This is a genomic window from Escherichia sp. MR, assembly GCF_005280595.1.
GTDB lineage: Bacteria > Pseudomonadota > Gammaproteobacteria > Enterobacterales > Enterobacteriaceae > Escherichia > Escherichia ruysiae.
This window is the reverse complement of record NZ_SZVK01000022.1, coordinates 1-56,664: the sequence shown is the minus strand read 5'-3', so window position 1 is coordinate 56,664 and position 56,664 is coordinate 1. Positions and strand designations below refer to the sequence as shown.

Here is a 56,664-nt window from a genome sequence, read left to right as displayed (position 1 = left end):
ATCGGTGGAGCTGCATGACAAAGTCATCGGGCATTATCTGAACATAAAACACTATCAATAAGTTGGAGTCATTACCCCAATAAAAATTAATTGTAAGTTAAGGTATAGGTGCTGTTAGTTTTCACATGACCAGAGGTCACGGTGGCATTAGCATCAGACTTCACATAAGATGCTTTTAAATGGAAGTTCGCAACATGAGTGGTGGTGTCGAATGCTTCAGTGATCTGGTTGCTCGGGTTATTCACTTCGACCAGATTCAGTGCTCCAGTATTATTTACATGGTGCAGAGCGATATCGACATTACCTGCTGGATCCTGAACTGAGCCGTCATTACTCAAAGTACCCTGGTTAGAGTTATGGTACATAGAACTGAAACTCATGACTGCGTTTTGAGCCGTTGCATTACCTGTCGCACAATCAACTTTAATATTAATATCTTCCGGGAACCCACCTGCAGCAGTTTTGCTCATTGCCGGGACATCAGCAATTTGTGCAGTCTGTAGCATAACCGTAACGTCTTTACCGCCACCATTTATTGTCGTTACACAAGTACCAGCGGTAACAAAACCACCGATATTCAACTGCCCACCGTCAACACCAGCCATTACTGAACCGGCTGAAAGGGAAGATGCTGCTAATACGATGGCAAGTAGCTTTTTGTTCATTAAAATTCTCCATAAAAAAAGAGAGACGAATCAATAACAAATATTAATTTATTGTTATTCTACGTCTTCCAAAAACGCGGCAGAGACTAGCAATATAAGGATGAAAATAAAAATTGATGGTGTGAATTATTTGGGGTGATTTATTGATTTACCTTCACTTGCATTCATCATTTGAATAGCTATTTATTTTAGAGCAAGCGGTTAGGTGAGTATAAGAGTGTTTATAAGGGTGGCTTGATTGTTAACTCATTGATTTTTTTAATTTTATTATTTTTCTTGTGATTGATTGTGGTGTGTCATTTTTATTATATATATATTTTAGTGTGTCATTTTGTATGCATTAGTTTTTCTGTATTTACATATTAGATTATCTTAATATAAAGTTTAATATTATTAATATGTACGTTAATTTTCATGTGTTTTTTTTGCCCATTTGTGCCTTTCTTGGGGGGATCTCACTTTTTTTTGATCTTAATTATCTAAAAGAAGAAAGGAATTTTAACCATAAAGATTATGACTGGCATATCAGAGGCAAGAACCAGGTTACTGATGCGTATTTCACTACGCATACTAGCTTGAATAATTAGAAAGGGGAGGGTGATTACCAGCGTGGTAAGGGACAAGAAGCATTGCTCGTTAATAAACTTTGCAATGTCTCTCCATCAGGGAAAATTAATTCCGGCGCAATCTCAAACAGCGGCCACAGCATAAATCCACGATTTTTCATATCGTAGTGCGGAACGGTCAGGCGCTCGGTGTTAATCACCTGATTGCCAAACAACATAATGTCTAAATCGAGCGTGCGCGGCCCCCAGCGTTCGGCTTTACGGACGCGACCTTGCTGCAATTCAATACGCTGTGTGTGATTGAGTAACTCTTCGGGCGCGAGTGCGGTTTCCAGCGCCACGGCGGCGTTGAGGTAATCAGGTTGATCCTGCGGCCCCAGCGGTGGGGTGCGGTAAAACGAAGAAACGGCAAGAATGCAGCTTTCAGGGATATCACCGATTGCTTTCACGGCAGCATTGACCTGCTCCAGTGGAGAGGCCAGATTGCTGCCTATGGCAATATACGCCACTGTCATGCGGTGCCCTCACGACGCGGCGCGCGTTTGCGTGGGCGACGAGTACGACGACGCGTTGACGGTTCCTCGTCCAGTTCGTTAAGCATCCCTTTTTGATCCGGCGGCGCGGAAACCTGGAACTCACCCCACCATTTCACCAGACGTTGCAGTTCAGCGTTACGCTCAACTTCAGCTCGCAAGGCCAACAGGTCGTAAGCCGCACGGAACTTAGGATGCTCCAGCAGCTTCCACGCACGTTTACCCTGACGACGAGACATACGCAACTGTAGCTGCCAGATGTCGCGCGTTAAGGTAGTAAGACGTTTCGGGATCGCCAGTGAACGGCAGGCTTCGTCCAGCACATCGTTCATCGCCAGTGCGAAAGCGTCGTGATAGGTCAGGCCACTCTCCTGAGCGATCTTCTGTGCCGTCTCCAGCAGCGGATACCAGAACATGGCGGCAAACAAGAACGCCGGGTTCACACGCATATCGTTATGGATACGCGTGTCGGTATTCTTCAGTACCTGCTCAATAATGCGCTCCATCGGACTGTCGCCATTTTCCGTGAAGTAACGGGTAATGGTCGGGAACAGCGGCTGGAACAGATGATATTCACACAGCAGTTTATAGGTTTCGTAACCGTATCCCGCTTGTAGCAGTTTAAGAGACTCTTCAAACAGGCGTGCCGGAGGAATATCGTTCAATAAGGTAGCGAGGCGGGGGATCGGTTCTGCGGTTTCTGGGCTGATGCGCATCCCCAGTTTTGCAGCAAAACGTACCGCGCGCAGCATCCGTACCGGATCTTCACGGTAGCGCGTTTCCGGATTACCAATCAGACGGATAACGCCGTCTTTCAGATCCTTCATGCCGCCAACGTAATCGCGAACAGTAAAATCCGCGACGCTGTAATACAGGCTGTTGATAGTGAAATCGCGGCGTTGGGCGTCTTCTTCGATGGAACCGAAAATGTTGTCGCGTAGCAACATGCCGTTTTGCCCGCGTTGGGAGGTTGTGCGGTCGCTGACGTTACCTTCGTGGTGTCCACGGAAGGTTGCGACTTCGATAATCTCCGGGCCAAACATCACGTGAGCAAGACGGAAACGGCGACCCACCAGGCGGCAGTTACGGAATAGTTTACGCACCTGCTCAGGCGTAGCGTTGGTGGTCACGTCAAAATCTTTCGGCTTTTTGCCAAGTAACAGGTCGCGCACGCCGCCGCCAACCAGCCAGGCTTCGTATCCCGCTTTATTGAGCCTGTACATTACCTTCAGGGCATTTTCACTGATATCTTTGCGGGAGATAGCATGTTGCTCACGCGGGATCACCGTTACCTGGGGACGGGCGGCAGCCTGTTCAGCTTCGCTTTCCTCGCGGCTTAGCACCTTGCGGCAAAAATTAGCGACTCGGGTAAAAATAGTACACCTCGGTAGTGTCAAACATCATTCAGGACAAAAAAATAGCGGCTAATCATAGCTCAGCATGACGCATTTGAGAATGTTGAATTTACAATTGCCGACTCAGGCACGGCGGTCAGCGTCCAGTTTTTGACGGCAGACTGAAGGATTTGCTCGACGCTGAAATCCTGCCAGTGTGTTTCTGTCTGCTGACCCAAAAATTGAAGCGCGGCGATTAACACCGGGCGCGGATCGCCTTTCGGTAACGCAGGCGCATGATTCTGCTTGGAAAGTTTAGCGCCTTGTGCGTTAAGTGCCAGCGGCAAATGAATGTAATCTGGCACTTGCCAGTCAAAAAGCTGGTACAGCGAGATTTGTCGCACCGTCGGTTCGATCAAATCTGCGCCACGGACAATTTCGCTCACGCCCTGGAAGTGATCGTCAACCACCACCGCCAGGTTATAGGCGAACAAACCATCACGGCGATGAATAATAAAATCTTCCCGCGCCAGTTTTTCGTCGGCGTGAATAATACCGCGCAACTGATCGGTAAACTGGATGACCGGATGCTGCTGGCGGATGCGTACTGCGGCGTTTTCTGAACCATGATGTAATTCACGGCAATGACCGTCGTAAATACCGCCAATGCTGTGAATACGCGCACGCGTACAGGTGCAGTAATAACTTAGCCCTTGCTCACGTAACCAGACGAGTGCTTCACGATAGGCGTCATGACGTTGCGATTGCCAGAGAACATCGCCGTCCCAGTGCAGACCGTAATGTTCCAGCTGGCGCAGGATAGTCTCTGCGGCACCGGGAACTTCACGAGGTGGATCGATATCTTCAATACGAACCAGCCAGCGACCTTGCCGGGCGCGTGCCTGTAGATAACTGCCAAGCGCGGCAATCAGAGAGCCAAAATGAAGCTCGCCGGAAGGAGAGGGGGCGAAGCGACCAATATAGTGAATGTCTGTCATCTCGTTGAACAAAAAATAAGGCGGGAGCATTTCCCGCCTGTGGTAAACGTGATGGAACGGCTGTAATTAGCCAGCCATCTGTTTTTCGCGAATTTCAGCCAGCGTTTTGCAGTCGATGCACAGATCGGCTGTCGGGCGCGCTTCCAGACGACGAATACCAATTTCAACACCGCAGGATTCGCAGTAGCCGAAATCTTCGTCTTCCACTTTTTTCAGCGTCTTCTCGATCTTTTTGATCAGCTTACGCTCGCGATCGCGGTTACGCAGTTCGAGGCTGAACTCTTCTTCCTGGGCTGCACGGTCTACCGGGTCCGGGAAGTTGGCTGCTTCATCCTGCATATGTGTAACGGTGCGATCGACTTCATCCCTGAGTTGATTACGCCATGCTTCCAGAATACGACGGAAGTGCGCCAGCTGGGCTTCATTCATATACTCTTCGCCCGGCTTCTCCTGATATGGTTCCACCCCAGCGATGGCGAGAATACTCAGGGACGATGTTTTACGGTTTTGCCCTTCTTGCATGTTGCTTCTCCTTAACACGCACTATCGATCCCCATGTTCGGGGGAAAAATGAGGCCGCTATAAATAGCAGATGCTTTTCCGGATAGCAATTATCTAAACGTAACACTTGACAACTGTGTGAGGAAAAGCGTATTTGCGCACGCGACCAGAATGTAAATTAACCAGTTACTTACTTTACTACAATGTAACCGGCAGTGATTTTTTAAGAGCCATGCCTTCAGCAGAAAGTTCCGCTTTATAAGCCAGAATTTCCACCCCCTTTTGTTGAGCCTCTGACAATAGTTGCGCGTATTTCTCATCGATGTGGCGCGCGGGTGAAAACCGTGTAATGGCTGAATGCAGCACGGTAAAAAAAATCACTGCACGCTGACCTTCAGCTGCTACGCTCATCAACTCCCGAAGATGTTTCTGACCTCGTTCAGTGACTGCATCGGGAAAGTATCCCTGTTCATTTTCCGCTAACGTAACCGATTTCACTTCAATATAGCAGTCAGGTCGAAACCTCGCCTGTAACATGAAGTCAATACGACTGCGCTCGGCGCCGTATTTTACTTCGCTTTTCAGCGAGCTATAGCCTGACAGTTCCGAAATATCCCCATTGAGGATAGCCTCTTTCGTCAATCTGTTTGCCCAAAGTGTATTGACGCAAATAAATGCACCGCTTTGGCTTTGGGTCAATTCCCAGGTGTGCGGATATTTCCGTTTTGTGTTGTCGGAAGTGGAATACCAGACGGTATCGCCAGGCGTTGCACAACCGGTCATCGCACCAGTATTAGGGCAGTGTAGCGTTAATTCGCGACCATCGGGTGTGATCACATCAGCTAAAAAGCGTTTATAACGCTGAACCAGCGTGGCGCGTTGTAGAGGGGGTGAAAATTTCATTGTGACAACCCTTGTTATTGCGTCAGTGTCCAGCGTTTTAGCGGCGTGTAGCGTGTGCGCCCACGGGCAAACGAGGAGGCGTAAAGAGTGAACTCCGTCACCGTATATGACCAGTTAAAACCTGGCGGCGGGATTGTCACCGCCTCGCTGGCGTCGCGCAATAAGGTGATATGCGGATGAAACGGTCGATTGCTTTGAAAACAACCACTGCGGGCGGCCTGCGAACGGAGCATATTTGCTAACTGGATTAAGCCGCGCGGTGGCTGACGCATCCCTAACCACACCACGCGCGAACGCAGCCACTGACCGGCGTCATCAAGCGTCAGAGTGAATCCCGGTTGACGAATCCGTCCGGCTAAAAGAGAAAGCGCCTTCTCTTTCTCTGCGCTCACTTCGCCTAAAAACGCCAGCGTCAGATGCAAATTTTCGGCGGCAACCGGACGCCCGGCTTCAGGCGGAAATTGTGCGGCGCGCCAGTGGATAATCTGCTCGCGAATTTCTGCGGGTAAGTTGATGGCAAAGAACAGCCGTTGCGGTTCAGACATGTGAGGTACTCGGTTATGAATTACCGCGATGCTACAATGTGGCGCGAAGAATGTTAACCCTCAGGAGCGTTTTGTGTCGTCGTTGCCCGTTGCTGCCGTCTTACCTGAATTACTTGCTGCTCTTGATACCGCACCGCAGGTGTTATTAAGCGCGCCGACCGGAGCCGGGAAATCGACCTGGTTGCCGCTGCAACTGCTGGCGCATCCAGGCATTAACGGAAAAATTATCCTGCTGGAGCCACGGCGTCTGGCGGCACGTAACGTTGCGCAACGACTGGCGGAGCTGCTTAACGAAAAGCCTGGTGACACGGTTGGCTACCGGATGCGTGCGCAAAACTGCGTGGGGCCGAATACCCGACTGGAAGTGGTTACGGAAGGCGTGCTGACGCGCATGATCCAACGCGACCCAGAGCTGAGCGGCGTCGGTATGGTGATCCTCGATGAATTTCACGAGCGTAGCTTGCAGGCGGATTTGGCGCTGGCACTATTGCTGGACGTGCAACAAGGGCTGCGCGATGACTTAAAACTGCTCATTATGTCGGCCACGCTGGATAACGATCGTTTGCAACAAATGCTGCCGCAAGCGCCGGTTATTGTTTCCGAAGGACGTTCGTATCCAGTAGAACGTCGCTATTTGCCGTTGTCCACACATCAACGCTTTGACGAGGCTGTCGCGGTTGCTACCGCCGAATTGCTGCGTCAGGAAAGCGGATCATTACTCTTATTTTTACCCGGCGTCGGAGAAATTCAGCGCGTTCAGGAACAACTGGCTTCGCGCATCGGCAGTGATGTGTTGCTCTGCCCGCTGTATGGCGCGTTGTCGCTGAACGATCAGCGAAAAGCGATCCTTCCGGCACCGCAAGGAATGCGTAAAGTGGTGCTGGCAACCAATATCGCTGAAACCAGTTTAACCATCGAAGGTATTCGCCTGGTGGTGGATTGTGCCCAGGAGCGTGTAGCGCGCTTTGATCCGCGCACGGGGCTTACGCGATTGATTACTCAACGCGTTAGTCAGGCATCAATGACGCAACGCGCCGGGCGTGCCGGGCGTCTGGAACCGGGTATCTGTCTGCATTTAATCGCCAAAGAACAAGCAGAACGCGCTGCCGCGCAAAGTGAACCGGAGATCTTACAAAGCGATCTCTCCGGTTTGCTGATGGAATTACTGCAATGGGGATGCAGCGATCCGGCGCAGATGAGTTGGCTTGATCAACCGCCAGCGGTGAATCTACAGGCCGCGAAACGGCTGTTAGGGATGCTGGGGGCACTGGACGGCGAACGGCTTAGTGCGCAAGGGCAAAAAATGGCGACACTGGGTAACGATCCACGTTTAGCGGCAATGCTGGTGAGCGCGAAGAGCGACGATGAAGCCGCAACCGCCGCAAAAATTGCTGCCATTCTCGAAGAGCCGCCACGGATGGGGAATAGCGATCTGGGTGTGGCGTTTTCGCGCAATCAACCGGCCTGGCAGCAACGCAGTCAACAGTTATTAAAACGCTTAAATGTGCGTGGCGGCGAGGCAGACAGTTCGCTTATCGCGCCGTTACTTGCTGAGGCGTTTGCCGATCGCATTGCTCGTCGTCGTGGGCAAGAAGGGCGCTATCAGCTGGCGAACGGCATGGGAGCGATGCTGGACACCGATGATGCCTTAAGCCGCCATGAATGGCTGGTCGCACCGTTATTATTGCAGGGCAGCGCCTCGCCGGATGCGCGAATTTTACTGGCGCTACCGGTCGATATCGATGAGTTAATACAGCGTTGTCCGCAGCTATTACGGCAGTCTGATACCGTTGAATGGGACGATGTGCAAGGCACACTAAAAGCCTGGCGTCGGTTGCAGATGGGTCAGCTCACAGTAAAAGTACAGCCGCTGGCGAAACCGTCGGAAGATGAATTACATCATGCAATGCTCAACGGTATTCGCGATAAAGGTCTCAGTGTACTTAACTGGACACCGGAAGCGGAACAGCTACGTTTGCGTTTGCTGTGTGCTGCGAAGTGGCTACCGGAATATGACTGGCCAGCGGTTGATGAGGCAAATTTGCTGGCGACGCTGGAAGCGTGGTTGTTGCCACATATGAGCGGTGTACATTCACTGCGTGGCCTGAAATCACTCGATATTTACCAGGCGCTGCGCGGGTTACTTGATTGGGGAATGCAGCAACGGCTGGATAGTGAACTTCCTGCGCATTACACTGTGCCGACGGGAAGCCGGATCGCCATTCGTTATCATGAAGATAACCCGCCCGCGCTGGCGGTGAGAATGCAGGAGATGTTTGGCGAGGCCACCAATCCGACGATCGCCCAGGGGCGCGTGCCGCTGGTGCTGGAGTTGCTTTCACCCGCCCAAAGGCCGCTGCAAATCACGCGTGATTTAAGCGCCTTCTGGCAGGGGGCGTATCGCGAAGTGCAAAAAGAGATGAAAGGGCGTTATCCCAAACATGTCTGGCCGGACGACCCCGCCAACACCGCGCCGACGCGCCGGACGAAAAAATATTCGTAAAACGGGTATGGGCAGTCCCCTCGCCCCTATGGGGAGAGGGATAGGGTGAGGGGTAATGTGCGCGCTGATGCCCTCACCCCGACCCTCTCCCACAGGGAGAGGGAGAAAAGCAATTTTGAGAGATATCTTCTTCTGTCTTGCAACGGAAGAACAGAAAATCGGGCTTTTGCGCCTGAATATTGCGGAGAAAAAGTATGGCCGGGAATGACCGCGAGCCAATTGGACGCAAAGGGAAACCGACGCGTCCTGTCAAACAAAAGGTAAGCCGTCGTCGTTACGAAGATGACGATGATTATGATGACTATGAGGATGAAGAACCGATGCCGCGCAAAGGTAAGGGCAAAGGGCGTAAGCCTCGTGGTAAACGCGGCTGGCTCTGGCTGCTACTGAAACTGGGCATCGTATTTGCGGTGTTAATCGCCGTTTACGGGGTTTATCTCGATCAAAAAATTCGCAGCCGTATTGATGGCAAGGTCTGGCAATTGCCAGCGGCAGTTTATGGTCGGATGGTAAACCTTGAGCCAGACATGACTATCAGCAAGAACGAGATGGTGAAACTGTTAGAGGCGACCCAATATCGTCAGGTGTCGAAGATGACCCGTCCTGGCGAATTTACCGTGCAGGCTAACAGCATTGAGATGATCCGCCGTCCGTTTGATTTCCCGGATAGTAAAGAAGGGCAGGTGCGTGCGCGCCTGACCTTTGATGGCGATCATCTGGCGACCATCGTCAATATGGAGAACAACCGTCAGTTCGGCTTCTTCCGTCTTGATCCGCGCCTGATCACCATGATCTCCTCGCCAAACGGTGAGCAGCGTCTGTTTGTGCCGCGCAGTGGATTCCCGGATCTGCTGGTGGATACCTTGCTGGCGACGGAAGACCGTCATTTCTATGAGCATGATGGGATCAGCCTCTACTCAATTGGGCGTGCGGTGCTGGCAAACCTGACCGCCGGTCGCACGGTGCAGGGGGCGAGTACGCTGACGCAACAGTTGGTGAAAAACTTGTTCCTTTCCAGTGAGCGTTCTTACTGGCGTAAAGCGAACGAAGCTTATATGGCGCTGATCATGGATGCGCGTTACAGCAAAGACCGCATTCTTGAGCTGTATATGAACGAGGTGTATCTCGGTCAGAGCGGTGACAACGAAATCCGTGGTTTCCCGCTGGCGAGCCTGTACTACTTTGGTCGTCCGGTGGAAGAGTTGAGCCTTGACCAGCAGGCGCTGTTAGTCGGTATGGTGAAAGGCGCGTCAATTTACAACCCGTGGCGTAACCCAAAACTGGCACTGGAGCGACGTAATCTGGTGCTGCGATTGCTGCAACAACAGCAGATTATTGATCAAGAACTCTACGACATGTTGAGCGCGCGTCCGCTGGGCGTTCAGCCGCGCGGTGGGGTAATCTCTCCACAGCCTGCTTTTATGCAACTGGTACGTCAGGAGCTGCAGGCGAAACTGGGCGATAAAGTGAAAGATCTCTCCGGCGTGAAGATCTTCACTACCTTTGACTCGGTGGCTCAGGACGCGGCAGAAAAAGCTGCCGTGGAAGGTATTCCGGCACTGAAGAAACAGCGTAAGTTGAGCGATCTGGAAACGGCTATTGTGGTTGTTGACCGCTTTAGCGGTGAGGTTCGTGCCATGGTCGGTGGTTCGGAACCGCAGTTTGCGGGTTATAACCGTGCGATGCAGGCGCGTCGTTCGATTGGTTCACTGGCAAAACCAGCGACTTATCTGACGGCCTTAAGCCAGCCGAAAATCTATCGTCTGAACACGTGGATTGCCGACGCCCCCATCGCGCTGCGTCAGCCGAACGGTCAGGTCTGGTCACCGCAGAACGATGATCGTCGCTATAGCGAAAGCGGCAGAGTGATGCTGGTGGATGCGTTGACCCGTTCTATGAACGTGCCAACGGTAAATCTGGGGATGGCGCTGGGGCTGCCTGCGGTTACGGACACCTGGATTAAGCTGGGCGTGCCGAAAGATCAGCTGAATCCGGTTCCGGCTATGTTACTGGGGGCGTTGAACTTAACGCCAATCGAAGTGGCGCAGGCATTCCAGACTATCGCCAGCGGAGGTAACCGCGCACCGCTTTCTGCACTGCGTTCAGTGATTGCTGAAGATGGTAAAGTGCTCTATCAGAGTTTCCCGCAGGCGGAACGCGCTGTTCCGGCGCAGGCGGCGTATCTGACATTGTGGACCATGCAGCAGGTTGTACAACGCGGTACGGGTCGTCAGCTTGGGGCGAAATATCCAAATCTGCATCTGGCAGGGAAAACAGGGACTACCAACAACAACGTTGATACCTGGTTTGCGGGCATTGACGGCAGCACGGTGACCATCACCTGGGTTGGCCGCGATAACAACCAGCCAACTAAACTGTATGGCGCCAGTGGGGCGATGTCGATTTACCAGCGTTATCTGGCGAACCAGACGCCAACGCCGCTGAATCTTGTACCGCCGGAAGATATTGTGGATATGGGCGTGGACTACGACGGTAACTTTGTTTGCAGCGGTGGTATGAGAACCTTGCCAGTATGGACCAGCGATCCTGATTCGTTGTGCCAGCAAAGCGAGATTCAACAGCAGCCGTCGGGCAATCCGTTTGATCAGTCTTCTCAGCCGCAGCAACCTGCGCAACAGGAGCAGAAAGACAGCGACGGCGTAGCAGGCTGGATCAAGGACATGTTTGGCAGTAATTAACGTTCTCAGGCAGTAATGCGTTGATACTAATGGCAGGTTCTCTGTTGATACAGGGAACCTGCTAAATTTAGTGGGATGCAAATATCAGAAGAAATTGACCTGTTTAATATTCAACGCAATGAATTTAAATATTTTTTGCGTGAAACATTCTTCCTTTGATGCCAACAGACATCCTCTCAGAATAGTCGATGAAAGCGTATCGACACAGCCTTTGCCGGACTTAATGAGAAAGCGAATCAAAAAGGTAAATAGTGAATGACTATAGCAGTGCACGCTAATGAGGTATCTCTCAACGTTGTTATTGGTATTAATGAGGGGGGCAAAAGATGATGCGCTCTGGTCAGCAAGTATCACATCCTGAGAATCACTATCAGGCATTATTGCAGGAAATTATGGCATTAAGTGGCCTGGATCCGAAAGGCGTGGCGCAGTATCTCGGCACTTCTTACATTTCAGTTGCTCGCTGGATTCGCGGGGATATTGAACCCAGTGCCGATACGATAAAAGAATTGCATGAGCTACTTGCGAAGCTCAATGCGGGTCTGGCGATCGATCTTGCGAATCTGAATACGACACGAACATTCGCCTCTCGTGGGATACGTAAAAAAACGACAGCCGACAAATATGAAGGCACGATTGTGCTGCGCGATGAGCCGGGGCTGCCTCTGCTCTCCCGACTTAAAAAAGGAGAACTTTGGGGCAATGGTGAATACCTGTTGGCTGAAATTCTTTCATCGCATTCTGAAGCTGCGCAGACCGTGAAAGAGGCTGTGGCGGAGGGCGTTTCAGCAGGAAAGAATACGTATACTTATGACGCGCATACATATCACACCAAAGTTCCGCCTCAAGGGATTGCCCAGGTGCTGCAAAAATATTTGCCCGAAGGCGGACTGGTGCTTGATCCCTTTGCGGGAAGCGGTATGACAGGGGTCGCGGCACTGACGACCGGTCATGATGTCATTCTCAATGAACTGTCACCTGCAGCCAGTTTTATCGCTAATCGATTTACATCGCAATGCGATCCCGCTGCGCTCGCGGCGGCGGTAAAAGTAGTTACTGAGAGTCTGGAGGATCTGCGTAAAACCCTTTACACAACGCAATGCCGTACCTGTGGAAAAGAGGCAGAGTTGCTCTTTACTGTCTGGTCATACAAAGTCATTTGCAGCGAGTGTAGTAAGGAGTTTGTGCTTTGGGACGAATGCCGTAGCTACGGTAACACTGTGCGCGAACATAAATTTTTGCGCGAGTTCCCGTGCCCTTATTGTCATCATCAGGTCAAAAAATCGCGCCTTGCCCGAACGACGCCAGTGCCGGTTCTCGTGGGGTATAAATGCTGCGGTAAAGCTCAGTCCGAGGTGCCGCCTGTGGAGGCCGATCTCAAGCTCATTGCCGCAATTGACGCAGGCAAATATCTTGCTGAGGGGTTCATCCCGGATTTCGATCTACCAGATGGAGTGAATCTGGCACAGCCCAAGCGTCATGGCCTGACTAACATAAAGCATTTTTATACTGCCAGAAATCTGGCGGCGATGAGCCAGTTGTGGAAAGCGATTCATCGCGTTGAAGATACCAATATTGCCGCATTTCTCGGCTTTGTTTTCACTTCGCTCTATCAGCGTGTGACCCGGCTTTCTGAGTACCGTTTTTGGGGCGGCAGCGGTAATACGGCAAATTTTAATGTCCCGTATATTTTCAATGAAGCGAATATCTTTTTGACCTTCGAACGCAAGGCCAGATCAATTATTGATCACCTTGAAACCACGGCTAAAGCCTACGTTGGTCGTTGTCAGGTTAAAACGGGTTCTGCGACCGATCTTTCGTTTCTGCCGGATAATAGTGTTGATCTGATTTTCACCGATCCGCCGTTTGGAGCCAACATTAACTATAGCGAAATGAATATGTTGTGGGAGTCCTGGTTAATGTCCTATACGGATGCCACGGATGAAGCCATAGTTAATCGCGTACAAAAAAAGGATGCCAACAGATATCAGGAATTAATGACGCAGAGTCTGGCTGAAAGTTATCGTGTGCTAAGACCAGGACACTGGATGGTGTTGGTATTTATGAACTCTTCGGAGGACATCTGGAATCGTCTGCGTAATGCAGTGCTGGATGCTGGTTTTACCATTGAAAGGATCGATATTTTCGACAAGCAGCATGGTACGTTTAAGCAATTTGTTAGCGATAACACCGCAGGTGCTGATCTCATGCTGCATTGTCGTAAAGTTGAAAATGGCAACAAGCAGGAAGTGTCAACGGCGGAGGCGAAAACCATTTCAGTTAAGGAATTCCTGAGCCAGCGAAATGGTACGATCCCCGTGCTTCCTTATCTGCACGTTAAACGTGAGGCTGATATTGATTATCGCACTCTCTACAGCGAATATCTGGCTGAAAGTCTTTTACTGCATGGGAAAATGTTGGACTTCGCGACCTTCAGGTCTCAGGCAATTGCTCTTTTGGAAGGTAATAAGGATCCGTTGTAATGGCATACTTACAAGCATTTACTGATACTGAAAAGGTATTTGCTAAACGGTGGTTGGCAACTCAGGTTGCCGCCATGATGGGCAGAAAGCTGGAGGAAGGTGACTGGAGTCGCGTTTACTGCCTGGCAAAAAATATTCCTGATGGTGGCTGGAGCAATTTACATATTGATGTCAATTATCAGGGATTGGGGCTGGAGATGAAACTCTTGCGCATAGCAGGCCTGCGTGACAGACCGATCAAGTCAGTCTGCGGCACTACGCTTATGCACCCGGCTGCAACGCGTTCGATCCGTATTGATGATACCACTCGTGATGCTAACGACGTGATGCATGACGTCTTCCAGCAATACGCAGAGCTTATAGAACGTCGAACGCAAACGGTAAGAGATGCCGCACCTCATAAGACCCCTGATATGCGTACAGGCTGGCTACTATGGGAGGATAGTCTGACGGAATTCCTCTATTTTGAAGAGCGGATGATCCCGCCAAATCCGGAGCAGTACACAGCGGTATGGAATGTTACTCCAGCTAAAGGGGCACGTAAGGCCAGCAAAAGTTTGTGGATATATGACCGGGATACAAAGCAGAAACGCTATTCCGTGACGACCAGTGCGGGTATCAAGATCCAGCCATATTTTGACGTGCCGCTGCCGTCAGACGAGAACCTTTGTTATTTTCGCGTGCAGAGTGAACCGGTGAATGAAGAGATCGTCCGCATGTGGGTTTCTGCCTCCACCGCTCAGGCACTAAAAAGCCGTCTGGGTTCGCTCGACACTGCCACCATGAATGAAGCAATTTTCCGTGCCATTGAACAGAGTGAGAACAACACTCAGGCGCCGGAAGTTGATGAAGGACTGGCGGTTTCTATAGATATCAGTAAACAAGCGCACGTTCAGCTTGCGGAAGCCTGGGAGACCGTGAGCGATGAGCATCGCGCGCAGCTTCTTCTGAAAGCGTTATCCTGACGCGGCTTGTATAGACTGGGGAATAAATCACTACGCCTTGTGGAATGAATGAACACAGGGCGTAGATAAGTCAATATCAGTAACATCCCGCCTAAACAATTAACCCTTTCTTTTCATCTGATTGTTTATTGACCCTTCAGGGGCGCGCATATTGCGTACCGCTTGCGAACCCGTCAGCCTTTCGAATATTATCTTATCTTTATAATAATTATTCTCGTTTACGTTATCATTCACTTTACATCAGAGATATACCAATGGCGCGTTACAAAACTGCTCAGCCAAAACACTCGCTGCGTAAAATCGCAGTTGTAGTAGCCACAGCGGTTAGCGGCATGTCTGTTTATGCACAGGCAGCGGTTGAACCGAAAGAAGACACTATCACCGTTACCGCTGCACCTGCGCCGCAAGAAAGCGCATGGGGGCCGGCTGCAACTATTGCGGCGCGACAGTCCGCTACCGGCACCAAAACAGATACGCCGATTCAAAAAGTGCCCCAGTCTATTTCTGTTGTGACCGCCGAAGAGATGGCGCTGCATCAGCCTAAGTCAGTAAAAGAGGCGCTCAGCTACACGCCAGGTGTCTCTGTTGGTACGCGTGGCGCATCCAACACCTATGACCACCTGATCATTCGCGGTTTTGCGGCAGAAGGCCAAAGCCAGAATAACTATCTGAATGGCCTGAAGTTGCAGGGCAACTTCTATAACGATGCGGTCATTGACCCGTATATGCTGGAACGCGCTGAAATTATGCGTGGCCCGGTTTCCGTGCTTTACGGTAAAAGCAGCCCTGGCGGCCTGTTGAACATGGTCAGCAAGCGTCCGACTACCGAACCGCTGAAAGAAGTTCAATTTAAAGCCGGTACTGACAGCCTGTTCCAGACTGGTTTTGACTTTAGCGATGCACTGGATGACGACGGCGTTTACTCTTATCGCCTGACCGGTCTTGCGCGTTCTGCCAATGCTCAGCAGAAAGGGTCAGAAGAGCAGCGTTATGCTATTGCACCGGCGTTCACCTGGCGTCCGGACGATAAAACCAATTTCACCTTCCTTTCTTACTTCCAGAACGAGCCGGAAACCGGTTATTACGGCTGGTTGCCGAAAGAGGGAACCGTTGAGCCGCTGCCGAATGGTAAGCGTCTGCCGACGGACTTTAACGAAGGGGCGAAGAACAACACCTATTCTCGTAATGAGAAGATGGTGGGCTACAGCTTCGACCACGAATTTAACGATACCTTTACCGTGCGTCAGAACCTGCGCTTTGCGGAAAACAAAACCTCGCAAAACAGCGTTTATGGTTACGGTGTCTGCTCCGATCCGGCGAATGCTTACAGCCAACAATGTGCGGCATTAGCGCCAGCGGACAAAGGCCATTATCTGGCGCGTAAATATGTCGTTGATGATGAGAAGCTGCAAAACTTCTCTGTTGATACCCAGCTGCAGAGCAAATTTGCCACTGGCGATATTGACCACACCCTGCTGACGGGTGTTGATTTCATGCGTATGCGTAACGACATCAACGCCTGGTTTGGTTACGACGACTCCGTACCGCTGCTCGATCTGTACAATCCGGTGAATACCGATTTCGATTTCAATGCGAAAGATCCGGCAAACTCCGGCCCTTACCGCATTCTGAATAAGCAGAAGCAAACGGGTATTTACGTTCAGGATCAGGCGCAGTGGGATAAAGTTCTGGTCACCCTGGGCGGTCGTTATGACTGGGCGGATCAAGAATCTCTTAACCGCGTTGCCGGGATGACCGATAAACGTGATGACAAACAGTTTACCTGGCGTGGTGGTGTTAACTACCTGTTTGATAATGGCGTAACACCTTACTTCAGTTATAGCGAATCGTTTGAACCTTCTTCCCAGGTCGGAAAGGATGGTAATATTTTCGCACCGTCTAAAGGTAAGCAGTACGAAGTCGGCGTGAAATATGTACCGGAAGATCGCCCAATTGTGGTGACGGGTGCACTGTATAATCTCACCAAAACCAATAACCTGATGGCGGACCCTGAGGGTTCCTTCTTCTCGGTTGAAGGTGGCGAGATCCGCGCACGTGGCGTAGAAATCGAAGCAAAAGCGGCGTTGTCGGCGAGTGTTAACGTAGTCGGTTCTTATACCTACACCGATGCGGAATACACCACCGATACTACCTATAAAGGCAATACGCCTGCGCAGGTGCCAAAACACATGGCTTCTCTGTGGGCTGACTACACCTTCTTTGACGGCCCACTTTCAGGTCTGACACTGGGCACCGGTGGTCGTTATACAGGCTCCAGCTATGGTGATCCGGCTAACTCCTTTAAAGTGGGAAGTTATACGGTCGTGGATGCGTTAGTGCGTTATGATCTGGCGCGAGTCGGTATGGTTGGCTCCAACGTGGCGCTGCATGTTAACAACCTGTTCGATCGTGAATACGTCGCCAGCTGCTTTAACACTTATGGCTGCTTCTGGGGCGCAGAACGTCAGGTCGTTGCAACCGCAACCTTCCGTTTCTAATTTCTCTTTTGGGGCACGGATTTCCGTGCCCGTTTCACAAGTTGGCTGTTATGCAGGAATACACGAATCATTCCGATACCACTTTTGCACTGCGTAATATCTCCTTTCGTGTGCCTGGGCGCACGCTTTTGCATCCGCTGTCGTTAACCTTTCCTGCCGGGAAAGTGACCGGTCTGATTGGTCACAACGGTTCTGGTAAATCCACTCTGCTCAAAATGCTTGGCCGTCATCAGCCACCGTCGGAAGGGGAGATTCTTCTTGATGCCCAGCCGCTGGAAAGCTGGAGCAGCAAAGCGTTCGCCCGCAAAGTGGCTTATTTGCCGCAGCAGCTTCCTCCGGCAGAAGGGATGACGGTGCGTGAACTGGTGGCGATTGGTCGTTACCCGTGGCATGGCGCGCTGGGGCGCTTTGGCGCGGCAGATCGCGAAAAGGTCGAGGAAGCTATCTCGCTGGTTGGCTTAAAACCGCTGGCGCAGCGGCTGGTCGATAGTCTCTCTGGCGGCGAGCGTCAGCGGGCGTGGATCGCCATGCTGGTGGCGCAGGATAGCCGTTGTCTGTTGCTGGACGAACCGACCTCGGCGCTGGATATCGCCCACCAGGTTGATGTGCTGGCGCTGGTGCATCGTTTAAGTCAGGAGCGTGGCCTGACGGTCATTGCCGTGCTGCACGATATCAATATGGCTGCGCGTTACTGTGATTATCTGGTCGCCCTGCGCGGCGGTGAAATGATTGCTCAGGGAACGCCTGCGGAAATTATGCGCGGCGAAACCCTCGAAATGATTTATGGCATCCCGATGGGTATTTTGCCGCATCCGGCGGGTGCTGCACCTGTGAGTTTTGTTTATTGATGAGCGGCTTATCTCTTATTTCGCGCCGCCGACTGTTAACGGCGATGGCGCTTTCTCCGTTGTTATGGCAGATGAATACCGCCCACGCGGCGGCTATTGATCCCAATCGTATTGTGGCGCTGGAGTGGTTGCCGGTGGAATTACTGCTGGCGCTCGGCATCGTGCCTTACGGCGTGGCGGATACCATCAACTATCGACTGTGGGTCAGCGAACCGCCATTGCCGGAGTCGGTGATTGATGTTGGTTTGCGTACAGAACCTAACCTCGAACTGCTGACCGAAATGAAACCATCGTTTATGGTCTGGTCGGCGGGATATGGTCCTTCACCAGAAATGTTGGCTCGTATTGCGCCGGGACGCGGATTTAACTTCAGCGACGGCAAACAGCCATTGGCGATGGCGCGTAAATCGCTGACGGAAATGGCAGATTTACTTAACCTGCAAAGTGCAGCGGAAACGCATTTAGTGCAATATGAAGACTTTATCCGCAGCATGAAACCCCGCTTTGTGAAGCGAGGAGCGCGTCCGTTACTGCTGACGACGCTTATCGATTCGCGCCATATGTTGGTCTTCGGTCCAAACAGCTTATTCCAGGAAATTCTTGATGAGTACGGCATCTCAAATGCCTGGCAAGGGGAAACCAACTTTTGGGGCAGTACCGCCGTCAGTATCGATCGTCTGGCAGCCTATAAAGACGTTGATGTGCTCTGTTTTGATCACGACAACAGCAAAGACATGGACGCGTTAATGGCGACGCCGCTGTGGCAGGCAATGCCGTTTGTCCGTGCCGGACGCTTTCAGCGTGTACCCGCCGTCTGGTTCTATGGTGCGACGCTCTCGGCAATGCATTTTGTGCGTATTCTGGATAACGCCATCGGAGGTCAAGCGTGAGTAAACGAATTGCGCTTTTCCCGGCGTTATTACTGGCGCTGCTGGTGATTGCCGCTGCGGCGTTGACTTGGATGAACTTCTCGCAGGCGCTGCCGCGTAGTCAGTGGGCGCAGGCTGCCTGGTCGCCGGATATCGATGTCATTGAACAGATGATTTTTCACTACAGCTTGCTGCCGCGTCTGGCTATTTCGCTGTTGGTTGGCGCAGGTCTGGGGCTGGTGGGCGTGCTGTTTCAGCAAGTGTTGCGTAACCCGCTGGCAGAACCGACTACGCTGGGCGTCGCAACGGGCGCGCAACTGGGAATTACCGTCACCACGCTCTGGGCGATCCCCGGCGCGATGGCGAGCCAGTTTGCCGCGTTGGCAGGGGCTTGTGTCGTTGGCTTAATTGTCTTTGGCGTCGCGTGGGGCAAGCGCCTTTCGCCGGTAACGCTGATCCTCGCGGGTCTGGTGGTGAGCCTTTATTGCGGGGCAATCAATCAGTTACTGGTTATCTTCCATCACGACCAGCTACAAAGCATGTTCCTGTGGAGTACAGGAACGCTGACGCAAACCGACTGGAGCGGCGTTGAGCGTTTATGGCCGCAGCTGCTGGGCGGCGTGATGCTGACGTTGCTGCTACTTCGTCCATTAACCCTGATGGGGCTTGATGATGGCGTGGCGCGCAATCTGGGCCTGGCCTTGTCGCTGGCGCGTCTGGCGGCGCTGTCGCTGGCGATTGTCATCAGTGCTCTGCTGGTGAATGCGGTAGGGATTATCGGCTTTATCGGGTTGTTCGCACCACTGCTGGCGAAAATGCTGGGGGCGCGGCGTTTGCTGCCACGGTTGATGCTGGCGTCGCTGATTGGTGCGCTGATCCTCTGGCTTTCCGATCAAATCATCCTCTGGCTGACTCGCGTGTGGATGGAGGTTTCCACCGGTTCGGTCACTGCGCTCATCGGTGCGCCGCTGCTGTTGTGGCTGCTGCCGCGTTTACGCAGCATTAGCGCGCCAGATATGAAGGTGAACGATCGTGTCGCGACTGAACGCCAACATGTGCTGGCGTTTGCCCTCGCTGGCGGCGTGCTGCTGTTGATTGCTGTGGTTGTGGCGTTGTCGTTTGGTCGTGATGCGCACGGCTGGACGTGGGCGAGCGGGGCGCTGCTTGATGATTTAATGCCCTGGCGCTGGCCACGAATTATGGCAGCACTGTTTGCGGGCGTCATGCTGGCGGTGGCGGGCTGCATTATTCAGCGGTTGACCGGAAACCCGATGGCAAGCCCGGAAGTGCTGGGGATTAGCTCCGGTGCGGCGTTTGGCGTAGTGTTGATGCTGTTTCTGGTGCCGGGCAACGCCTTTGGCTGGCTGTTGCCTGCGGGAAGTCTTGGCGCGGCGGTGACCTTGTTAATCATTATGATCGCCGCCGGTCGAGGTGGATTTTCCCCACACCGGATGCTGCTTGCGGGGATGGCGTTAAGCACCGCGTTCACCATGCTTTTGATGATGTTGCAGGCGAGTGGTGACCCGCGAATGGCGCAAGTGCTGACCTGGATTTCCGGTTCGACCTACAACGCGACCGATGCACAGGTCTGGCGCACAGGAATTGTGATGGTGATTTTGCTGGCGATTACCCCGCTGTGCCGCCGCTGGCTGACCATTTTGCCGCTGGGTGGCGATACCGCACGAGCTGTGGGAATGGCGCTGACGCCGACGCGAATTGCGTTGCTGCTGTTAGCGGCTTGCCTGACAGCGACCGCGACGATGACTATTGGGCCGTTGAGTTTTGTTGGTTTGATGGCACCGCATATCGCGCGGATGATGGGCTTTCGACGGACGATGCCGCACATTGTGATTTCGGCGCTGGTGGGAGGTTTATTGCTGGTATTCGCTGACTGGTGTGGGCGGATGGTGCTGTTTCCGTTCCAGATCCCAGCGGGATTGTTGTCGACGTTTATCGGCGCGCCGTACTTTATCTATTTGTTGAGAAAGCAGAGCCGTTAATTGAATGCCTCGCCCGGTGGGCGAGGCAAAATCATCACAACTTCGCAAACACCCGACGCGCAGCATCGATGGTGTTATTGATATCTTCCATGCTGTGCGCCACAGACATAAAACCCGCTTCAAACGCTGACGGTGCCAGATATACACCTTCATCCAGCATCATATGGAAGAAACGCTTAAAGCGTTCCACGTCACAGGCCATCACGTCCTGGTAGCACGTCACGGACTCGGCGTCGGTAAAGAAAATACCGAACATGCCGCCAACATGGTTAACGACCAGCGGAATTCCCGCTTCTTCTGCCGCTTCCAGCAGACCTTCCGCCAGACGCGTGGTTAACTCATTCAGCGTTTCGTGAATGCCCGGCTGCGCGACTTCATTCAGACAGGCGAAACCTGCTGCCATCGCAATTGGGTTACCGGAAAGCGTACCAGCCTGATAGACCGGGCCGGTCGGAGCCAGTGCATCCATTACATCACGACGACCGCCGAATGCGCCTACTGGCATCCCACCGCCGATGATTTTGCCCAGGCAGGTGAGATCCGGCACCACGCCGTAATAATCCTGTGCGCCTGCCAGCGCCACGCGGAAACCGGTCATAACTTCATCGATGATCAGCAACGCGCCAAACTCGTCACACAGCGCGCGCAGACCCGGCAGGAACTCTGGCAGCGGAGGAACACAGTTCATGTTGCCTGCCACTGGCTCGACGATAATGCAGGCAATCTCTTGCGGATACTGTTCAAACGCGGCGCGTACAGACGCCAGATCGTTATAGGTACAGGTTAAGGTATGTTTGGCGAAATCTGCCGGAACGCCCGGAGAGTTTGGCTGACCTAACGTGAGCGCGCCAGAACCGGCTTTCACCAGCAGGCAGTCAGCGTGGCCGTGGTAACAACCTTCGAATTTAATGATTTTGTCGCGACCGGTAAAACCACGCGCCAGGCGGATGGCGCTCATCGTTGCTTCGGTGCCAGAGTTCACCATGCGCACCATATCCATCGTCGGCACGAGTTCGGTCACCAGCTCCGCCATTTTTACTTCCATTTCGGTCGGCGCACCAAAGCTCAGACCACGTTCAGCGGCTTCAATCACTGCATTGCGGATCGCCGGATGATTATGACCCAGCACCATCGGCCCCCAGGAACCGACATAATCGATATAGGCTTTGCCATCAACGTCGTACAGATAAGCGCCGTCCGCTTTTTCGATAAACAGTGGAGTACCGCCCACGCCGGTAAAGGCGCGAACAGGAGAGTTCACACCGCCAGGGATCAGCTCGCGCGCTGCGCTGTATAGGTTTTCAGACTTACTCATGGAGGGTTCCTGATTCGTAGAAAAAGTGAATGGCTGCTATTCTATGTTATTCATAACAAGTTAAATACTCGTCAAACATCAGGTTGCTTATACTGCTGCAACCTGGATTTCTAAGAGTATAAAAGTTTTGGGTATTTGAAACATTACGCTTTGCAAAGGATTTTCATGGAACGAGCGAGTAAAATGCCGTCATCTTATTTGTATGACCAATATGTGATCATTGGATGAAAACTGAAACTCCTTCTTATGAAATACCGCAGGCCGCGCGTCTGCGACGCAGACAACTGATTCGCCAACTTCTTGAGCGCGACAAAACCCCGTTAGCCATTTTGTTTATGGCGGCGGTCGTCGGCACCCTTGTCGGGCTGGCTGCAGTTGCTTTTGACAAAGGCGTCGCCTGGTTGCAAAACCAACGTATGGGGGCGCTGGTACATACTGCTGATAATTACCCACTTCTGTTAACCGTCGCTTTTCTTTGTTCGGCGGTGCTGGCAATGTTCGGCTACTTTCTGGTGCGTAAATACGCGCCAGAAGCAGGTGGTTCAGGGATTCCGGAAATTGAAGGGGCGCTGGAAGATCAACGTCCCGTTCGCTGGTGGCGTGTTTTGCCGGTGAAATTCTTTGGCGGGTTGGGGACACTCGGTGGTGGTATGGTTTTGGGGCGTGAAGGACCAACCGTGCAGATCGGCGGTAACATTGGCCGTATGGTGCTTGATATTTTCCGCATGAAAGGTGATGAAGCTCGCCACACGTTGCTGGCAACCGGTGCAGCGGCGGGGCTGGCGGCGGCCTTTAACGCGCCGCTCGCGGGTATTCTATTTATTATCGAAGAGATGCGTCCGCAGTTTCGCTATACGTTAATTTCGATTAAAGCGGTATTTATTGGCGTCATTATGTCGACCATTATGTATCGGATTTTTAATCATGAAGTTGCGCTGATTGACGTCGGTAAACTTTCTGACGCGCCGCTCAATACCCTGTGGCTTTATCTGATCCTCGGCATTATTTTTGGTATCTTCGGCCCTGTTTTTAATAAATGGGTTCTGGGGATGCAGGATTTGCTGCACCGTGTGCACGGCGGCAATATCACTAAATGGGTGTTGATGGGCGGTGCGATTGGCGGTCTGTGCGGGTTGTTGGGTTTCGTTGCACCAGAAACTTCGGGCGGCGGTTTTAACCTGATTCCTATCGCTACGGCGGGGAATTTCAGCATGGGAATGCTGATATTTATTTTTGTCGCGCGAGTGATCACTACGCTGCTCTGCTTCTCTTCTGGCGCGCCGGGCGGTATTTTCGCTCCGATGCTGGCGCTCGGTACGGTTTTGGGAACGGCATTTGGCATGGCTGCCACGGAGATATTTCCGCAATACCACCTTGAAGCAGGGACATTTGCTATAGCTGGAATGGGGGCGTTACTGGCGGCCTCTGTTCGTGCGCCGTTGACCGGGATCATCCTGGTGCTTGAGATGACAGATAACTATCAGCTCATTTTGCCAATGATTATTACCGGTCTTGGCGCAACACTATTAGCACAATTTACTGGTGGGAAACCGTTATACTCGGCGATTCTTGCCCGCACGCTGGCAAAACAGGAAGCGGAGCAGCTGGCGCGAAGCAAGGCCGTGGCTGCCAGCGAGAATACTTGAACGAAATACCAGGGTATTAGATAATGGCAGTTATTATTGGGTTAGAATTTGCCCAATTGCCGATGTCGTTTGGAGCAAAATATGAGTGATGACGTAGCACTGCCGCTGGAGTTTACCGACGCAGCAGCCAACAAAGTTAAAAGCCTGATCGCTGACGAAGATAACCCGAATCTGAAATTACGCGTGTATATCACCGGTGGCGGTTGCAGCGGCTTCCAGTATGGTTTCACCTTTGATGATCAGGTGAACGAAGGCGATATGACCATCGAAAAACAGGGCGTTGGCCTGGTGGTTGATCCGATGAGCCTGCAATATCTGGTCGGCGGTTCCGTTGATTATACCGAAGGTCTGGAAGGTTCACGCTTCATCGTAACCAACCCGAATGCGAAAAGCACCTGCGGTTGCGGTTCTTCCTTCAGCATCTAATCTGCTGTTAATGTGCCGGATAAACTATCCGGCACACCTTCTCTCTTCAACGCCCATTCTCATCCAGCGCAAACGTCGGCAATTTCAGATGCCACCGAATAGCCGCCAGCCGTATCAATAGCGTTACAACCATTCCCATCATACTGGCTGTTTCCAGCGGTACGGAGAAGGTGTAATGAGCTGTAGCGTGGACAATACCGCCGATAATACAGGCCGTCGCGTAGATTTCTGTGCGTAATATCATCGGAACTTCGCGCGCCAGTACATCGCGGATGATCCCGCCGCCGACGCCGGTGATCACACCCATACAAACCGCGATTAACGGACCCGCTTCCGCATTAAAGGCTTTGTTGACACCAATGCCAACAAACACTGCCAGACCAACAGCATCCAGCACCGGCAGCATCCATTTGGGTAAGCGCCTTGGCTGGCGTACCAGAACGATAGTCAGCATACTGGTCACCATCGCGACGACCAGATCGGTGGGATCTTTCACCCAAAATACCGGACCGTGATCCAGCGCCATGTCGCGAATTGTCCCGCCACCTACTGCGGTAACCACGCCCAGAACCAGGACGCCAAAAGGGTCCATACGCAATTTTCCGGCCAGCAAAACGCCGGAGATGGCAAATACCGCTGTACCGACTATATCCAGCCAATAGACGAGCATTTTTCAATCCCCACTGAGCACCTGAAAGGTCAGGCGCTAATCCACTTGTGAAAGCGCATTACAGAGTTGTTGTGCAGCGAGGATAATACGTGGGCTTGCGCGTTCAAACCAGTCACTTGTGAGAGGAATAACGGGAATTTTGAGTTGTTCGCCCCAGTATTGCTTTATTTTAGGAATTTTATCCGCTCCGCCAGTGATGACAATGGCCTGCGGTGCGCGTGCTAATACTTGTTCACGGCTAACCTGCGGCCAGGGAACTCGACTGTCTTTAAAGATGTTTTCTCCGCCGCAAACTTCCAGTATCTGGTTCTGAATCGACTCTTTTCCGCTGGTGAATGGCGGATTAATGCCGAATTGTAAGAAAACACGTTTTTTCGGTTTATCAGCATATTGCGCTTTCAGTTGCGCATACTGTTCCAGTAAGGTTTGCGCGGCTTTTCCGGCCTTGTCAGGTTGCGGACTCCAGGGAGCCAGTTGACGTAACGCATCGGCAATTTGTTCAATGCTTGTCGCATCGACCCACATGACTTTTATTCCCAGCGAAGCAAGTTGGTCAACCTGCCGCTCGGCGTTCCCTCCGCGCCAGGCAACCACCAAATCGGGTTTCAGCGCCACGATGCGTTCCAGATTCATCCCTTGCCAGGTGGAAACCTGCTCAATATTCTGCGCTTCTGGCGGATAGTCGGAATAACTGCTGACCCCTACCGGCGTGATCCCGGCGGCAAAGGCAAGTTCAGTGTTGGCGGGAGAAAGTGTGATAACGCGCGGCGCGGCGTTGAGCCACAGCGGTGCGAGAAAAGACAGGGCGACCAGCGCCCTGAACAGTGACTTAGCCATGCGCCAGTTTCTGCACCAGTGACTCAACCATCAGGCTGGACTGTTTGGCTGCAACGGCCAGAAATTCGTCGAAGCTGAGATGAGACTGTTGATCGGCCACGTCGGAGATGGCGCGTACCACCACAAACGGTACATTAAAATTGTGGCAGACATGAGCGATAGCTGTCGCTTCCATCTCTACCGCAATGGCCTGCGGGAAATTGTGGCGGATTTTCGCCAGACCAACAGAGCCGTTGATGAACGCGTCGCCGCTGACAATCAGACCTCGTACAGCGTTAAGGTTCAGTTCGGCAATGCAGGACTCGGCGGCAGCGATCAGTTTATCATCAGCTTTGAAGCCTGCCGGACAGCCAGGTAACTGACCATATTCATAACCAAATGCCGTGACATCCGCGTCGTGATAACGTGCTTCGTCAGAGACAACGATATCGCCCACTTTCAGCGTTGGCGCCAGGCCCCCTGCAGAACCGGTGTTAATAATCACATCTGGTTTGCAGTGTTCCAGCAGCAGAGTTGCACCCAGCGCCGCAGCGACTTTACCGATGCCCGATTTCAGAAGCGCAACCTCGGTTCCGTTCAGTTGACCTGTGTAGATTTCACAGCCACCCAGACGGAGAGTTTGACGGTTTTCGATTTTGTCACGCAGTAGCGTAACTTCTTCTTCCATTGCACCAATGATGCCGATTTTCATAGATTTACTCGCGATAAGCCTGATTTGAGGGCATAGTTTATCATGCGCTTAAGAGGAAGCGTATTTCTCACGCGGGAGAGGACATGGCACAGATTGATTTCCGAAACAAAATAAACTGGCATCGTCGTTATCGTTCACCGCAGGGCGTTAAAACCGAACATGAGATCTTGCGGATCTTTGAAAGCGATCGCGGGCGTATTATTAACTCTCCGGCGATTCGTCGTCTGCAACAAAAGACCCAGGTTTTTCCACTTGAGCGCAATGCCGCCGTACGCACGCGTCTTACCCATTCAATGGAAGTTCAGCAGGTGGGGCGCTATATCGCCAAAGAGATTTTAAGTCGTCTGAAAGAACTTAAATTGCTGGAGGAGTACGGCCTGGATGAACTGACCGGGCCGTTTGAAAGCATTGTCGAGATGTCATGCCTGATGCACGATATCGGTAATCCACCGTTTGGTCATTTTGGTGAAGCGGCTATAAATGACTGGTTTCGCCAGCGTTTGTACCCAGCGGATGCCGAAAGTCAGCCGCTGACCGACGATCGCTGTAGCGTGACAGCGTTGCGATTGCGGGAAGGGGAGGAACAACTTAACGAGCTGCGGCGCAAAATTCGTCAGGACTTATGTCATTTTGAAGGCAATGCACAAGGTATTCGTCTGGTGCATACATTGATGCGGATGAATCTCACCTGGGCGCAGGTTGGCGGTATTTTAAAATATACTCGTCCGGCGTGGTGGCGTGGTGAAACGCCTGAGACTCACCACTATTTAATGAAAAAACCGGGCTATTATCTTTCTGAAGAAGCCTATATTGCCCGTTTGCGTAAAGAACTTAATTTGGCGCTTTACAGTCGTTTTCCATTAACGTGGATTATGGAAGCTGCTGACGATATCTCTTATTGTGTGGCTGATCTTGAAGATGCGGTAGAGAAAAGAATATTTACCGTTGAGCAGCTTTATCATCATTTGCATGATGCGTGGGGTCAGCATGAGAAAGGTTCTCTGTTTGCACAAGTGGTAGAAAATGCCTGGGAAAAATCGCGCTCAAATAGTTTAAGCCGCAGTACGGAAGATCAGTTTTTTATGTATTTACGGGTGAACACCCTCAATAAGCTGGTGCCCTATGCGGCACAACGATTTATTGATAATTTGCCGACGATTTTTGCCGGAACGTTTAATCATGCCCTGTTAGAAGATGCCAGTGAATGTAGTGAACTTTTAAAATTATATAAAAATGTCGCCGTAAAACATGTGTTTAGCCATCCAGATGTCGAGCAGCTTGAGTTGCAGGGGTATCGGGTGATTAGCGGGTTATTAGAGATTTATCGTCCTTTATTAAGCATGTCATTATCAGACTTTACTGAACTGGTAGAAAAAGAGCGAGTAAAACGTTTCCCCATTGAATCACGCTTATTCCACAAGCTCTCAACGCGCCATCGGCTGGCCTATGTCGAGGCTGTCAGTAAATTACCGTCAGATTCTCCTGAGTTCCCGTTATGGGAATATTATTATCGTTGTCGGCTGTTACAGGATTATATCAGCGGCATGACGGACCTTTATGCGTGGGATGAATATCGGCGGCTGATGGCGGTAGAACAATAACCAGGCTTTTGTAAAGACGGACAATAAATTTTTACTTTTTGCAGAAACTTTAGTTCGGAACTTCGCGCTATAAAACGAATCTGAAGAACACAGCAATTTTGCGTTATCTGTTAATCGAGACTGAAATACATGAAAAAAACCACATTAGCACTGAGTGCATTGGCTCTGAGTTTAGGTTTGGCGTTATCTCCGCTCTCTGCGACGGCGGCTGAGACATCTTCAGCAACGACAGCACAGCAGATGCCAAGCCTTGCACCGATGCTCGAAAAGGTGATGCCTTCGGTGGTCAGTATTAACGTAGAAGGTAGCACAACCGTCAATACGCCGCGTATGCCGCGTAATTTCCAGCAGTTCTTCGGCGATGATTCTCCGTTCTGCCAGGACGGTTCTCCGTTCCAGAGCTCTCCGTTCTGCCAGGGGGGCCAGGGCGGCAATGGCGGCGGCCAGCAACAAAAATTCATGGCGCTGGGTTCCGGCGTTATTATTGATGCCGATAAAGGCTATGTCGTCACCAACAACCACGTTGTTGATAACGCGACGGTAATTAAAGTCCAACTTAGCGATGGTCGTAAGTTCGACGCGAAGATGGTTGGCAAAGATCCGCGCTCTGATATCGCGCTGATCCAGATCCAGAACCCGAAAAACCTGACTGCAATTAAGATGGCGGATTCCGACGCGCTGCGCGTGGGTGATTACACCGTCGCTATCGGTAACCCGTTTGGTCTGGGCGAGACGGTAACTTCCGGTATCGTCTCTGCGTTGGGACGTAGCGGCCTGAATGCCGAAAACTACGAAAACTTCATCCAGACCGATGCGGCAATCAACCGTGGTAACTCCGGTGGTGCGCTGGTTAACCTGAACGGCGAACTGATTGGTATCAACACCGCAATCCTCGCACCGGACGGCGGCAACATCGGCATCGGTTTTGCTATCCCGAGCAACATGGTGAAAAACCTGACTTCGCAGATGGTGGAATACGGCCAGGTGAAACGCGGCGAGCTGGGTATTATGGGAACCGAACTGAACTCCGAACTGGCGAAAGCGATGAAAGTTGACGCCCAGCGCGGTGCATTTGTAAGTCAGGTTCTGCCGAATTCTTCTGCCGCGAAAGCAGGTATTAAAGCGGGTGATGTGATCACCTCACTGAACGGTAAGCCAATCAGCAGCTTTGCCGCGCTGCGTGCCCAGGTAGGCACCATGCCGGTGGGCAGCAAACTGACTCTGGGCTTACTGCGCGACGGTAAGCAGGTTAACGTGAACCTGGAACTGCAGCAGAGCAGCCAGAATCAGGTTGACTCCAGCTCCATCTTCAACGGCATTGAAGGCGCTGAGATGAGCAACAAAGGCAAAGATCAGGGCGTCGTCGTGAACAACGTGAAAACGGGCACTCCGGCTGCACAGATTGGCCTGAAAAAAGGTGATGTGATTATTGGCGCGAACCAGCAGGCAGTGAAAAACATCGCTGAACTGCGTAAAGTTCTCGACAGCAAACCATCCGTGCTGGCACTGAACATTCAGCGCGGCGACAGCACCATCTACCTGTTAATGCAGTAATCTTCCTCAACCCCTTCCCGTTCAGGGAAGGGGGTCTTCATGCAATCTGTGAACTTCCCCACAACTCCATATATATCTTCGTTCCTTTGGGCATTTGCACAATGCCGTACGTTTCGCACTTCCTTATGCTAAACCGTGCACAAGGGAGGACTTATAGCTGGCTGGCATCTTGATACCAAAATGGCGCAGGATATCGTGGCGCGCACCATGCGCATTATCGATACCAATATCAATGTAATGGATGCTCGCGGGCGCATTATCGGCAGCGGCGATCGTGAACGTATTGGTGAATTGCACGAAGGTGCATTGCTGGTACTCTCGCAGGGGCGAGTTGTCGATATCGATGACGCGGTAGCACGTCATCTGCACGGTGTGCGGCAAGGGATTAATCTACCGTTACGGCTGGAAGGTGAGATTGTCGGCGTAATTGGCCTGACTGGTGAACCAGAGAATCTGCGCAAATATGGCGAACTGGTCTGTATGACGGCTGAAATGATGCTGGAGCAGTCGCGGTTGATGCACCTGCTGGCGCAGGATAGTCGTTTGCGGGAAGAACTGGTGATGAACCTGATTCAGGCCGAGGAGAATACACCCGCACTCACTGAATGGGCGCAACGGTTAGGGATAGATCTCAATCAACCGCGAGTGGTGGCTATTGTCGAGGTCGACAGCGGTCAGCTTGGCGTGGACAGCGCAATGGCAGAGTTACAGCAATTGCAAAACGCGCTGATTACGCCGGAGCGTAATAATCTGGTGGCGATTGTCTCGCTGACCGAAATGGTGGTGCTGAAACCGGCGTTGAATCCGTTTGGGCGCTGGGATGCAGAAGAGCATTGTAAGCGAGTTGAGCAGCTCATTACTCGTATGAAAGAGTACGGTCAGCTGCGGTTTCGCGTTTCGCTGGGTAATTATTTTACTGGACCTGGCAGTATTGCCCGCTCTTACCGCACGGCGAAAACAACGATGGTAGTCGGTAAACAGCGAATGCCCGAAAATCGCTGCTATTTTTATCAGGATCTGATGCTACCAGTTTTACTGGATAGTTTGCGCGGCGACTGGCAAGCCAACGAACTGGCGCGACCGCTGGCGCGATTGAAAGCGATGGACAATAACGGATTGCTGCGGCGAACACTGGCGGCGTGGTTTCGCCACAATGTGCAACCGCTGGCAACGTCAAAGGCGCTGTTTATCCATCGAAATACGCTGGAGTATCGACTTAATCGTATATCAGAACTGACCGGCCTGGATTTGGGCAATTTTGATGACAGGTTGCTGCTGTATGTGGCGCTGCAACTGGATGAAGAGCGGTAGGTTCATAACAAAATTAAAGCCGGGTGATACTTTACCCGGCTCGCAGAATGACATCAGTTACTATTATTTGCGTGTCAGCTTTTCCAGATCCGCTTCAATCTCACTGATCTTATTGGTTACCACTGACTCCAGGTGACGCAAGTCATCGAGGATCTTACGCTTAAGATCAACTTCGCTACGGTCACGCTGGCAGATTTGATCAAGCTCATCAATGATATAACGAAGATTTGGGCTGATTTCCTGCACTTCTTTATAACCCTGACCCACACCATCGGCGACCACCGTTTTGCGCTGACGCGGATATTTAAACTTCACGCTCTTGGCGAAAAACTCACCTTTGTCTTTCTGAAAATAGATTTTCAGAATATCGTTGTTGGCTTCCTGCCGGAGGCTGTAACGATCAATTTCTTCAGGATTGGTAATACCCAGACTTTTCAGATTGTCGTACATAGCGTTACCTCAAAATGAGTCAGTAAATTGTGCTTATCTTAGCATTTGGCCTGGCCCGCCCGGCTCGACTGTGATCGCAGAAAGCCTTTTTCTTCCAGACTTCTATCATGGCGTAAAATTTAAAAAATTACCTGCTTTATTCTGGCGATATTCCAGAGGATGGATTAGCACATTTATCTTCGTTTTGCGAATTACATGACAGTCCAAAAAAGATGAAAAAGTATTTAAAAGAAGGGACAAGAATGAGTAGGGCGAATTAATCTGAGTCAGAAAGCACACGGGCAGCATCGTGCTGCCCGTTTGCATACTTTTAGTCGATGGTACGCAGCAGTTCGTTGATACCGACTTTACCGCGAGTTTTCGCGTCAACTTTCTTAACGATAACGGCACAATAAAGGCTGTATTTGCCATCTTTCGACGGCAGGTTGCCAGAAACAACCACAGAGCCTGCCGGAACGCGACCGTAGTGGATTTCGCCGGTTTCACGGTCGTAAATACGGGTGCTCTGACCGATGTATACGCCCATGGAAATAACGGAACCTTCTTCGACAATCACCCCTTCAACCACTTCAGAGCGCGCGCCGATGAAGCAGTTGTCTTCAATGATGGTCGGGTTAGCCTGCAGCGGCTCCAGCACGCCGCCAATGCCTACACCGCCAGACAGGTGCACGTTTTTACCAATCTGCGCACAGGAACCGACGGTCGCCCAGGTATCAACCATGGTGCCTTCATCAACATATGCGCCGATGTTGACGTAAGACGGCATCAGCACGGTGTTACGGGCAATAAACGCACCCTGACGTACCGCCGCTGGTGGTACAACACGGAAGCCTTCTTTCTGGAAACGTGCTTCGTCGTAGTTGGCGAATTTCATCGGCACTTTATCGAAGTAGCGGCTTTCTGCCCCTTCGATCACCTGATTATCATTAATACGGAAAGAGAGCAGCACCGCTTTTTTCAACCACTGATGCGTCACCCACTGACCGTCAATTTTTTCCGCAACACGCAGCGCGCCGGAGTCCAGCAGCGAGATCACCTGATTTACCGCTTCGCGGGTAACAGTGTCTGCATTGGCTGGCGTGATTTCGGCACGGCGTTCAAAAGCGGTTTCAATAATGTTCTGTAACTGCTGCATTGTTAAACTCTTTTCATATCAGTAAACACATCACCCTTTATCGTTTGGATTGAGGGCCTCTGTCAACCGCTGATGCACTTCCTGCTGCAACTCATTATTAAGCGCACGTCGGTCGGCGGTGGCGATTATGAATAAATCTTCTACTCGCTCACCAATGGTTGTAATTCGGGCGCCATGAAGCGAAATTCCCAGATCGGCAAAAATTTTCCCCACCCGTGCCAGCAGTCCTGGTTGGTCGAGGGCGATCAGTTCGAGGAATGATTTTCGGTCGGTATGGGTCGGCAAAAACGTCACTTCGGTTTCAACAGTAAAGTGACGTAATTTGGCGGGTTGACGACGCGGCTGCGGTGGCTGCCAGCTACTTTGTGTCAGTACTTGCTCCAGGCCAAAGCGAATAACCTCATGGCGATCTGCGGATAGCGGGCTGCCATCCGGCTCCAGCACAATGAAGGTATCCATCGCCATACCGTCGCGGGTCGTGAAAATTTGCGCGTCATGAACGCTTAAATTGCGGCGGTCTAATTCGGCACACACGGCAGCAAACAGATACGGCCGATCAGGACTCCAGATAAATATCTCCGTACCGCCGCGCGTAGCCTGTGGGCTAAGTAATACCAGCGGCTTGCTTAAATCATGTTGTAATAAATGGCGAGCGTGCCAGGCCAGTTGATTTGGGCTATGGCGGACAAAATAGTTAGCGCGACAGCGTGACCAGATCTGGTGTAGCGCCTCTTCGTCGATATTGTCCATACGCAGCAGCGCCAGTGCCTGAAGCTGGTGATGGCGAACTCGTTCGCGCATATCTGGCGTGTTTTGCATTCCGCGTCGTAGCTGTTTTTCGGTGGCAAAATAGAGTTCGCGCAACAGACTCTGCTTCCAGCTATTCCACAGCGTTTCGTTAGTGGCGCAAATATCGGCTACCGTCAGACAGACCAGAAAACGCAGTCGATTTTCCGTTTGTACTTCTTCGGCGAATTGTTTGATGACTTCCGGATCCTGAATATCGCGGCGCTGGGCGGTGACCGACATCAGCAAGTGCTGGCGAACCAGCCAGGCGACCAGTTGCGTTTCGCGCGAGTTCAGGCCGTGCAGTTCGGCAAAATGCACCACGTCTTGTGCGCCGAGTATGGAGTGGTCACCGCCGCGCCCTTTGGCGATATCGTGAAACAGTGCGGCGATAAAAATCAGCTCTGGTGATGGCAGGCGCGGCCAGACGTCCACACACAACGGATGGCGCTGGCGCGTTTCTTCACTGGCAAAACTCTCCAGTTTCAACATCACGCGAATGGTATGTTCATCCACTGTGTAAGCGTGGAACAGGTCAAACTGCATCTGCCCGACGATATGCGACCATTGGGGCATATAGGCGCCCAGCACGCTATGGCGATGCATCGGCAGTAACCCGCGACGCATTGCGCCGGGGTGACGCAGAATGCTCAAAAATAGCTTTCGCGCTTCAGGAATGTTGCACAGTGGTTGTTGCAGATGACGGCGGGCGTGACGTAACTGGCGCAGCGTGGTGGAGTAAATGCCGGTGATCGCACTGTTGCGTACCATAGTGTAGAACATACGCAAGATGGCTTCCGGCTGGCGCATAAATAGTGTTTCATCACGCAGGTCGATAAGCGTACCGCGTAGCTGAAACTCATCGTCAATCGGACGCGGCTTTTCATCGGCGGGCAGGGCGAGGATGGCTTCATCAAACAGTTGTAGCAGCATCTGGTTGAGTTCGCTGACGCGGCGCGTGACGCGGAAGTAATCCTTCATCATCCGCTCGACCGGTTCGTTACCTTCACCACTGTAATTCAGACGCTGGGCGACGCTAAGCTGGCGATCAAACAACAGGCGGTTATCGTAACGGCTGACGACCAGATGCAGGGCAAAGCGAATACGCCACAAAATATGCAGGCACTCGTTTAATTCTGCTCGTTCCGCTGAGGTTAAGAAGCCAAACCCGACCATTTCATCCAGCGATGTTGCGCCAAAATGGCGGCGGGCCACCCACTGTAAAGTGTGAATATCACGCAAGCCCCCGGGGCTGCTTTTGATGTCTGGCTCAAGGTTGTAGCTGGTGCCGTGGTAACGCTGGTGGCGCTGGTTCTGTTCTTCAACTTTCGCCGCGTAGAACTTGTCGGAAGGCCAGAATCCTTCGCTGAAAATGTGTTTTTGCAGTTCGAGAAATAGCGCAACATCGCCAATCAACAAGCGTGATTCAATTAAATTGGTGGCTACGGTTAAATCCGATAACCCTTCCAGGATGCATTCTTCAAGTGTCCGCACGCTATGACCGACTTCCAGCTTCACATCCCAGAGCAGCGTTAACAACTCGCCTACTTTTTGTGCCTGGTCGTCCGGCAGTTTCTTGCGGCTTAAGATCAGTAAATCGACGTCCGAAAGTGGATGCAGCTCGCCACGACCATAGCCACCGACAGCGACCAGCGCCAGGTCGGCAATCTGACTGAAACCGGCTTCAATCCACAAGCGTTGCAGGAGTTGGTCGATAAACTCGGTGCGGGCTTCAATCAACTGTTCTGCGGAGATCCCGCTATCAAAGGCATCGCCCAGCCAACGCTGAAAGGTATCAATATGGGCTTTTATCCCAGAGACGGTTAATTCGTCACGGGGCCAGACGCATGGATTTTGCGGTTGACCGGGCAGGGTGGGGAGAGCGGTATTTGCGTACTGTTCTGGAAGGGTATTCATTGTGCGCCACCCATAAGATTAAATTATCGCATTAAAAAAGCCGGCATTCGCCGGCTTCAGATTGTTGACAAAGTGCACGTGTTCATGCCGGATGCGGCGTGAAGGCCTTATCCGGCCTACAACTCCTTGCAAATTCAATATATTGCAGGAGAAAGTAGGCCTGATAAGCGTAGCGCATCAGGCATTTTTGCGTTTGTCTGCCTCTTATTCGTCGTGCGAGATTATCGCCGGGATGGTGTCATCCTTGCGTAGCGTCAGAATTTCGCAGCCGTTATCAGTCACCACAATAGTATGCTCGTATTGTGCAGACAAGCTGCGATCTTTGGTTTTTACCGTCCAGCCATCTTTCATGGTGCGGATCTCTTTTTTACCCGCGTTGACCATTGGCTCGATGGTGAAGGTCATCCCCGGTTTCAGCACGACGTTGGTTTCAGGTGAGTCATAGTGCAGCACTTGCGGCTCTTCGTGGAAGCCGCGACCAATACCGTGTCCGCAATATTCACGAACGACAGAGAAGCCTTCTGCTTCGACAAATTTCTGAATTGCCGCGCCGATTTCGCGCAGATTAATACCTGGTTTTACCATGCGTAGCGCCAGGTACAGACTTTCCTGCGTCACGCGGCACAGGCGTTCGCCCATGATGGTCGGTTTACCGACGATAAACATTTTCGAGGTGTCGCCGTGGAAACCATCTTTGATTACGGTGACGTCAATGTTAACGATGTCACCGTCTTTCAGCAGTTTGGCGTCGTCCGGGATACCGTGGCACACCACTTCATTAATAGAGATGCAAACGGATTTCGGATAACCGTGATAGCCGAGGCAGGCCGAAACCGCGTGTTGTTCATTAACAATATAATCATTACAGATGCGATCCAGCTCGCCGGTGCTGACGCCCGGTTTAACATAGGGTTCGATCATCTCCAGCACTTCGGCAGCCAGGCGGCCAGCGACGCGCATTTTTTCGATATCTTCAGGGGTCTTGATTGAGATAGCCATTAATTCTGTCCATCAGCGTCGGTGATACCGACAATATATATGTAAGTGCTGTCAATGGTATCACACCCTGTCAAATTGAGAATCATTCTGAACTTCGCGAAACGTGCCACCGAGGGTTTTCTATAATAGAAAATTCAGCGTCTGATGCTGTACACAGCGCCAACAATTATTGGAGTCCACGGCGTATTTGTGGTATAAAGCGCGCCGGACTTCCGATCCATTTCGTATACACAGACTGGACGGGAGCGACAATCTCACTTTGTGTAACAACACACACGTATCGGCACATATTCCGGGGTGCCCTTTGGGGTCGGTAATATGGGATACGTGGAGGCATAACCCCAACTTTTATATAGAGGTTTTAATCATGGCAACTGTTTCCATGCGCGACATGCTCAAGGCTGGTGTTCACTTCGGTCACCAGACCCGTTACTGGAACCCGAAAATGAAGCCGTTCATCTTCGGTGCGCGTAACAAAGTTCACATCATCAACCTTGAGAAAACTGTACCGATGTTCAACGAAGCTCTGGCTGAACTGAACAAGATTGCTTCTCGCAAAGGTAAAATCCTTTTCGTTGGTACTAAACGCGCTGCAAGCGAAGCGGTGAAAGACGCTGCTCTGAGCTGCGACCAGTTCTTCGTGAACCATCGCTGGCTGGGCGGTATGCTGACTAACTGGAAAACCGTTCGTCAGTCCATCAAACGTCTGAAAGACCTGGAAACTCAGTCTCAGGACGGTACTTTCGACAAGCTGACCAAGAAAGAAGCGCTGATGCGCACTCGTGAGCTGGAGAAACTGGAAAACAGCCTGGGCGGTATCAAAGACATGGGCGGTCTGCCGGACGCTCTGTTTGTAATCGATGCTGACCACGAACACATTGCTATCAAAGAAGCAAACAACCTGGGTATTCCGGTATTTGCTATCGTTGATACCAACTCTGATCCGGACGGTGTTGACTTCGTTATCCCGGGTAACGACGACGCAATCCGTGCTGTGACCCTGTACCTGGGCGCTGTAGCTGCAACCGTACGTGAAGGCCGTTCTCAGGATCTGGCTTCCCAGGCGGAAGAAAGCTTCGTAGAAGCTGAGTAATAAGGCTTGATAACTCCCCCAAAATAGTTCGAGTTGCAGAAAGGCGGCAAGCTCGATAATTCTTGGGAGCTTACATCAGTAAGTGACCGGGATGAGCGAGCGAAGACAACGCATCTGCGGCGCGAAATATGAAGGGGGGAGAGCCCTTATAGACCAGGTAGTACACGTTTGGTTAGGGGGCCTGCATATGGCCCCCTTTTTCACTTTTATATCTGTGCGGTTTAATTCCGGGCAGATCACATCTCCGAGGATTTTAGAATGGCTGAAATTACCGCATCCCTGGTAAAAGAGCTGCGTGAGCGTACTGGCGCAGGCATGATGGATTGCAAAAAAGCACTGACTGAAGCTAACGGCGACATCGAGCTGGCAATCGAAAACATGCGTAAGTCCGGTGCTATCAAAGCAGCGAAAAAAGCAGGCAACGTTGCTGCTGATGGCGTGATCAAAACCAAAATCGACGGCAACTACGGCATCATTCTGGAAGTTAACTGCCAGACTGACTTCGTAGCAAAAGACGCTGGTTTCCAGGCGTTCGCAGACAAAGTTCTGGACGCAGCTGTTGCTGGCAAAATCACTGACGTTGAAGTTCTGAAAGCACAGTTCGAAGAAGAACGCGTTGCGCTGGTAGCGAAAATTGGTGAAAACATCAACATTCGCCGCGTTGCTGCGCTGGAAGGCGACGTTCTGGGTTCTTATCAGCACGGTGCGCGTATCGGCGTTCTGGTTGCTGCTAAAGGCGCTGACGAAGAGCTGGTTAAACACATCGCTATGCACGTTGCTGCAAGCAAGCCGGAATTCATCAAGCCGGAAGACGTATCTGCTGAAGTGGTAGAGAAAGAATACCAGGTACAGCTGGATATCGCGATGCAGTCTGGTAAGCCGAAAGAAATCGCAGAGAAAATGGTTGAAGGCCGCATGAAGAAATTCACCGGCGAAGTTTCTCTGACCGGTCAGCCGTTCGTTATGGAACCGGCAAAAACTGTTGGTCAGCTGCTGAAAGAGCATAACGCTGAAGTGACTGGCTTCATCCGCTTCGAAGTGGGTGAAGGTATCGAGAAAGTTGAGACTGACTTTGCAGCAGAAGTTGCTGCGATGTCCAAGCAGTCTTAATTATCGAAAAGGAGCCGCCTGAGGGCGGCTTCTTTTTGCGCCCATCTTGTAAATTCAGCTAACCCTTATGGGGCTGCGCTGAAAAGCGACGTACAATGTCGCTAGTATTAATTCATTTCAATCGTTGACAGTCTCAGGAAAGAAACATGGCTACCAATGCAAAACCCGTCTATAAACGCATTCTGCTTAAGTTGAGTGGCGAAGCTCTGCAGGGCACTGAAGGCTTCGGTATTGATGCAAGCATACTGGATCGCATGGCTCAGGAAATCAAAGAACTGGTTGAACTGGGTATTCAGGTTGGTGTGGTGATTGGTGGGGGTAACCTGTTCCGTGGCGCTGGTCTGGCGAAAGCGGGTATGAACCGCGTTGTGGGCGACCACATGGGGATGCTGGCTACCGTAATGAACGGTCTGGCAATGCGTGATGCACTGCACCGCGCCTATGTGAACGCTCGTCTGATGTCCGCTATTCCATTGAATGGCGTATGCGACAGCTACAGCTGGGCAGAAGCTATCAGTCTGTTGCGCAACAACCGTGTGGTGATCCTCTCCGCCGGTACTGGTAATCCATTCTTTACCACTGACTCCGCAGCTTGTCTGCGTGGTATCGAAATTGAAGCCGATGTGGTGCTGAAAGCAACCAAAGTTGACGGTGTGTTTACCGCTGACCCGGCGAAAGATCCAACTGCAACTATGTACGAGCAGCTGACCTACAGTGAAGTGCTGGAAAAAGAGCTGAAAGTAATGGATCTGGCGGCCTTTACGCTGGCTCGTGACCACAAATTACCGATTCGTGTTTTCAACATGAACAAACCGGGTGCGCTGCGCCGTGTGGTAATGGGTGAAAAAGAAGGGACTTTAATCACGGAATAATTCCCGTGATGGATAAATAAGGGTAAGATTCCGCATAAGTATCGCGGGGGCGTAAGTCTGGTTATAAGGCGTTATTGTTGCAGGCAGTTTGGTCACGGCCAGCGCGCAGCAACCGGAGCGTACATAAGTACGTGAGGATAGCGAGCACTGCCCGGGGTCAAAATGGCAAATAAAATAGCCTAATAATCCAGACGATTACCCGTAATATGTTTAATCAGGGCTATACTTAGCACACTTCCACTGTGTGTGACTGTCTGGTCTGACTGAGACAAGTTTTCAAGGATTCGTAACGTGATTAGCGATATCAGAAAAGATGCTGAAGTACGCATGGACAAATGCGTCGAAGCGTTCAAAACCCAAATCAGCAAAATACGCACGGGTCGTGCTTCTCCCAGCCTGCTGGATGGCATTGTCGTGGAATATTACGGCACGCCGACGCCGCTGCGTCAGCTGGCAAGCGTAACGGTAGAAGATTCCCGCACTCTGAAAATCAACGTGTTTGATCGTTCAATGTCTCCGGCCGTTGAAAAAGCGATTATGGCGTCCGATCTCGGCCTGAACCCGAACTCTGCAGGTAGCGACATCCGCGTTCCGCTGCCGCCGCTGACGGAAGAACGTCGTAAAGATCTGACTAAAATCGTTCGTGGTGAAGCTGAACAGGCGCGTGTTGCAGTACGTAACGTGCGTCGTGATGCGAACGACAAAGTGAAAGCACTGTTGAAAGATAAAGAGATCAGCGAAGACGACGATCGCCGTTCTCAGGACGATGTACAGAAACTGACTGATGCTGCAATCAAGAAAATTGAAGCGGCGCTGGCAGACAAAGAAGCAGAACTGATGCAGTTCTGATTTCTTGAACGACAAAAAACGCCGCTCAGTAGATCCTTGCGGATCGGCTGGCGGCGTTTTGCTTTTTATTCTGTCTCAACTCTGGATGTTTCATGAAGCAACTCACCATTCTGGGCTCGACCGGCTCGATTGGTTGCAGCACGCTGGACGTGGTGCGCCATAATCCCGAACACTTCCGCGTAGTTGCGCTGGTGGCAGGCAAAAATGTCACTCGCATGGTAGAACAGTGCCTGGAATTCTCTCCCCGCTATGCCGTAATGGACGATGAAGCGAGTGCGAAACTTCTTAAAACGACGCTACAACAACAGGGTAGTTGCACTGAAGTCTTAAGCGGTCAGCAGGCTGCCTGCGATATGGCGGCGCTTGAAGATGTTGATCAGGTGATGGCGGCGATTGTCGGTGCTGCAGGCCTGTTACCTACGCTTGCTGCTATCCGCGCGGGTAAAACCATACTGCTGGCCAACAAAGAATCACTGGTCACCTGTGGACGTCTGTTTATGGACGCCGTAAAGCAGAGTAAAGCGCAGTTATTACCGGTCGATAGCGAACATAACGCCATTTTTCAGAGTTTACCGCAACCTATCCAGCACAATCTGGGATACGCTGACCTTGAGCAAAATGGCGTGGTGTCCATTTTACTTACCGGGTCTGGTGGCCCTTTCCGTGAGACGCCATTGCACGATTTGGCAACAATGACGCCCGATCAAGCCTGCCGTCATCCGAACTGGTCGATGGGACGTAAAATTTCTGTCGATTCGGCTACCATGATGAACAAAGGTCTGGAATACATTGAAGCGCGTTGGTTGTTTAACGCCAGTGCCAGCCAGATGGAAGTGCTGATTCACCCGCAGTCAGTGATTCACTCAATGGTGCGTTATCAGGACGGCAGCGTTCTGGCGCAACTGGGAGAACCTGATATGCGTACGCCAATTGCCCACACCATGGCATGGCCGAATCGCGTGAACTCTGGTGTGAAGGCGCTCGACTTTTGCAAACTGAGTGCTTTGACATTTGCCGCACCGGATTATGATCGCTATCCATGCCTGAAACTGGCGATGGATGCTTTCGAACAAGGCCAGGCTGCGACGACTGCATTGAATGCCGCAAACGAAATCACCGTTGCTGCGTTTCTTGCGCAACAAATCCGCTTTACGGATATCGCCGCATTGAATTTATCCGTTCTGGAAAAAATGGATATGCGCGAACCACAATGCGTGGACGATGTGTTGTCTGTCGATGCCTGTGCGCGTGACGTCGCCAGAAAAGAGGTGATGCGTCTCGCAAGCTGAGGATAATCCGGCTACAGAGAGTCGTGCTATTTGTTAGCGTAGGGCTTCAGTGATATAGTCTGCGCCATCTGATCGTAAGTAGTTGGCTTTCTAAGATCAGGTATGCCGTGGTTTTACACGGCTTTTTTTTGTATAGGCTTCAGTATTCCTGAGTACCGTAAACCCTGTCAGGGAATAAGAAACGCGTGATGTTGTCTGCTACTCAACCACTTAGCGAAAAATTGCCAGTTCATGGCTGTCGCCATGTCGCGATCATTATGGATGGCAACGGGCGCTGGGCAAAAAAGCAAGGGAAGATTCGTGCCTTTGGGCATAAAGCCGGGGCAAAATCCGTCCGCCGGGCTGTCTCTTTTGCGGCCAACAACGGTATTGAGGCGTTAACGCTGTATGCCTTTAGTAGTGAAAACTGGAACCGACCAGCGCAGGAAGTCAGTGCGTTAATGGAACTGTTTGTGTGGGCGCTTGATAGCGAAGTAAAAAGCCTGCACCGACATAATGTGCGTCTGCGTATTATTGGCGATACCAGTCGTTTTAACTCGCGTTTGCAAGAACGTATTCGTAAATCTGAAGCGTTAACTGCCGGGAATACCGGTCTGACGTTGAATATTGCGGCGAACTACGGTGGACGTTGGGATATAGTCCAGGGTGTCAGGCAACTGGCTGAAAAGGTGCAGCAAGGAAACCTGCAACCAGATCAGATAGATGAAGAGATGCTAAACCAGCATGTCTGTATGCATGAACTGGCCCCTGTAGATTTAGTAATTAGGACTGGGGGGGAGCATCGCATTAGTAACTTTTTGCTTTGGCAAATTGCCTATGCCGAACTTTACTTTACAGATGTTCTCTGGCCCGATTTCGATGAACAAGACTTTGAAGGGGCACTAAATGCCTTTGCTAATCGAGAGCGTCGTTTCGGCGGCACCGAGCCCGGTGATGAAACAGCCTGATGGGGGTCGCTTTTGCTGAAGTATCGCCTGATATCTGCTTTTGTTTTAATACCTGTCGTCATCGCGGCGCTGTTTTTATTGCCGCCGGTAGGGTTCGCTATTGTTACGCTGGTAGTCTGTATGCTGGCAGCGTGGGAATGGGGACAGCTTAGCGGTTTTACCTCTCGCTCGCAGCGGGTATGGCTGGCGGTGCTGTGCGGGTTATTGTTGGCGCTGATGCTTTTTCTGTTGCCGGAATATCACCGAAATATCCATCAACCACTGGTTGAGGTCTCACTTTGGGCTTCGCTTGGCTGGTGGGTTGCCGCGCTATTGCTGGTGTTATTCTATCCCGGTTCCGCGACAATATGGCGTAAATCCAAAACATTGCGCATTATCTTTGGCGTGCTAACCATTGTTCCCTTCTTTTGGGGCATGCTGGCGTTACGGGCCTGGCACTATGACGAGAATCATTACAGTGGCGCGATATGGTTGCTCTATGTCATGATCCTGGTCTGGGGCGCTGACTCTGGCGCATATATGTTTGGCAAATTGTTTGGCAAACATAAGCTGGCACCGAAGGTTTCTCCGGGTAAAACCTGGCAAGGCTTTATTGGCGGACTCGCGACCGCAGCGGTAATCTCATGGGGTTATGGCATGTGGGCGAATCTGGACGTTGCACCCGTCACCTTACTCATTTGCTCTATTGTCGCAGCGTTAGCTTCAGTGCTCGGCGATCTGACCGAGAGCATGTTTAAGCGTGAAGCAGGAATTAAGGACAGCGGTCATTTAATTCCAGGACATGGCGGTATTTTGGATCGTATTGATAGCCTGACGGCTGCTGTACCGGTCTTTGCTTGCCTGCTGTTGCTGGTATTCAGGACGCTTTAACGGAAGGTATTATGCTGAGTTTTCTCTGGGATTTGGCTTCGTTCATCGTTGCATTGGGTGTACTCATCACCGTGCATGAATTTGGTCATTTCTGGGTTGCCCGGCGTTGCGGTGTTCGCGTTGAGCGTTTCTCTATAGGTTTTGGTAAGGCGCTCTGGCGCCGAACTGATAAGCTAGGCACCGAATATGTCATCGCCCTGATCCCTTTGGGCGGTTATGTCAAAATGCTGGATGAGCGTGCTGAACCGGTTGTTCCGGAGCTTCGCCACCATGCCTTCAATAATAAATCTGTTGGCCAACGTGCGGCGATCATTGCCGCAGGTCCGGTTGCAAACTTCATTTTTGCTATCTTTGCTTACTGGCTGGTTTTTATCATTGGTGTGCCTGGTGTACGTCCGGTGGTTGGCGAAATAGCAGCCAATTCGATAGCTGCGCAAGCACAAATTGCACCAGGAACGGAACTAAAAGCCGTAGATGGTATCGAAACGCCTGATTGGGATGCCGTGCGTTTGCAGTTGGTCGATAAAATTGGCGATGAAAGCACCACCATTACGGTAGCGCCATTTGGCAGCGACCAACGGCGGGATGTAAAGCTCGATTTACGTCAGTGGGCGTTTGAGCCTGATAAAGAAGATCCAGTTTCTTCTTTGGGGATTCATCCCCGTGGGCCGCAAATTGAACCAGTAGTGGAAAATGTGCAGCCAAATTCGGCGGCAAACAAGGCGGGTTTGCAAGCAGGCGACAGGATCGTTAAAGTCGATGGTCAGCCATTAACGCAATGGGTGACCTTTGTGTTGCTTGTCCGGGATAATCCGGGTAAATCCTTAGCGTTGGAAATCGAAAGGCAGGGGAGTCCCTTGTCTTTGACATTAATCCCGGAGAGTAAACCGGGTAATGGTAAGGCGATTGGTTTTGTCGGTATTGAGCCGAAAGTCATTCCTCTGCCAGATGAGTATAAAGTTGTACGCCAGTATGGGCCGTTCAACGCCATCGTCGAAGCTACGGACAAAACGTGGCAGTTGATGAAGCTGACGGTCAGTATGCTGGGAAAATTGATCACCGGTGATGTGAAACTGAACAACCTCAGTGGGCCGATCTCTATCGCCAAGGGGGCTGGGATGACAGCGGAACTCGGGGTTGTTTATTATCTACCGTTTCTTGCGCTTATTAGCGTGAACTTAGGGATAATTAACCTGTTTCCGTTGCCCGTACTTGACGGGGGGCATCTGCTGTTCCTTGCGATCGAAAAGATCAAGGGCGGACCGGTATCCGAGCGGGTTCAAGACTTTTGTTATCGCATTGGCTCGATTCTGCTGGTGCTGTTAATGGGGCTTGCACTTTTCAATGATTTCTCTCGGTTATGAGAGTTAGTTAGGAAGAACGCATAATAACGATGGCGATGAAAAAGTTGCTCATAGCGTCGCTGCTGTTTAGCAGCGCCACCGTATACGGTGCTGAAGGGTTCGTAGTGAAAGATATTCATTTCGAAGGCCTTCAGCGTGTCGCCGTTGGTGCGGCCCTCCTCAGTATGCCGGTGCGCACAGGCGACACGGTTAATGATGAAGATATCAGTAATACCATTCGCGCTCTGTTTGCTACCGGCAACTTTGAGGATGTTCGTGTCCTTCGTGATGGTGATACCCTTCTGGTTCAGGTAAAAGAACGTCCGACCATTGCCAGCATCACTTTCTCCGGTAACAAATCGGTGAAAGATGACATGCTGAAGCAAAACCTCGAGGCTTCTGGCGTGCGTGTGGGCGAATCTCTTGATCGCACCACCATTGCTGATATCGAAAAAGGTCTGGAAGACTTCTACTATAGCGTCGGTAAATATAGCGCCAGCGTTAAAGCTGTCGTGACCCCGCTGCCGCGCAACCGTGTTGACCTAAAACTGGTGTTCCAGGAAGGTGTGTCAGCTGAAATCCAGCAAATTAACATTGTTGGTAACCATGCTTTCACCACCGACGAACTGATCTCTCATTTCCAACTGCGTGACGAAGTGCCGTGGTGGAACGTGGTAGGCGATCGTAAATACCAGAAACAAAAACTGGCGGGCGACCTTGAAACCCTGCGCAGCTATTATCTGGATCGCGGTTATGCCCGTTTCAACATCGACTCGACCCAGGTCAGTCTGACGCCAGATAAAAAAGGTATTTACGTCACGGTGAACATCACCGAAGGCGATCAGTACAAGCTTTCTGGGGTTGAAGTGAGCGGTAACCTTGCCGGGCACTCCGCTGAAATTGAGCAGCTAACTAAGATCGAGCCGGGCGAGCTGTATAACGGCACCAAAGTGACCAAAATGGAAGATGACATTAAAAAGCTTCTCGGTCGCTATGGTTATGCCTATCCGCGCGTACAGTCGATGCCTGAAATTAACGATGCCGACAAAACCGTTAAATTACGTGTGAACGTTGATGCGGGTAACCGTTTCTATGTGCGTAAGATCCGTTTTGAAGGTAACGATACCTCGAAAGATGCCGTCCTGCGTCGCGAAATGCGTCAGATGGAAGGTGCATGGCTGGGTAGCGATCTGGTCGATCAGGGTAAGGAGCGTCTGAATCGTCTTGGCTTCTTTGAAACGGTCGATACCGATACCCAACGTGTTCCGGGTAGCCCGGACCAGGTTGATGTAGTCTACAAGGTGAAAGAACGTAACACCGGTAGCTTCAACTTCGGTATTGGTTACGGTACTGAAAGTGGCGTGAGCTTCCAGGCTGGCGTGCAACAGGATAACTGGTTAGGTACGGGTTATGCCGTTGGTATCAACGGAACCAAAAACGATTACCAGACCTATGCTGAACTGTCGGTAACCAACCCGTACTTCACCGTAGATGGCGTAAGCCTCGGTGGCCGTCTCTTCTATAATGACTTCCAGGCAGATGACGCCGACCTGTCCGACTATACCAACAAGAGTTATGGTACAGACGTGACGTTGGGCTTCCCGATCAACGAATACAACTCGCTGCGTGCAGGTCTGGGTTATGTACATAACTCCCTGTCCAACATGCAGCCGCAGGTTGCGATGTGGCGTTATCTGTACTCTATGGGTGAACATCCGAGCACCTCTGATCAGGATAACAGCTTCAAAACGGACGACTTCACGTTCAACTATGGTTGGACCTATAACAAGCTTGACCGTGGTTATTTCCCGACAGATGGTTCACGTGTCAACCTGACCGGTAAAGTGACCATTCCGGGATCGGATAACGAATACTACAAAGTGACGTTAGACACGGCGACCTATGTACCGATCGACGACGATCACAAATGGGTTGTTCTGGGTCGTACCCGCTGGGGTTATGGTGATGGTTTAGGCGGCAAAGAGATGCCGTTCTACGAGAACTTCTATGCTGGTGGTTCCAGCACCGTGCGTGGCTTCCAGTCCAACACCATCGGTCCAAAAGCGGTTTACTTCCCGCATCAGGCCAGTAATTATGACCCAGACTATGATTACGAATGTGCGACTCAGGACGGAGCGAAAGACCTGTGTAAATCGGATGATGCTGTAGGCGGTAACGCCATGGCGGTTGCCAGCCTCGAACTCATCACCCCGACGCCGTTCATTAGCGACAAGTATGCTAACTCTGTTCGTACTTCCTTCTTCTGGGATATGGGCACCGTTTGGGATACAAACTGGGATTCCAGCCAATATTCTGGATATCCGGACTATAGTGATCCAAGCAATATCCGTATGTCTGCGGGTATCGCATTACAATGGATGTCCCCATTGGGGCCGTTGGTGTTCTCCTACGCCCAGCCGTTCAAAAAGTACGATGGAGACAAGGCAGAACAGTTCCAGTTTAACATTGGTAAAACCTGGTAAGTGTTCTCCACAAAGGAATGTAGTGGTAGTGTAGCGATGACTTTAGGCGATCAATATAAGATCGCCGGGCCACGCAAAGAACTGCACCCTCCGGTGCAAATGGGATGGTAAGGAGTTTATTGTGAAAAAGTGGTTATTAGCTGCAGGTCTCGGTTTAGCACTGGCAACTTCTGCTCAGGCGGCTGACAAAATTGCAATCGTCAATATGGGCAGCCTGTTCCAGCAGGTAGCACAGAAAACCGGTGTTTCTAACACGCTGGAAAATGAGTTCAAAGGCCGTGCCAGCGAACTGCAGCGTATGGAAACCGATCTGCAAGCTAAAATGAAAAAGCTGCAGTCTATGAAAGCCGGTAGTGATCGTACTAAGCTGGAAAAAGACGTGATGGCTCAGCGCCAGACTTTTGCTCAGAAAGCGCAGGCTTTTGAGCAGGATCGCGCACGTCGTTCCAACGAAGAACGCGGCAAACTGGTTACTCGTATCCAGACTGCTGTGAAATCCGTTGCCAACAGCCAGGATATCGACCTGGTTGTTGATGCAAACGCCGTTGCTTACAACAGCAGCGATGTAAAAGACATCACTGCCGACGTACTGAAACAGGTTAAATAAGTAATGCCTTCAATTCGACTGGCTGATTTAGCGCAGCAGTTGGATGCAGAACTACACGGTGATGGCGATATCGTCATCACCGGCGTTGCGTCCATGCAATCTGCACAAACAGGTCACATCACGTTCATGGTTAACCCAAAATACCGTGAGCATTTAGGCTTGTGCCAGGCGTCTGCGGTTGTCATGACCCAGGACGATCTTCCTTTCGCGAAAAGTGCCGCGCTGGTAGTGAAGAATCCCTACCTGACTTACGCGCGCATGGCGCAAATTTTAGATACCACGCCACAGCCCGCGCAGAACATTGCACCCAGTGCAGTGATCGATGCAACGGCGAAGCTGGGTAACAACGTCTCAATTGGTGCTAACGCGGTGATTGAGTCCGGCGTTGAGCTGGGCGATAACGTGATTATCGGTGCCGGTTGCTTCGTTGGTAAAAATAGCAAAATCGGCGCAGGTTCGCGCCTTTGGGCGAACGTAACCATTTACCACGAGATCCAGATCGGTCAGAATTGCTTGATTCAATCCGGAACGGTGGTAGGTGCGGACGGCTTTGGCTATGCCAACGATCGTGGTAACTGGGTGAAGATCCCTCAGATTGGTCGCGTGATTATTGGCGATCGCGTGGAGATCGGCGCCTGTACTACCATCGATCGCGGTGCGCTGGATGACACCATTATCGGCAATGGCGTGATCATTGATAACCAGTGCCAGATTGCACATAACGTCGTGATTGGCGACAATACGGCGGTTGCCGGTGGCGTCATTATGGCGGGCAGCCTGAAAATTGGTCGTTACTGCATGATCGGCGGTGCCAGCGTAATCAACGGGCATATGGAAATATGCGATAAAGTGACGGTTACGGGCATGGGGATGGTGATGCGTCCCATCACTGAACCTGGCGTCTATTCCTCAGGCATTCCGCTGCAACCCAACAAAGTCTGGCGCAAAACCGCTGCACTGGTGATGAACATTGATGATATGAGCAAGCGTCTGAAATCGCTTGAGCGCAAGGTTAATCAACAAGACTAACGTTCCATCTTTTGTTCGCCAAACTTTACGGCCTGTCTCATTCTTACGATTGCGGCAGGCCGTGTTATTATTGTCGTTTCTTATATTTTGACAGGAAGAGTATCTTGACTACTAACACTCATACTCTGCAGATTGAAGAGATTTTAGAACTTCTGCCGCACCGTTTCCCGTTCTTATTGGTGGATCGCGTGCTGGATTTTGAAGAAGGTCGTTTTCTGCGCGCAGTAAAAAATGTCTCTGTCAATGAGCCATTCTTCCAGGGCCATTTCCCTGGAAAACCGATTTTCCCGGGTGTGCTGATTCTGGAAGCAATGGCACAGGCAACAGGTATTCTGGCGTTTAAAAGCGTAGGAAAACTGGAACCGGGTGAGCTGTACTACTTCGCTGGTATTGACGAAGCGCGCTTTAAGCGCCCGGTCGTGCCAGGCGATCAAATGATCATGGAAGTCACTTTCGAAAAAACGCGCCGTGGCCTGACCCGCTTTAAAGGGGTTGCTCTGGTCGACGGTAAAGTAGTTTGCGAAGCAACGATGATGTGTGCTCGTAGCCGGGAGGCCTGATACGTGATTGATAAATCCGCCTTTGTGCATCCAACCGCCATTGTGGAAGAGGGCGCGTCGATTGGTGCCAACGTTCACATTGGTCCTTTTTGTATCGTTGGACCCCATGTTGAAATTGGTGAGGGGACCGTACTGAAATCTCACGTTGTCGTGAATGGCCATACTAAAATTGGTCGCGACAATGTGATTTATCAGTTCGCCTCCATCGGCGAAGTTAACCAGGATCTGAAATATGCTGGTGAACCGACCCGTGTGGAAATCGGCGATCGTAACCGCATTCGCGAAAGCGTCACCATTCATCGTGGCACAGTCCAGGGCGGTGGATTGACGAAGGTGGGCAGCGACAACTTACTGATGATCAATGCGCACATTGCGCACGATTGTACGGTAGGTAACCGCTGTATTCTCGCCAACAACGCAACGCTGGCGGGGCACGTATCGGTAGATGACTTCGCGATCATCGGCGGCATGACCGCAGTCCATCAGTTCTGCATCATTGGTGCGCACGTGATGGTTGGCGGTTGCTCCGGTGTGGCGCAGGACGTCCCTCCTTATGTCATTGCGCAGGGTAACCACGCAACGCCGTTCGGTGTCAACATCGAAGGGCTGAAGCGTCGCGGTTTTAGCCGTGAGGCGATTACTGCTATCCGCAATGCGTATAAGCTGATTTATCGCAGCGGTAAAACGCTCGATGAAGTGAAACCGGAAATTGCTGAACTGGCGGAAACTTATCCGGAAGTGAAAGCGTTTACCGATTTCTTTGCACGCTCAACGCGCGGTCTGATTCGTTAATGGCTGAACAGCGTCCATTAACGATTGCCCTGGTCGCCGGAGAAACCTCCGGCGATATCCTGGGAGCCGGTTTAATCCGCGCTCTGAAAGAACGTGTGCCCAACGTCCGCTTTGTTGGTGTTGCCGGGCCACGGATGCAGGCTGAAGGCTGCGAAGCCTGGTACGAAATGGAAGAGCTGGCGGTGATGGGCATTGTGGAAGTGCTCGGCCGTTTGCGTCGCTTACTGTATATTCGTGCCGATTTGACAAAGCGTTTTGGTGAACTGAAGCCAGATGTTTTTGTCGGCATTGATGCGCCTGATTTCAACATTACCCTCGAAGGTAACCTCAAAAAGCAGGGTATCAAAACCATTCATTACGTCAGTCCGTCCGTCTGGGCGTGGCGACAGAAACGCGTTTTCAAAATAGGCAGAGCCACCGATCTGGTGCTCGCATTTCTGCCTTTCGAAAAAGCGTTTTATGACAAATACAACGTGCCGTGTCGTTTTATCGGTCACACCATGGCTGATGCCATGCCGTTAGATCCAGATAAAAACGCCGCCCGTGATGTGTTGGGGATCCCCCATGATGCCCACTGCCTGGCGTTGCTGCCTGGCAGTCGTGGTGCGGAAGTTGAGATGCTTAGTGCCGATTTCCTGAAAACGGCTCAGCTTTTGCGCCAGACATATCCCGATCTTGAGATTGTGGTGCCGCTGGTGAATGCCAAACGCCGCGAGCAGTTTGAACGCATCAAAGCTGAAGTTGCGCCAGACCTTGCTGTTCATCTCTTAGATGGATTGGGGCGTGAGGCGATGGTGGCAAGCGATGCGGCGCTACTGGCGTCGGGTACGGCAGCACTGGAGTGTATGCTGGCGAAATGCCCGATGGTGGTGGGATATCGCATGAAGCCTTTCACCTTCTGGCTGGCGAAGCGACTGGTGAAAACTGATTATGTCTCTCTACCCAATTTGCTGGCGGGCAGAGAGTTAGTCAAAGAGTTATTGCAGGAAGAGTGTGAGCCGCAAAAACTGGCAGAGGCGTTGTTACCGCTGTTGGCGAACGGGAAAACCAGCCACGCGATGCACGACACCTTCCGCGAACTGCATCAGCAGATCCGCTGCAATGCCGATGAGCAGGCGGCACAAGCCGTTCTGGAGTTAGCACAATGATCGAATTTGTTTATCCGCACACGCAGCTCGTTGCGGGTGTGGATGAAGTCGGACGTGGGCCGTTGGTTGGCGCGGTTGTCACCGCTGCCGTAATCCTCGACCCGGCGCGCCCGATTGTCGGGCTGAATGATTCCAAAAAGCTGAGCGAAAAACGCCGTCTGGCGTTGTATGAAGAGATTAAAGAGAAAGCGTTAAGCTGGAGTCTGGGTCGCGTGGAACCTCATGAAATCGACGAACTGAATATTCTACACGCGACCATGCTGGCGATGCAGCGTGCGGTTGCGGGACTGCATATCGTCCCGGAATATGTGTTGATTGATGGTAACCGCTGTCCGAAATTACCGATGCCGTCGATGGCTGTAGTTAAAGGCGACAGCCGCGTGCCGGAAATCAGTGCGGCGTCTATTCTGGCGAAAGTGACGCGCGACGCTGAAATGGCGGCGCTGGACATCGTTTATCCACAATATGGCTTTGCCCAACACAAAGGGTATCCAACAGCTTTTCATCTTGAAAAACTGGCTGAACACGGCGCGACCGAACACCATCGGCGCAGCTTTGGCCCTGTCAAACGCGCACTGGGACTTGCGTCCTGATTCTTGTGTCGAGATTAAGTAAACCGGAATCTGAAGATGTCTGAACCACGTTTCGTTCACCTGCGGGTGCACAGCGACTACTCGATGATCGATGGCCTGGCAAAAACCGCGCCGCTGGTAAAAAAGGCGGCGGCGTTGGGTATGCCTGCACTGGCGATCACCGATTTCACCAACCTTTGCGGTCTGGTGAAGTTCTACGGAGCGGGACATGGCGCGGGGATTAAGCCCATCGTCGGGGCGGATTTTAATGTCCAGTGCGACCTGTTGGGGGATGAGTTAACTCACCTGACGGTACTGGCGGCGAACAATACCGGCTATCAGAATCTGACGTTGCTGATCTCAAAAGCGTATCAGCGCGGGTACGGTGCTGCCGGGCCGATCATCGATCGCGACTGGCTAATCGAATTAAACGAAGGGCTGATCCTCCTTTCCGGTGGGCGCATGGGCGATGTCGGACGCAGCCTTTTGCGTGGTAACAGCACGCTGGTAGATGAGTGCGTTGCGTTTTATGAAGAACACTTCCCGGATCGCTATTTTCTCGAACTGATCCGCACCGGCAGGCCGGACGAAGAAAGCTATCTGCACGCGGCGGTAGAACTGGCGGAAGCGCGCGGTTTGCCCGTCGTGGCGACCAACGACGTGCGCTTTATCGACAGCAGCGACTTTGACGCGCATGAAATCCGCGTCGCTATCCACGACGGCTTTACCCTGGATGATCCTAAACGCCCGCGTAACTATTCGCCGCAGCAATATATGCGTAGCGAAGAGGAGATGTGCGAGCTGTTTGCCGACATCCCCGAAGCCCTTGCCAACACCGTTGAGATCGCCAAACGCTGTAACGTAACTGTGCGTCTTGGTGAATACTTCCTGCCACAGTTCCCGACCGGGGACATGAGCACCGAAGATTATCTGGTCAAGCGCGCAAAAGAAGGGCTGGAAGAGCGTCTGGCATTTTTATTCCCTGACGAGGAAGAGCGTCTTAAGCGTCGCCCGGAATATGACGAACGTCTGGATACTGAACTTCAGGTTATCAACCAGATGGGCTTCCCCGGCTACTTCCTCATCGTTATGGAATTTATCCAGTGGTCGAAAGATAACGGCGTACCGGTAGGGCCAGGCCGTGGCTCCGGTGCGGGTTCACTGGTGGCTTATGCGCTGAAAATCACCGACCTCGATCCACTGGAATTTGACCTGCTGTTCGAACGTTTCCTTAACCCGGAACGTGTCTCCATGCCTGACTTTGACGTTGACTTCTGTATGGAGAAACGCGACCAGGTTATCGAACACGTGGCGGACATGTATGGTCGTGATGCGGTATCGCAGATCATCACCTTCGGTACGATGGCGGCAAAAGCGGTGATCCGCGACGTAGGTCGCGTGCTAGGGCATCCATATGGCTTTGTCGATCGTATCTCGAAACTGATCCCGCTCGATCCGGGGATGACGCTGGCGAAAGCGTTTGAAGCTGAACCGCAACTGCCAGAAATCTACGAAGCGGATGAAGAAGTTAAGGCGCTCATCGACATGGCGCGCAAGCTGGAAGGGGTCACCCGTAACGCTGGTAAACACGCCGGTGGGGTGGTTATCGCGCCGACCAAAATTACCGATTTTGCGCCGCTTTATTGCGATGAAGAGGGCAAACATCCAGTCACTCAATTTGATAAAAGCGACGTTGAATATGCCGGGCTGGTGAAGTTCGACTTCCTTGGTTTGCGTACGCTCACCATCATCAACTGGGCGCTGGAGATGATCAACAAGCGGCGAGCGAAGAATGGCGAGCCGCCGCTGGATATCGCTGCGATCCCGCTGGATGACAAGAAAAGTTTTGACATGCTGCAACGCTCGGAAACCACGGCGGTATTCCAGCTTGAATCGCGCGGCATGAAAGACCTGATCAAGCGTCTGCAACCTGACTGCTTCGAAGATATGATCGCACTGGTGGCACTGTTCCGCCCCGGCCCGTTGCAATCAGGGATGGTGGATAACTTTATCGACCGTAAACATGGTCGCGAAGAAATCTCCTATCCGGACGTACAGTGGCAGCATGAAAGCCTGAAACCGGTACTGGAGCCAACCTACGGCATCATCCTGTATCAGGAACAGGTCATGCAGATTGCGCAGGTGCTTTCTGGTTATACCCTCGGTGGCGCGGATATGCTGCGCCGTGCGATGGGTAAGAAAAAGCCGGAAGAGATGGCTAAGCAGCGTTCTGTATTTGCTGAAGGTGCAGAAAAGAACGGGATCAACGCCGAACTGGCGATGAAAATCTTCGACCTGGTGGAGAAATTCGCCGGTTACGGATTTAACAAATCGCACTCCGCAGCCTATGCTTTGGTGTCATATCAAACGTTATGGCTGAAGGCGCACTATCCGGCGGAGTTTATGGCGGCGGTAATGACCGCCGATATGGACAACACCGAGAAGGTGGTTGGCCTGGTGGATGAGTGCTGGCGGATGGGGCTGAAAATCCTGCCGCCGGATATAAACTCCGGTCTTTACCATTTCCACGTCAACGACGACGGCGAAATCGTGTATGGTATTGGCGCCATCAAAGGGGTAGGTGAGGGGCCAATTGAGGCAATCATCGAAGCCCGAAATAAAGGTGGTTACTTCCGCGAGCTTTTTGATCTCTGCGCCCGTACCGACACGAAAAAGTTGAACCGGCGAGTGCTGGAAAAACTGATCATGTCCGGGGCGTTTGACCGTCTGGGGCCACACCGTGCGGCGCTGATGAACTCGCTGGGCGATGCGTTAAAAGCGGCAGATCAACACGCGAAAGCAGAAGCCATCGGCCAGGCCGATATGTTTGGCGTACTGGCGGAAGAGCCTGAGCAAATTGAACAATCCTACGCCAGCTGCCAACCGTGGCCGGAGCAGGTGGTGTTAGATGGGGAACGTGAAACGTTAGGTCTGTACCTGACGGGACACCCTATCAACCAGTATTTAAAAGAGATTGAGCGTTATGTCGGAGGCGTAAGGCTGAAAGACATGCACCCGACAGAACGTGGTAAAGTCACCACGGCTGCGGGGCTCGTTATTGCCGCGCGGGTTATGGTCACCAAGCGCGGCAATCGTATCGGTATCTGCACGCTGGATGACCGTTCCGGGCGCCTGGAAGTCATGTTGTTTACTGACGCCCTGGATAAATACCAGCAATTGCTGGAAAAAGACCGCATACTTATCGTCAGCGGACAGGTCAGCTTTGATGACTTCAGCGGTGGGCTTAAAATGACCGCTCGCGAAGTGATGGATATTGACGAAGCCCGGGAAAAATATGCTCGCGGGCTTGCTATCTCGCTGACGGACAGGCAAATTGATGACCAGCTTTTAAACCGACTCCGTCAGTCTCTGGAACCCCACCGCTCTGGGACAATTCCAGTACATCTCTACTATCAGAGGGCGGATGCACGTGCGCGGTTGCGTTTTGGCGCGACGTGGCGTGTCTCTCCGAGCGATCGTTTATTAAACGATCTCCGTGGCCTCATTGGTTCGGAGCAGGTGGAACTGGAGTTTGACTAATACAGGAATACTATGAGTCTGAATTTCCTTGATTTTGAACAGCCGATTGCAGAGCTGGAAGCGAAAATCGATTCTCTGACTGCGGTTAGCCGCCAGGATGAGAAACTGGATATTAACATCGATGAAGAAGTGCATCGTCTGCGTGAAAAAAGCGTAGAACTGACGCGTAAAATCTTCGCCGATCTCGGTGCATGGCAAATTGCGCAACTGGCTCGCCATCCACAGCGTCCTTATACCCTGGATTACGTTCGCCTGGCATTTGATGAATTTGACGAACTGGCAGGTGACCGCGCGTATGCAGATGACAAAGCTATCGTCGGTGGCATCGCACGTCTTGATGGTCGTCCGGTGATGATTATTGGTCACCAGAAAGGTCGTGAAACCAAAGAGAAAATTCGCCGTAATTTTGGTATGCCAGCGCCAGAAGGTTACCGCAAAGCACTGCGTCTGATGCAAATGGCTGAACGCTTTAAGATGCCAATCATCACCTTTATCGACACACCGGGGGCATATCCGGGCGTGGGCGCAGAAGAGCGTGGTCAGTCAGAAGCCATCGCACGCAACCTGCGTGAGATGTCTCGCCTTAGCGTACCGACTATTTGTACCGTTATTGGTGAAGGTGGTTCTGGTGGCGCGCTGGCGATTGGCGTGGGCGATAAAGTGAATATGCTGCAATACAGCACCTATTCTGTTATCTCGCCGGAAGGTTGTGCGTCCATTCTGTGGAAGAGCGCCGATAAAGCGCCGCTGGCGGCTGAAGCGATGGGCATCATCGCTCCGCGTCTGAAAGAACTGAAATTGATCGACTCCATCATCCCGGAACCGCTGGGCGGCGCTCACCGTAACCCGGAAGCGATGGCGGCGTCTTTGAAAGCGCAACTGCTGGCGGATCTGGCCGATCTCGACGTGTTAAGCACTGAAGATTTAAAAAATCGTCGTTATCAGCGCCTGATGAGCTACGGCTACGCGTAATCAGCAAATGTTCTGAAAAGGGTCACTTCGGTGACCTTTTTTGTATGTAGTTTATTTAGTCATATTATAAATACATTTAGATAATCTCACTTTCATTTTCCCCATCCCAAAAATTCTTGAACTCATGTTGATAACTCCGATTTCGGAGGCATATACCAATATACACAGTGGTTAAAAATAATATAAATTTATCAGGCTCATAGAATTTTTAAGGATAAAATATGAAAGCAATTTTAGGATTTGATCGTCTTCTTATGCCGCGTGGGTGATGCTGCCAACTTACTGATTTAGTGTATGATGGTGTTTTTGAGGTGCTCCAGTGGCTTCTGTTTCTATCAGC

General features: G+C 51.6%; 48 protein-coding genes. 33 read left to right on the top strand and 15 right to left on the bottom strand.

Features of this window, described 5'->3' with window-relative positions; translation table 11 throughout:
• Nucleotides 1–61, top strand: a 61-nt coding sequence (locus FC814_RS23495; protein ID WP_071528444.1) for an IS1 family transposase, incomplete at its 5' end; no start/stop codon positions are given.
• Between the two features lie 25 nt (nt 62–86).
• Here FC814_RS23495 and FC814_RS11785 read toward each other — a convergent pair.
• The 7 genes from FC814_RS11785 to thpR all read right to left on the bottom strand — a co-directional run bounded on the left by FC814_RS11785 (nt 87) and on the right by thpR (nt 6,045).
• Nucleotides 87–665 (bottom strand): fimbrial protein, encoded by a 579-nt coding sequence (locus FC814_RS11785; RefSeq protein ID WP_001035567.1) that lies wholly within the window; start codon nt 663–665, stop codon nt 87–89.
• A gap of 601 nt (nt 666–1,266) precedes the next feature.
• On the bottom strand, nt 1,267–1,746 hold the full coding sequence (gene folK, locus FC814_RS11780) for a 2-amino-4-hydroxy-6-hydroxymethyldihydropteridine diphosphokinase (protein ID WP_000215154.1): 480 nt from the start codon (nt 1,744–1,746) through the stop codon (nt 1,267–1,269).
• Nucleotides 1,743–3,140, bottom strand: coding sequence for a polynucleotide adenylyltransferase PcnB (gene pcnB, locus FC814_RS11775; RefSeq protein ID WP_204116109.1), 1,398 nt, complete (start codon nt 3,138–3,140; stop codon nt 1,743–1,745). The genes folK and pcnB overlap by 4 nt, the downstream gene beginning before the upstream one ends.
• Nucleotides 3,141–3,199: 59 nt before the next feature.
• On the bottom strand, nt 3,200–4,096 hold the full coding sequence (gluQRS, locus tag FC814_RS11770) for a tRNA glutamyl-Q(34) synthetase GluQRS (protein ID WP_170967947.1): 897 nt from the start codon (nt 4,094–4,096) through the stop codon (nt 3,200–3,202).
• Nucleotides 4,097–4,162: 66 nt separating this feature from the next.
• Nucleotides 4,163–4,618: an RNA polymerase-binding protein DksA gene (gene dksA / locus FC814_RS11765; RefSeq protein ID WP_001155227.1), complete on the bottom strand. Its 456-nt coding sequence runs from the start codon at nt 4,616–4,618 to the stop codon at nt 4,163–4,165.
• A gap of 177 nt (nt 4,619–4,795) precedes the next feature.
• Nucleotides 4,796–5,500 carry a DNA/RNA nuclease SfsA gene (gene sfsA, locus FC814_RS11760; protein ID WP_137325971.1) on the bottom strand — a complete coding sequence of 235 codons (705 nt, stop codon included), beginning with the start codon at nt 5,498–5,500 and terminating at the stop codon, nt 4,796–4,798.
• A gap of 14 nt (nt 5,501–5,514) precedes the next feature.
• Complete coding sequence (gene thpR / locus FC814_RS11755; RefSeq protein ID WP_137325970.1) at nt 5,515–6,045, bottom strand: RNA 2',3'-cyclic phosphodiesterase; 531 nt, start codon at nt 6,043–6,045, stop codon at nt 5,515–5,517.
• 73 nt (nt 6,046–6,118) lie between these two features.
• On the opposite strand from thpR, the gene hrpB reads away from it, so the two are divergent.
• The 8 genes from hrpB to fhuB all read left to right on the top strand — a co-directional run bounded on the left by hrpB (nt 6,119) and on the right by fhuB (nt 20,910).
• Nucleotides 6,119–8,548: an ATP-dependent helicase HrpB gene (gene hrpB / locus FC814_RS11750; RefSeq protein WP_137325969.1), complete on the top strand. Its 2,430-nt coding sequence runs from the start codon at nt 6,119–6,121 to the stop codon at nt 8,546–8,548.
• Nucleotides 8,549–8,742: 194 nt separating this feature from the next.
• Nucleotides 8,743–11,247, top strand: a complete 2,505-nt coding sequence (gene mrcB, locus FC814_RS11745; RefSeq protein ID WP_000918200.1) for a bifunctional glycosyl transferase/transpeptidase — start codon at nt 8,743–8,745, stop codon at nt 11,245–11,247.
• Between the two features lie 392 nt (nt 11,248–11,639).
• Nucleotides 11,640–13,730 carry a DNA methyltransferase gene (locus FC814_RS11740; RefSeq protein ID WP_286135984.1) on the top strand — a complete coding sequence of 697 codons (2,091 nt, stop codon included), beginning with the start codon at nt 11,640–11,642 and terminating at the stop codon, nt 13,728–13,730.
• The gene (locus FC814_RS11735) at nt 13,730–14,695 is read left to right on the top strand and encodes a hypothetical protein (protein ID WP_000323819.1); all 966 of its coding nucleotides are present in this window, start codon (nt 13,730–13,732) and stop codon (nt 14,693–14,695) included. The genes FC814_RS11740 and FC814_RS11735 overlap by 1 nt, the downstream gene beginning before the upstream one ends.
• Nucleotides 14,696–14,949: 254 nt before the next feature.
• Nucleotides 14,950–17,193, top strand: coding sequence for a ferrichrome porin FhuA (gene fhuA, locus FC814_RS11730; protein WP_137325968.1), 2,244 nt, complete (start codon nt 14,950–14,952; stop codon nt 17,191–17,193).
• A gap of 50 nt (nt 17,194–17,243) precedes the next feature.
• The gene (gene fhuC / locus FC814_RS11725; RefSeq protein ID WP_010346004.1) at nt 17,244–18,041 is read left to right on the top strand and encodes a Fe3+-hydroxamate ABC transporter ATP-binding protein FhuC; all 798 of its coding nucleotides are present in this window, start codon (nt 17,244–17,246) and stop codon (nt 18,039–18,041) included.
• The gene (gene fhuD / locus FC814_RS11720) at nt 18,041–18,931 is read left to right on the top strand and encodes a Fe(3+)-hydroxamate ABC transporter substrate-binding protein FhuD (protein WP_137325967.1); all 891 of its coding nucleotides are present in this window, start codon (nt 18,041–18,043) and stop codon (nt 18,929–18,931) included. The genes fhuC and fhuD overlap by 1 nt, the downstream gene beginning before the upstream one ends.
• Entirely contained in the window at nt 18,928–20,910 is a 1,983-nt protein-coding gene (gene fhuB / locus FC814_RS11715; RefSeq protein WP_000044016.1) for a Fe(3+)-hydroxamate ABC transporter permease FhuB, read from the top strand. The genes fhuD and fhuB overlap by 4 nt, the downstream gene beginning before the upstream one ends.
• A gap of 34 nt (nt 20,911–20,944) precedes the next feature.
• On the opposite strand, the gene hemL is transcribed toward fhuB, so the two are convergent.
• Entirely contained in the window at nt 20,945–22,225 is a 1,281-nt protein-coding gene (gene hemL / locus FC814_RS11710) for a glutamate-1-semialdehyde 2,1-aminomutase (RefSeq protein WP_000045244.1), read from the bottom strand.
• A 165-nt stretch (nt 22,226–22,390) separates the two neighbouring features.
• On the opposite strand from hemL, the gene FC814_RS23135 reads away from it, so the two are divergent.
• Genes FC814_RS23135 through erpA form a run of 4 tightly spaced genes read left to right on the top strand, consistent with a single transcriptional unit; the run spans nt 22,391 to nt 24,297 of the window.
• A complete protein-coding gene (locus FC814_RS23135; RefSeq protein WP_212741837.1) occupies nt 22,391–22,453 on the top strand; it encodes a hypothetical protein in 63 nt (20 codons plus the stop codon).
• Nucleotides 22,450–23,871 carry a H(+)/Cl(-) exchange transporter ClcA gene (gene clcA / locus FC814_RS11705; protein ID WP_000846361.1) on the top strand — a complete coding sequence of 474 codons (1,422 nt, stop codon included), beginning with the start codon at nt 22,450–22,452 and terminating at the stop codon, nt 23,869–23,871. The genes FC814_RS23135 and clcA overlap by 4 nt, the downstream gene beginning before the upstream one ends.
• A gap of 23 nt (nt 23,872–23,894) precedes the next feature.
• Nucleotides 23,895–23,960, top strand: coding sequence for a small protein YadW (yadW, locus tag FC814_RS11700; RefSeq protein ID WP_122998795.1), 66 nt, complete (start codon nt 23,895–23,897; stop codon nt 23,958–23,960).
• Nucleotides 23,953–24,297 (top strand): iron-sulfur cluster insertion protein ErpA, encoded by a 345-nt coding sequence (erpA, locus tag FC814_RS11695; RefSeq protein WP_001295564.1) that lies wholly within the window; start codon nt 23,953–23,955, stop codon nt 24,295–24,297. Before yadW ends, erpA begins: the two co-directional genes overlap by 8 nt.
• A 46-nt stretch (nt 24,298–24,343) precedes the next feature.
• Here the strand turns inward: erpA and FC814_RS11690 are convergent, their stop codons facing one another.
• The 3 genes from FC814_RS11690 to mtnN are packed head-to-tail and all read right to left on the bottom strand — an operon-like array spanning nt 24,344 to nt 26,495.
• On the bottom strand, nt 24,344–24,967 hold the full coding sequence (locus FC814_RS11690; protein ID WP_000964226.1) for a TRIC cation channel family protein: 624 nt from the start codon (nt 24,965–24,967) through the stop codon (nt 24,344–24,346).
• Between the two features lie 36 nt (nt 24,968–25,003).
• Nucleotides 25,004–25,804: a vitamin B12 ABC transporter substrate-binding protein BtuF gene (gene btuF / locus FC814_RS11685; protein WP_010345996.1), complete on the bottom strand. Its 801-nt coding sequence runs from the start codon at nt 25,802–25,804 to the stop codon at nt 25,004–25,006.
• Nucleotides 25,797–26,495 (bottom strand): 5'-methylthioadenosine/S-adenosylhomocysteine nucleosidase, encoded by a 699-nt coding sequence (gene mtnN, locus FC814_RS11680; protein ID WP_000689855.1) that lies wholly within the window; start codon nt 26,493–26,495, stop codon nt 25,797–25,799. The genes btuF and mtnN overlap by 8 nt, the downstream gene beginning before the upstream one ends.
• An 83-nt stretch (nt 26,496–26,578) precedes the next feature.
• On the opposite strand from mtnN, the gene dgt reads away from it, so the two are divergent.
• The 3 genes from dgt (at nt 26,579) to cdaR (ending at nt 30,961) form a co-directional block, all read left to right on the top strand.
• Nucleotides 26,579–28,096, top strand: coding sequence for a dGTPase (gene dgt / locus FC814_RS11675; RefSeq protein ID WP_032224478.1), 1,518 nt, complete (start codon nt 26,579–26,581; stop codon nt 28,094–28,096).
• Nucleotides 28,097–28,225: 129 nt separating this feature from the next.
• On the top strand, nt 28,226–29,650 hold the full coding sequence (gene degP / locus FC814_RS11670) for a serine endoprotease DegP (protein WP_000753934.1): 1,425 nt from the start codon (nt 28,226–28,228) through the stop codon (nt 29,648–29,650).
• A 153-nt stretch (nt 29,651–29,803) separates the two neighbouring features.
• Nucleotides 29,804–30,961: a DNA-binding transcriptional regulator CdaR gene (gene cdaR, locus FC814_RS11665; RefSeq protein WP_137325973.1), complete on the top strand. Its 1,158-nt coding sequence runs from the start codon at nt 29,804–29,806 to the stop codon at nt 30,959–30,961.
• Nucleotides 30,962–31,024: 63 nt separating this feature from the next.
• On the opposite strand, the gene FC814_RS11660 is transcribed toward cdaR, so the two are convergent.
• The 4 genes from FC814_RS11660 to map all read right to left on the bottom strand — a co-directional run bounded on the left by FC814_RS11660 (nt 31,025) and on the right by map (nt 36,248).
• Nucleotides 31,025–31,411: a DUF3461 family protein gene (locus FC814_RS11660; RefSeq protein ID WP_000272188.1), complete on the bottom strand. Its 387-nt coding sequence runs from the start codon at nt 31,409–31,411 to the stop codon at nt 31,025–31,027.
• Between the two features lie 310 nt (nt 31,412–31,721).
• The gene (dapD, locus tag FC814_RS11655; RefSeq protein ID WP_001186663.1) at nt 31,722–32,546 is read right to left on the bottom strand and encodes a 2,3,4,5-tetrahydropyridine-2,6-dicarboxylate N-succinyltransferase; all 825 of its coding nucleotides are present in this window, start codon (nt 32,544–32,546) and stop codon (nt 31,722–31,724) included.
• A gap of 30 nt (nt 32,547–32,576) precedes the next feature.
• Complete coding sequence (gene glnD / locus FC814_RS11650) at nt 32,577–35,249, bottom strand: bifunctional uridylyltransferase/uridylyl-removing protein GlnD (RefSeq protein WP_001094592.1); 2,673 nt, start codon at nt 35,247–35,249, stop codon at nt 32,577–32,579.
• 204 nt (nt 35,250–35,453) lie between these two features.
• On the bottom strand, nt 35,454–36,248 hold the full coding sequence (map, locus tag FC814_RS11645) for a type I methionyl aminopeptidase (protein ID WP_001018198.1): 795 nt from the start codon (nt 36,246–36,248) through the stop codon (nt 35,454–35,456).
• Nucleotides 36,249–36,615: 367 nt separating this feature from the next.
• Here map and rpsB point away from each other — a divergent pair, with 367 nt between their 5' ends.
• The 17 genes from rpsB (at nt 36,616) to accA (ending at nt 56,324) form a co-directional block, all read left to right on the top strand.
• Complete coding sequence (rpsB, locus tag FC814_RS11640; RefSeq protein WP_000246882.1) at nt 36,616–37,341, top strand: 30S ribosomal protein S2; 726 nt, start codon at nt 36,616–36,618, stop codon at nt 37,339–37,341.
• Nucleotides 37,342–37,599: 258 nt separating this feature from the next.
• Nucleotides 37,600–38,451: a translation elongation factor Ts gene (tsf, locus tag FC814_RS11635; protein WP_000818112.1), complete on the top strand. Its 852-nt coding sequence runs from the start codon at nt 37,600–37,602 to the stop codon at nt 38,449–38,451.
• A gap of 146 nt (nt 38,452–38,597) precedes the next feature.
• The gene (gene pyrH / locus FC814_RS11630; RefSeq protein WP_000224573.1) at nt 38,598–39,323 is read left to right on the top strand and encodes a UMP kinase; all 726 of its coding nucleotides are present in this window, start codon (nt 38,598–38,600) and stop codon (nt 39,321–39,323) included.
• A gap of 291 nt (nt 39,324–39,614) precedes the next feature.
• The gene (gene frr, locus FC814_RS11625) at nt 39,615–40,172 is read left to right on the top strand and encodes a ribosome recycling factor (RefSeq protein ID WP_000622418.1); all 558 of its coding nucleotides are present in this window, start codon (nt 39,615–39,617) and stop codon (nt 40,170–40,172) included.
• 92 nt (nt 40,173–40,264) lie between these two features.
• On the top strand, nt 40,265–41,461 hold the full coding sequence (gene ispC / locus FC814_RS11620) for a 1-deoxy-D-xylulose-5-phosphate reductoisomerase (RefSeq protein WP_000811945.1): 1,197 nt from the start codon (nt 40,265–40,267) through the stop codon (nt 41,459–41,461).
• A 188-nt stretch (nt 41,462–41,649) separates the two neighbouring features.
• Nucleotides 41,650–42,408: a (2E,6E)-farnesyl-diphosphate-specific ditrans,polycis-undecaprenyl-diphosphate synthase gene (ispU, locus tag FC814_RS11615; protein WP_001517776.1), complete on the top strand. Its 759-nt coding sequence runs from the start codon at nt 41,650–41,652 to the stop codon at nt 42,406–42,408.
• Between the two features lie 12 nt (nt 42,409–42,420).
• On the top strand, nt 42,421–43,278 hold the full coding sequence (gene cdsA, locus FC814_RS11610; protein WP_032224486.1) for a phosphatidate cytidylyltransferase: 858 nt from the start codon (nt 42,421–42,423) through the stop codon (nt 43,276–43,278).
• Nucleotides 43,279–43,289: 11 nt separating this feature from the next.
• On the top strand, nt 43,290–44,642 hold the full coding sequence (gene rseP / locus FC814_RS11605; protein WP_137325966.1) for a sigma E protease regulator RseP: 1,353 nt from the start codon (nt 43,290–43,292) through the stop codon (nt 44,640–44,642).
• A 29-nt stretch (nt 44,643–44,671) separates the two neighbouring features.
• Complete coding sequence (bamA, locus tag FC814_RS11600; protein WP_001240898.1) at nt 44,672–47,104, top strand: outer membrane protein assembly factor BamA; 2,433 nt, start codon at nt 44,672–44,674, stop codon at nt 47,102–47,104.
• Nucleotides 47,105–47,225: 121 nt separating this feature from the next.
• Nucleotides 47,226–47,711: a molecular chaperone Skp gene (gene skp, locus FC814_RS11595; RefSeq protein ID WP_000758956.1), complete on the top strand. Its 486-nt coding sequence runs from the start codon at nt 47,226–47,228 to the stop codon at nt 47,709–47,711.
• Between the two features lie 3 nt (nt 47,712–47,714).
• A complete protein-coding gene (gene lpxD / locus FC814_RS11590) occupies nt 47,715–48,740 on the top strand; it encodes a UDP-3-O-(3-hydroxymyristoyl)glucosamine N-acyltransferase (protein WP_001139279.1) in 1,026 nt (341 codons plus the stop codon).
• Nucleotides 48,741–48,844: 104 nt separating this feature from the next.
• Nucleotides 48,845–49,300 carry a 3-hydroxyacyl-ACP dehydratase FabZ gene (fabZ, locus tag FC814_RS11585; RefSeq protein ID WP_000210739.1) on the top strand — a complete coding sequence of 152 codons (456 nt, stop codon included), beginning with the start codon at nt 48,845–48,847 and terminating at the stop codon, nt 49,298–49,300.
• 3 nt (nt 49,301–49,303) lie between these two features.
• Nucleotides 49,304–50,092: an acyl-ACP--UDP-N-acetylglucosamine O-acyltransferase gene (lpxA, locus tag FC814_RS11580; RefSeq protein ID WP_137325965.1), complete on the top strand. Its 789-nt coding sequence runs from the start codon at nt 49,304–49,306 to the stop codon at nt 50,090–50,092.
• Entirely contained in the window at nt 50,092–51,240 is a 1,149-nt protein-coding gene (gene lpxB / locus FC814_RS11575; protein ID WP_137325964.1) for a lipid-A-disaccharide synthase, read from the top strand. The genes lpxA and lpxB overlap by 1 nt, the downstream gene beginning before the upstream one ends.
• The gene (rnhB, locus tag FC814_RS11570; RefSeq protein WP_137325963.1) at nt 51,237–51,833 is read left to right on the top strand and encodes a ribonuclease HII; all 597 of its coding nucleotides are present in this window, start codon (nt 51,237–51,239) and stop codon (nt 51,831–51,833) included. Before lpxB ends, rnhB begins: the two co-directional genes overlap by 4 nt.
• Before the next feature lie 36 nt (nt 51,834–51,869).
• On the top strand, nt 51,870–55,352 hold the full coding sequence (dnaE, locus tag FC814_RS11565; protein ID WP_137325962.1) for a DNA polymerase III subunit alpha: 3,483 nt from the start codon (nt 51,870–51,872) through the stop codon (nt 55,350–55,352).
• Nucleotides 55,353–55,364: 12 nt separating this feature from the next.
• Nucleotides 55,365–56,324: an acetyl-CoA carboxylase carboxyl transferase subunit alpha gene (gene accA, locus FC814_RS11560; RefSeq protein ID WP_000055746.1), complete on the top strand. Its 960-nt coding sequence runs from the start codon at nt 55,365–55,367 to the stop codon at nt 56,322–56,324.
• Nucleotides 56,325–56,664 lie beyond the last annotated feature (340 nt).

Excerpts from the sequence above, each read along its gene's own strand:
- degP (WP_000753934.1), top strand. The coding sequence starts at position 28,226 with ATGAAAAAAACCACATTAGCACTGAGTGCATTGGCTCTGAGTTTAGGT.
- FC814_RS11735 (WP_000323819.1), top strand. The coding sequence starts at position 13,730 with ATGGCATACTTACAAGCATTTACTGATACTGAAAAGGTATTTGCTAAA.
- fhuA (WP_137325968.1), top strand. The coding sequence starts at position 14,950 with ATGGCGCGTTACAAAACTGCTCAGCCAAAACACTCGCTGCGTAAAATC.
- fhuD (WP_137325967.1), top strand. The coding sequence starts at position 18,041 with ATGAGCGGCTTATCTCTTATTTCGCGCCGCCGACTGTTAACGGCGATG.
- dapD (WP_001186663.1), bottom strand. The coding sequence starts at position 32,546 with ATGCAGCAGTTACAGAACATTATTGAAACCGCTTTTGAACGCCGTGCC.
- gluQRS (WP_170967947.1), bottom strand. The coding sequence starts at position 4,096 with ATGACAGACATTCACTATATTGGTCGCTTCGCCCCCTCTCCTTCCGGC.
- folK (WP_000215154.1), bottom strand. The coding sequence starts at position 1,746 with ATGACAGTGGCGTATATTGCCATAGGCAGCAATCTGGCCTCTCCACTG.
- lpxB (WP_137325964.1), top strand. The coding sequence starts at position 50,092 with ATGGCTGAACAGCGTCCATTAACGATTGCCCTGGTCGCCGGAGAAACC.
- dnaE (WP_137325962.1), top strand. The coding sequence starts at position 51,870 with ATGTCTGAACCACGTTTCGTTCACCTGCGGGTGCACAGCGACTACTCG.
- FC814_RS11690 (WP_000964226.1), bottom strand. The coding sequence starts at position 24,967 with ATGCTCGTCTATTGGCTGGATATAGTCGGTACAGCGGTATTTGCCATC.
- accA (WP_000055746.1), top strand. The coding sequence starts at position 55,365 with ATGAGTCTGAATTTCCTTGATTTTGAACAGCCGATTGCAGAGCTGGAA.
- tsf (WP_000818112.1), top strand. The coding sequence starts at position 37,600 with ATGGCTGAAATTACCGCATCCCTGGTAAAAGAGCTGCGTGAGCGTACT.
- FC814_RS11740 (WP_286135984.1), top strand. The coding sequence starts at position 11,640 with ATGGCATTAAGTGGCCTGGATCCGAAAGGCGTGGCGCAGTATCTCGGC.
- clcA (WP_000846361.1), top strand. The coding sequence starts at position 22,450 with ATGAAAACTGAAACTCCTTCTTATGAAATACCGCAGGCCGCGCGTCTG.
- rnhB (WP_137325963.1), top strand. The coding sequence starts at position 51,237 with ATGATCGAATTTGTTTATCCGCACACGCAGCTCGTTGCGGGTGTGGAT.
- map (WP_001018198.1), bottom strand. The coding sequence starts at position 36,248 with ATGGCTATCTCAATCAAGACCCCTGAAGATATCGAAAAAATGCGCGTC.
- hemL (WP_000045244.1), bottom strand. The coding sequence starts at position 22,225 with ATGAGTAAGTCTGAAAACCTATACAGCGCAGCGCGCGAGCTGATCCCT.
- pyrH (WP_000224573.1), top strand. The coding sequence starts at position 38,598 with ATGGCTACCAATGCAAAACCCGTCTATAAACGCATTCTGCTTAAGTTG.
- fhuC (WP_010346004.1), top strand. The coding sequence starts at position 17,244 with ATGCAGGAATACACGAATCATTCCGATACCACTTTTGCACTGCGTAAT.
- rseP (WP_137325966.1), top strand. The coding sequence starts at position 43,290 with ATGCTGAGTTTTCTCTGGGATTTGGCTTCGTTCATCGTTGCATTGGGT.
- dgt (WP_032224478.1), top strand. The coding sequence starts at position 26,579 with ATGGCACAGATTGATTTCCGAAACAAAATAAACTGGCATCGTCGTTAT.
- glnD (WP_001094592.1), bottom strand. The coding sequence starts at position 35,249 with ATGAATACCCTTCCAGAACAGTACGCAAATACCGCTCTCCCCACCCTG.
- dksA (WP_001155227.1), bottom strand. The coding sequence starts at position 4,618 with ATGCAAGAAGGGCAAAACCGTAAAACATCGTCCCTGAGTATTCTCGCC.
- ispC (WP_000811945.1), top strand. The coding sequence starts at position 40,265 with ATGAAGCAACTCACCATTCTGGGCTCGACCGGCTCGATTGGTTGCAGC.
- ispU (WP_001517776.1), top strand. The coding sequence starts at position 41,650 with ATGTTGTCTGCTACTCAACCACTTAGCGAAAAATTGCCAGTTCATGGC.
- FC814_RS11660 (WP_000272188.1), bottom strand. The coding sequence starts at position 31,411 with ATGTACGACAATCTGAAAAGTCTGGGTATTACCAATCCTGAAGAAATT.
- thpR (WP_137325970.1), bottom strand. The coding sequence starts at position 6,045 with ATGTCTGAACCGCAACGGCTGTTCTTTGCCATCAACTTACCCGCAGAA.
- mtnN (WP_000689855.1), bottom strand. The coding sequence starts at position 26,495 with ATGAAAATCGGCATCATTGGTGCAATGGAAGAAGAAGTTACGCTACTG.
- erpA (WP_001295564.1), top strand. The coding sequence starts at position 23,953 with ATGAGTGATGACGTAGCACTGCCGCTGGAGTTTACCGACGCAGCAGCC.
- FC814_RS11785 (WP_001035567.1), bottom strand. The coding sequence starts at position 665 with ATGAACAAAAAGCTACTTGCCATCGTATTAGCAGCATCTTCCCTTTCA.
- bamA (WP_001240898.1), top strand. The coding sequence starts at position 44,672 with ATGGCGATGAAAAAGTTGCTCATAGCGTCGCTGCTGTTTAGCAGCGCC.
- rpsB (WP_000246882.1), top strand. The coding sequence starts at position 36,616 with ATGGCAACTGTTTCCATGCGCGACATGCTCAAGGCTGGTGTTCACTTC.
- mrcB (WP_000918200.1), top strand. The coding sequence starts at position 8,743 with ATGGCCGGGAATGACCGCGAGCCAATTGGACGCAAAGGGAAACCGACG.
- sfsA (WP_137325971.1), bottom strand. The coding sequence starts at position 5,500 with ATGAAATTTTCACCCCCTCTACAACGCGCCACGCTGGTTCAGCGTTAT.
- btuF (WP_010345996.1), bottom strand. The coding sequence starts at position 25,804 with ATGGCTAAGTCACTGTTCAGGGCGCTGGTCGCCCTGTCTTTTCTCGCA.
- lpxD (WP_001139279.1), top strand. The coding sequence starts at position 47,715 with ATGCCTTCAATTCGACTGGCTGATTTAGCGCAGCAGTTGGATGCAGAA.